Source organism: Microbacterium sp., from assembly GCF_052099035.1.
GTDB lineage: Bacteria > Actinomycetota > Actinomycetes > Actinomycetales > Microbacteriaceae > Microbacterium.
The window spans coordinates 41,748-99,039 of record NZ_JBQDSX010000003.1; the positions used below are offsets into that span (position 1 = coordinate 41,748).

49 protein-coding genes (1 of these 49 running past the window's edge) are annotated in these 57,292 nt (G+C 67.7%); 33 read left to right on the plus strand and 16 right to left on the minus strand.

Translation table 11 applies throughout. The features are described from left to right. Both ACTIAO_RS02030 and ACTIAO_RS02035 read right to left on the minus strand, forming a co-directional pair. Positions 1 to 250: hypothetical protein (locus tag ACTIAO_RS02030; protein WP_441904661.1), on the minus strand; the 250-nt coding region annotated here is incomplete at its 3' end. Positions 251 to 281: 31 nt separating this feature from the next. Further along, on the minus strand, positions 282 to 1,805 hold the full coding sequence (locus ACTIAO_RS02035) for an FAD-dependent oxidoreductase (protein WP_441904662.1): 1,524 nt from the start codon (positions 1,803 to 1,805) through the stop codon (positions 282 to 284). Between the two features lie 84 nt (positions 1,806 to 1,889). Here ACTIAO_RS02035 and ACTIAO_RS02040 point away from each other — a divergent pair, with 84 nt between their 5' ends. From ACTIAO_RS02040 to ACTIAO_RS02055, 4 genes are all read left to right on the plus strand, one after another. Next, positions 1,890 to 2,501 carry a TetR/AcrR family transcriptional regulator gene (locus ACTIAO_RS02040; RefSeq protein WP_441904663.1) on the plus strand — a complete coding sequence of 204 codons (612 nt, stop codon included), beginning with the start codon at positions 1,890 to 1,892 and terminating at the stop codon, positions 2,499 to 2,501. 162 nt (positions 2,502 to 2,663) lie between these two features. Next, positions 2,664 to 3,350 carry a TetR/AcrR family transcriptional regulator gene (locus ACTIAO_RS02045; protein ID WP_441904664.1) on the plus strand — a complete coding sequence of 229 codons (687 nt, stop codon included), beginning with the start codon at positions 2,664 to 2,666 and terminating at the stop codon, positions 3,348 to 3,350. Further along, complete coding sequence (locus ACTIAO_RS02050) at positions 3,350 to 5,962, plus strand: ABC transporter ATP-binding protein/permease (RefSeq protein ID WP_441904665.1); 2,613 nt, start codon at positions 3,350 to 3,352, stop codon at positions 5,960 to 5,962. Before ACTIAO_RS02045 ends, ACTIAO_RS02050 begins: the two co-directional genes overlap by 1 nt. Next, positions 5,959 to 7,701 (plus strand): ABC transporter ATP-binding protein, encoded by a 1,743-nt coding sequence (locus tag ACTIAO_RS02055; protein WP_441904666.1) that lies wholly within the window; start codon positions 5,959 to 5,961, stop codon positions 7,699 to 7,701. The genes ACTIAO_RS02050 and ACTIAO_RS02055 overlap by 4 nt, the downstream gene beginning before the upstream one ends. A 276-nt stretch (positions 7,702 to 7,977) precedes the next feature. Here the strand turns inward: ACTIAO_RS02055 and ACTIAO_RS02060 are convergent, their stop codons facing one another. Beyond that, a complete protein-coding gene (locus ACTIAO_RS02060) occupies positions 7,978 to 9,414 on the minus strand; it encodes a DHA2 family efflux MFS transporter permease subunit (protein WP_441904667.1) in 1,437 nt (478 codons plus the stop codon). 55 nt (positions 9,415 to 9,469) lie between these two features. On the opposite strand from ACTIAO_RS02060, the gene ACTIAO_RS02065 reads away from it, so the two are divergent. Then, the gene (locus ACTIAO_RS02065) at positions 9,470 to 10,258 is read left to right on the plus strand and encodes an AraC family transcriptional regulator (RefSeq protein WP_441904668.1); all 789 of its coding nucleotides are present in this window, start codon (positions 9,470 to 9,472) and stop codon (positions 10,256 to 10,258) included. Positions 10,259 to 10,418: 160 nt separating this feature from the next. Here ACTIAO_RS02065 and ACTIAO_RS02070 read toward each other — a convergent pair whose 3' ends face one another. Then, positions 10,419 to 11,126, minus strand: a complete 708-nt coding sequence (locus ACTIAO_RS02070) for a TetR/AcrR family transcriptional regulator (RefSeq protein WP_441904669.1) — start codon at positions 11,124 to 11,126, stop codon at positions 10,419 to 10,421. A 164-nt stretch (positions 11,127 to 11,290) separates the two neighbouring features. Between ACTIAO_RS02070 and ACTIAO_RS02075 the strand changes: the two genes are divergently transcribed. From ACTIAO_RS02075 to ACTIAO_RS02155, 17 genes are all read left to right on the plus strand, one after another. Further along, positions 11,291 to 13,096, plus strand: coding sequence for an ABC transporter ATP-binding protein (locus tag ACTIAO_RS02075; RefSeq protein ID WP_441904670.1), 1,806 nt, complete (start codon positions 11,291 to 11,293; stop codon positions 13,094 to 13,096). Continuing rightward, positions 13,093 to 14,826 (plus strand): ABC transporter ATP-binding protein, encoded by a 1,734-nt coding sequence (locus ACTIAO_RS02080; protein ID WP_441904671.1) that lies wholly within the window; start codon positions 13,093 to 13,095, stop codon positions 14,824 to 14,826. The genes ACTIAO_RS02075 and ACTIAO_RS02080 overlap by 4 nt, the downstream gene beginning before the upstream one ends. A 28-nt stretch (positions 14,827 to 14,854) precedes the next feature. Next, on the plus strand, positions 14,855 to 15,508 hold the full coding sequence (locus tag ACTIAO_RS02085) for an MptD family putative ECF transporter S component (protein WP_441904672.1): 654 nt from the start codon (positions 14,855 to 14,857) through the stop codon (positions 15,506 to 15,508). After that, the gene (locus ACTIAO_RS02090; RefSeq protein WP_441904673.1) at positions 15,505 to 16,137 is read left to right on the plus strand and encodes an MptD family putative ECF transporter S component; all 633 of its coding nucleotides are present in this window, start codon (positions 15,505 to 15,507) and stop codon (positions 16,135 to 16,137) included. The genes ACTIAO_RS02085 and ACTIAO_RS02090 overlap by 4 nt, the downstream gene beginning before the upstream one ends. Continuing rightward, positions 16,130 to 16,873 carry an energy-coupling factor transporter transmembrane component T family protein gene (locus tag ACTIAO_RS02095; protein ID WP_441904674.1) on the plus strand — a complete coding sequence of 248 codons (744 nt, stop codon included), beginning with the start codon at positions 16,130 to 16,132 and terminating at the stop codon, positions 16,871 to 16,873. Before ACTIAO_RS02090 ends, ACTIAO_RS02095 begins: the two co-directional genes overlap by 8 nt. After that, the gene (locus ACTIAO_RS02100; protein ID WP_441904675.1) at positions 16,870 to 18,360 is read left to right on the plus strand and encodes an ATP-binding cassette domain-containing protein; all 1,491 of its coding nucleotides are present in this window, start codon (positions 16,870 to 16,872) and stop codon (positions 18,358 to 18,360) included. The genes ACTIAO_RS02095 and ACTIAO_RS02100 overlap by 4 nt, the downstream gene beginning before the upstream one ends. Beyond that, positions 18,357 to 19,610 (plus strand): MFS transporter, encoded by a 1,254-nt coding sequence (locus tag ACTIAO_RS02105; protein ID WP_087133145.1) that lies wholly within the window; start codon positions 18,357 to 18,359, stop codon positions 19,608 to 19,610. Before ACTIAO_RS02100 ends, ACTIAO_RS02105 begins: the two co-directional genes overlap by 4 nt. Positions 19,611 to 19,724: 114 nt before the next feature. Then, a complete protein-coding gene (locus ACTIAO_RS02110; RefSeq protein WP_441904676.1) occupies positions 19,725 to 20,126 on the plus strand; it encodes a hypothetical protein in 402 nt (133 codons plus the stop codon). A 245-nt stretch (positions 20,127 to 20,371) separates the two neighbouring features. After that, the gene (locus ACTIAO_RS02115; protein WP_441904677.1) at positions 20,372 to 21,586 is read left to right on the plus strand and encodes an MFS transporter; all 1,215 of its coding nucleotides are present in this window, start codon (positions 20,372 to 20,374) and stop codon (positions 21,584 to 21,586) included. A 35-nt stretch (positions 21,587 to 21,621) separates the two neighbouring features. Continuing rightward, positions 21,622 to 22,506: a class I SAM-dependent methyltransferase gene (locus ACTIAO_RS02120; protein ID WP_441904678.1), complete on the plus strand. Its 885-nt coding sequence runs from the start codon at positions 21,622 to 21,624 to the stop codon at positions 22,504 to 22,506. A 120-nt stretch (positions 22,507 to 22,626) separates the two neighbouring features. After that, positions 22,627 to 25,593, plus strand: coding sequence for a choice-of-anchor M domain-containing protein (locus tag ACTIAO_RS02125; protein WP_441904679.1), 2,967 nt, complete (start codon positions 22,627 to 22,629; stop codon positions 25,591 to 25,593). Between the two features lie 87 nt (positions 25,594 to 25,680). Further along, positions 25,681 to 27,267: an anchored repeat ABC transporter, substrate-binding protein gene (locus tag ACTIAO_RS02130; RefSeq protein WP_441904680.1), complete on the plus strand. Its 1,587-nt coding sequence runs from the start codon at positions 25,681 to 25,683 to the stop codon at positions 27,265 to 27,267. After that, positions 27,264 to 28,241: a choice-of-anchor M domain-containing protein gene (locus ACTIAO_RS02135; RefSeq protein WP_441904681.1), complete on the plus strand. Its 978-nt coding sequence runs from the start codon at positions 27,264 to 27,266 to the stop codon at positions 28,239 to 28,241. Before ACTIAO_RS02130 ends, ACTIAO_RS02135 begins: the two co-directional genes overlap by 4 nt. Further along, complete coding sequence (locus ACTIAO_RS02140) at positions 28,238 to 28,984, plus strand: anchored repeat-type ABC transporter ATP-binding subunit (RefSeq protein WP_441904682.1); 747 nt, start codon at positions 28,238 to 28,240, stop codon at positions 28,982 to 28,984. The genes ACTIAO_RS02135 and ACTIAO_RS02140 overlap by 4 nt, the downstream gene beginning before the upstream one ends. Then, positions 28,984 to 29,940, plus strand: coding sequence for an anchored repeat-type ABC transporter permease subunit (locus tag ACTIAO_RS02145; RefSeq protein ID WP_441904683.1), 957 nt, complete (start codon positions 28,984 to 28,986; stop codon positions 29,938 to 29,940). The genes ACTIAO_RS02140 and ACTIAO_RS02145 overlap by 1 nt, the downstream gene beginning before the upstream one ends. Continuing rightward, positions 29,937 to 33,032, plus strand: coding sequence for a choice-of-anchor M domain-containing protein (locus ACTIAO_RS02150; protein WP_441904684.1), 3,096 nt, complete (start codon positions 29,937 to 29,939; stop codon positions 33,030 to 33,032). The genes ACTIAO_RS02145 and ACTIAO_RS02150 overlap by 4 nt, the downstream gene beginning before the upstream one ends. A gap of 49 nt (positions 33,033 to 33,081) precedes the next feature. Then, positions 33,082 to 33,954: a lytic transglycosylase domain-containing protein gene (locus ACTIAO_RS02155; RefSeq protein WP_256971472.1), complete on the plus strand. Its 873-nt coding sequence runs from the start codon at positions 33,082 to 33,084 to the stop codon at positions 33,952 to 33,954. Positions 33,955 to 34,319: 365 nt separating this feature from the next. Here ACTIAO_RS02155 and ACTIAO_RS02160 read toward each other — a convergent pair whose 3' ends face one another. Then, a complete protein-coding gene (locus ACTIAO_RS02160) occupies positions 34,320 to 34,718 on the minus strand; it encodes a Fur family transcriptional regulator (protein WP_087054421.1) in 399 nt (132 codons plus the stop codon). Between the two features lie 86 nt (positions 34,719 to 34,804). Between ACTIAO_RS02160 and ACTIAO_RS02165 the strand changes: the two genes are divergently transcribed. Together ACTIAO_RS02165 and ACTIAO_RS02170 are read left to right on the plus strand one after the other, a co-directional pair. Further along, positions 34,805 to 35,149, plus strand: a complete 345-nt coding sequence (locus ACTIAO_RS02165) for an ArsR/SmtB family transcription factor (protein ID WP_087129782.1) — start codon at positions 34,805 to 34,807, stop codon at positions 35,147 to 35,149. Beyond that, positions 35,146 to 35,442, plus strand: a complete 297-nt coding sequence (locus tag ACTIAO_RS02170; RefSeq protein ID WP_087129781.1) for a hypothetical protein — start codon at positions 35,146 to 35,148, stop codon at positions 35,440 to 35,442. The genes ACTIAO_RS02165 and ACTIAO_RS02170 overlap by 4 nt, the downstream gene beginning before the upstream one ends. Positions 35,443 to 35,513: 71 nt before the next feature. On the opposite strand, the gene ACTIAO_RS02175 is transcribed toward ACTIAO_RS02170, so the two are convergent. The 3 genes from ACTIAO_RS02175 to ACTIAO_RS02185 form a co-directional block, all read right to left on the minus strand. Then, complete coding sequence (locus ACTIAO_RS02175; protein ID WP_441904685.1) at positions 35,514 to 37,223, minus strand: amino acid ABC transporter ATP-binding/permease protein; 1,710 nt, start codon at positions 37,221 to 37,223, stop codon at positions 35,514 to 35,516. Further along, positions 37,220 to 38,923, minus strand: a complete 1,704-nt coding sequence (locus ACTIAO_RS02180; RefSeq protein WP_441904686.1) for an ATP-binding cassette domain-containing protein — start codon at positions 38,921 to 38,923, stop codon at positions 37,220 to 37,222. Before ACTIAO_RS02180 ends, ACTIAO_RS02175 begins: the two co-directional genes overlap by 4 nt. Positions 38,924 to 38,987: 64 nt before the next feature. Beyond that, positions 38,988 to 40,025 carry a GTP-binding protein gene (locus ACTIAO_RS02185; protein ID WP_087129778.1) on the minus strand — a complete coding sequence of 346 codons (1,038 nt, stop codon included), beginning with the start codon at positions 40,023 to 40,025 and terminating at the stop codon, positions 38,988 to 38,990. A gap of 76 nt (positions 40,026 to 40,101) precedes the next feature. On the opposite strand from ACTIAO_RS02185, the gene ykgO reads away from it, so the two are divergent. Further along, a complete protein-coding gene (gene ykgO / locus ACTIAO_RS02190; protein WP_087129777.1) occupies positions 40,102 to 40,224 on the plus strand; it encodes a type B 50S ribosomal protein L36 in 123 nt (40 codons plus the stop codon). Positions 40,225 to 40,376: 152 nt separating this feature from the next. Here the strand turns inward: ykgO and ACTIAO_RS02195 are convergent, their stop codons facing one another. Both ACTIAO_RS02195 and ACTIAO_RS02200 read right to left on the minus strand, forming a co-directional pair. After that, the gene (locus ACTIAO_RS02195; RefSeq protein WP_087129776.1) at positions 40,377 to 41,105 is read right to left on the minus strand and encodes a class I SAM-dependent methyltransferase; all 729 of its coding nucleotides are present in this window, start codon (positions 41,103 to 41,105) and stop codon (positions 40,377 to 40,379) included. After that, on the minus strand, positions 41,102 to 41,302 hold the full coding sequence (locus ACTIAO_RS02200) for a hypothetical protein (RefSeq protein WP_087129775.1): 201 nt from the start codon (positions 41,300 to 41,302) through the stop codon (positions 41,102 to 41,104). The genes ACTIAO_RS02195 and ACTIAO_RS02200 overlap by 4 nt, the downstream gene beginning before the upstream one ends. Before the next feature lie 108 nt (positions 41,303 to 41,410). On the opposite strand from ACTIAO_RS02200, the gene ACTIAO_RS02205 reads away from it, so the two are divergent. Further along, positions 41,411 to 42,529 (plus strand): NAD(P)/FAD-dependent oxidoreductase, encoded by a 1,119-nt coding sequence (locus ACTIAO_RS02205; RefSeq protein WP_441904687.1) that lies wholly within the window; start codon positions 41,411 to 41,413, stop codon positions 42,527 to 42,529. Beyond that, positions 42,523 to 43,518 carry an arsenic resistance protein gene (locus tag ACTIAO_RS02210; RefSeq protein ID WP_441904688.1) on the plus strand — a complete coding sequence of 332 codons (996 nt, stop codon included), beginning with the start codon at positions 42,523 to 42,525 and terminating at the stop codon, positions 43,516 to 43,518. The genes ACTIAO_RS02205 and ACTIAO_RS02210 overlap by 7 nt, the downstream gene beginning before the upstream one ends. A 27-nt stretch (positions 43,519 to 43,545) precedes the next feature. Here ACTIAO_RS02210 and ACTIAO_RS02215 read toward each other — a convergent pair whose 3' ends face one another. Then, positions 43,546 to 43,932 (minus strand): GTP-binding protein, encoded by a 387-nt coding sequence (locus tag ACTIAO_RS02215; RefSeq protein ID WP_256971471.1) that lies wholly within the window; start codon positions 43,930 to 43,932, stop codon positions 43,546 to 43,548. A gap of 110 nt (positions 43,933 to 44,042) precedes the next feature. Continuing rightward, positions 44,043 to 44,999: an NAD(P)/FAD-dependent oxidoreductase gene (locus ACTIAO_RS02220; RefSeq protein WP_441904689.1), complete on the minus strand. Its 957-nt coding sequence runs from the start codon at positions 44,997 to 44,999 to the stop codon at positions 44,043 to 44,045. Between the two features lie 80 nt (positions 45,000 to 45,079). Here ACTIAO_RS02220 and ACTIAO_RS02225 point away from each other — a divergent pair, with 80 nt between their 5' ends. The 4 genes from ACTIAO_RS02225 (at position 45,080) to secA2 (ending at position 49,419) form a co-directional block, all read left to right on the plus strand. After that, a complete protein-coding gene (locus ACTIAO_RS02225; RefSeq protein ID WP_087129771.1) occupies positions 45,080 to 45,643 on the plus strand; it encodes a helix-turn-helix domain-containing protein in 564 nt (187 codons plus the stop codon). 196 nt (positions 45,644 to 45,839) lie between these two features. Beyond that, positions 45,840 to 46,457, plus strand: a complete 618-nt coding sequence (locus tag ACTIAO_RS02230) for a hypothetical protein (RefSeq protein ID WP_441904690.1) — start codon at positions 45,840 to 45,842, stop codon at positions 46,455 to 46,457. Continuing rightward, a complete protein-coding gene (locus ACTIAO_RS02235; protein WP_441904691.1) occupies positions 46,454 to 46,873 on the plus strand; it encodes a hypothetical protein in 420 nt (139 codons plus the stop codon). The genes ACTIAO_RS02230 and ACTIAO_RS02235 overlap by 4 nt, the downstream gene beginning before the upstream one ends. A gap of 242 nt (positions 46,874 to 47,115) precedes the next feature. Then, the gene (gene secA2 / locus ACTIAO_RS02240; protein WP_441904692.1) at positions 47,116 to 49,419 is read left to right on the plus strand and encodes an accessory Sec system translocase SecA2; all 2,304 of its coding nucleotides are present in this window, start codon (positions 47,116 to 47,118) and stop codon (positions 49,417 to 49,419) included. On the opposite strand, the gene ACTIAO_RS02245 is transcribed toward secA2, so the two are convergent. Genes ACTIAO_RS02245 through ACTIAO_RS02255 form a run of 3 tightly spaced genes read right to left on the minus strand, consistent with a single transcriptional unit; the run spans position 49,400 to position 51,628 of the window. After that, positions 49,400 to 50,116, minus strand: coding sequence for a hypothetical protein (locus tag ACTIAO_RS02245; protein ID WP_441904693.1), 717 nt, complete (start codon positions 50,114 to 50,116; stop codon positions 49,400 to 49,402). The genes secA2 and ACTIAO_RS02245 overlap by 20 nt on opposite strands. Before the next feature lie 7 nt (positions 50,117 to 50,123). Then, a complete protein-coding gene (locus ACTIAO_RS02250; RefSeq protein ID WP_441904694.1) occupies positions 50,124 to 50,918 on the minus strand; it encodes an ABC transporter permease in 795 nt (264 codons plus the stop codon). Beyond that, a complete protein-coding gene (locus ACTIAO_RS02255) occupies positions 50,915 to 51,628 on the minus strand; it encodes an ABC transporter ATP-binding protein (RefSeq protein ID WP_441904695.1) in 714 nt (237 codons plus the stop codon). The genes ACTIAO_RS02250 and ACTIAO_RS02255 overlap by 4 nt, the downstream gene beginning before the upstream one ends. A gap of 121 nt (positions 51,629 to 51,749) precedes the next feature. On the opposite strand from ACTIAO_RS02255, the gene ACTIAO_RS02260 reads away from it, so the two are divergent. Both ACTIAO_RS02260 and ACTIAO_RS02265 read left to right on the plus strand, forming a co-directional pair. After that, positions 51,750 to 52,604, plus strand: a complete 855-nt coding sequence (locus tag ACTIAO_RS02260; protein ID WP_441904696.1) for a sensor histidine kinase — start codon at positions 51,750 to 51,752, stop codon at positions 52,602 to 52,604. Beyond that, the gene (locus ACTIAO_RS02265) at positions 52,601 to 53,275 is read left to right on the plus strand and encodes a response regulator (protein WP_441904697.1); all 675 of its coding nucleotides are present in this window, start codon (positions 52,601 to 52,603) and stop codon (positions 53,273 to 53,275) included. Before ACTIAO_RS02260 ends, ACTIAO_RS02265 begins: the two co-directional genes overlap by 4 nt. A 207-nt stretch (positions 53,276 to 53,482) precedes the next feature. On the opposite strand, the gene ACTIAO_RS02270 is transcribed toward ACTIAO_RS02265, so the two are convergent. Further along, positions 53,483 to 57,292: the 3' portion of a choice-of-anchor M domain-containing protein gene (locus ACTIAO_RS02270; RefSeq protein ID WP_441904698.1), read on the minus strand. Its footprint extends 708 nt past the window's final position; only the last 3,810 of its 4,518 coding nucleotides appear in the window; its start codon lies beyond the right edge, outside the window; its stop codon occupies positions 53,483 to 53,485.

The window sequence follows — 57,292 nt, forward strand, 5'->3', positions numbered from 1 at the left end:
AGCTCAGCTCAGAACTGAGCCTGTTCGCGTCCGCGCGGCGGCGCTTACCCGTCCCGGCCAGGATCACGGTGGCGAGCCATTCCCCGTCCGGCCCCACCTGGGACGCGGTATCGATCTTGACGGTATCCCACCCGATCAGCGATCCGTCGAGCGCCTGGACGACGATCTTATGGTCACCAAACACCGCATCCGCGGGGATCGTCACCACGGTGTCGCCTGCAGCGTCCAGGGTGACGGTACCGAGCAGCACCGGAGTGGAGTGGAGCCACACGCCGCCGGATCTAGTGGATTCTTGCCAGGTAGTCGGCGACGGCGTGCGTGTCGCCGGTATCGGTGATGAGGGCGATGTAGCCGTCTGGCCGGATGAGCACGAGCGAGCGGGGGGTCGCGTGGTACGCCTGAGCCAGATGGCCTCCGGCGTCCGCGATCTCGTCGGGCCGGGTCGGGTGCTCGACGATGTGCAGCGTCCTGAGATCGGAGCCGGCAGCGTCGACCGTGGTGGTTCCCGTGAAGTCCAGGAGTGTGAAGCGTCCGCCGCGCGTGAGGTCGAACAGCCGATGCTCGGCATCCGCATCGGCGAGCCGGGTCGCGTCGGGGGCGCGGTCTCCGGCGCGCTGCTCGGCGGCATCTCCTCGGTCGTCCTGCGCCAGGGCGGAGCCGCGGTAGCCGACGTCGAGCTGGATCGTGCTCGCGTCGCGGCGGGTCGATGGGCCCTTCTGCTCGAGGGCCTGCGTGAGGCGGGCGTCCGAGAGCTCGAGGACGCTCGCGGCGATCGGCCGCCGCTCGGCCTCATAGCTGTCCAGCAGCGCGTCCGGGGCGCCGGCGGCGACGGCGGCGAGCTTCCAGCCGAGGTTGTGCGCGTCCTGGATGCCCGTGTTCATGCCCTGTCCGCCGGCCGGGGAGTGGACGTGTGCCGCGTCCCCGGCGAGGAGCACGCGCCCGGCACGGTAGCGGTCGGCGAGGCGGACGTTGGCGCGCCAGAGCGTGGACCACTCGGGTTCGTTCAGGCGGATGTCGGTGCGACTGCTGCGCCGCTCCAGGATCGCCTGGAGGTTCTCCAGAGCGGTCTCCGCGTTCTGCCCGGGCGTGATGCTGGCCTGGAACTGGAACAGGGCGGTGGAGGGGAGCGGGCACAGGCTGACGGCGCCTTCGGGATGCCGCCACATGTGCCAGGCGTCCCGGTCCAGTCCCTCGACGGCGAGATCGGCGACGAGCATCCGCACGCCCTCGCGCGTCTCACCCGTGAACGCGATCCCGGACTGCTTACGGACGATGCTGTGCCCGCCGTCGCAGCCGACTAGCCACCGCGCGATGATCGTGGCCTTCTCCCCGGCTGTGACGATCGTCACCGACACCGCATCGTCGGACTGCTCCAGGCGCTCCAGCGTCGTGCCGAACTCGACGTCGCCGCCGAGTTCGGCCAGCCGTGACCGGAGGGCCTGCTCTACCCTCCACTGGGGCGCGATGAGGCTCGTCGTGTAGGGGATGTCCGGCCGGTTTCTCAGCGACTCCGGCTCGGCGCCGCCGAGCGTCACCGCGCCGTCGGGTCCGGTCGACCGCATCGGCATCGCCATCCGGCCGTGAGAGAGCACGCGGTCGATGATGCCGAGATCCTCGAACACCTCCAGGGTGCGCGGCTGCACACCTTTGCCGCGAGATCCGGGCTGCGGGCCGGCGCCTGCTTCGATCAGGCGGAAGGGGATGCCCTTCCGTGCGAGCTCGCAGGCCAGCGTGAGGCCGGTGGGACCGGCTCCGACGATCAGCACCATGGTCTCCGCTGGCGTCGGCGATGTCGCGTCGCTCATCTTCCATCCTCCTGTAAGAAAGTAAAGCCTTTCTATAGGGTAGGCGTGGTTGCTGAGAAAGTAAAGACTGTCTATCGTCGAACCATGCCCACCGTGTCCACCGAGCCGTCGCGTCGACGTCGGCATGGCAAGCAGCTTGAGGCGGAGCTGCTTGCAGCGGCGTGGGGGGAGCTGGTTGAGGCCGGTTACGGCCGGCTTACGATGGATTCGGTGGCCCGGCGCGCGCGCACGAGTGAGCCGGTGCTGTACCGGCGGTGGGCCAACAAGGACGAGCTGGTCCTCGCCGCGATCGAGCGCCATAGAGACGCCAACCCCGTCGCGGTCCCGGACACCGGCTCCCTGCGCGGTGATCTGATCGCCTACCTGACGGCGATGAGCGAGGCGCGCGCGACCTTCTTCGCCGTCGCGGTGGCCGCCGCCTTCTCGGGCCTGCTTGCCGACGCGGGCCTGACCCCCGCCCAGGTCCGCGAAAGGGTCATGTCCGTCGAGGCACTCCCCACCAGCCGTGACATCTACCGGCGCGCTCGCGATCGCGGCGAACTCGACCTCGGACGCATCTCGGCCGCGGTGCTGAACATGCCGTTCGAACTGGTCCGGCACGACCTGATCATGGACCTCCGACCCCTGAAGCACTCCCGCATCCGCGCCATCGTCGACGAACTCTTCCTGCCCCTCATCGGACTCGACAGGCAGTGAGGGCCCGCATGCTCCAACCGGAGACATTGGAGCGCTGCTGAAATCAGCACCGAGTTCCCGACCGGCACTCTCCGTCGTTCTTCGGGAGATCAATTGCGGATCCTCGATCTCAATGGTTAGGCTAACCTTAGTTGTTGGTGGTAACTTTCCGGAGAGGCCGATATGAGACGAATCGGGGGGCGCCCTCGTCAGATCGAGAAGGGGGACATCGTCCGTGTCGGCCGGGAGATCGGACTGCATCAGCTCAGCCTGAACGCCGTCGCCGCTCGGCTGGGCGTGTCCTCGACTGCCCTGTATCGGCATGTGGACGGACGGTGGGGCTTGGAGAGCCTGGTAGGTGAGAACATCCTCGCGGATCTGCAGTTGCCGGATGAGCCCTCCCAGGAGACGGCGCAGCATCTTCTGTCTTCGGGGCTTCGGCTGCGATCGTTCATCCTGAAGCATCCAGGGTTGGCGGCGTATGTGCAGACGCTGTTCCCGCGCGGTGACAGCGGTCGGCGGCTGCTCGCTGCCGAGGTCGAGGCGCTGGGTCGGCGTGGCTACGCGGCGGATGCGGCGGTCGTGCTGTCGTCGGCGGTTGCGTCGGTCGCGATCGGCTATGCAGCCGCGGAGGACCTCCAACGGCAACGAGCCGAGGGCCGCGCGCGGCAGGAGGAGAAAGCACTGGCCGCGATAGGGGACGATCCTCGGCTGGGAAATGCCTATTGGGGACTCCCGGACGTGGGCGCCGACGAGTATGTGCGGCTGTGGCTGGGCGCGGCGGTGCGGGCGTTCGTGGCTGCGGCGCCTCCCGGGCGCTCTCCCGAGCAGATCAGGGCGGCACTGGATGCCGCAGGAAAGGGGCTGTGATGGCCAAGCGAGGATTCGGCGGCGTGGTGATGCGCGCCTATGGGGCGCGTGATCACGAGGCGACGGTCACAGCCACCGAGCTGATCTCACCGGGGTTTCTGCGGGTGCGCATGCACTCGGCGACGTTGCTGCAAGGCGATGTGCTGGCCCCGACCGCGGCCGTGCGATTCTGGTTCCCCGATCATGAGGGGAAGGACTTCGAGCATCAGCGCGGGTACACCCTCTCCGAGGGTGATGAGGCTACCGGGGACTTCGCGGTCGACTTCGTGCTGCACGAGCCGGCCGGTCCCGCGTCGGCGTGGGCGAAGCGCGCCGAGCCCGGGATGACGGTGCAGGTGACGCCTTTCGGTAGCACCCGTTTCGATCTTCCTGCAGACCTGCCTGCCGGGTACCTGCTGATCGGGGATGCCGCGTCGATCCCGGCGATCAACGGGATCCTGGGGGTGGTGCCGGCAGAGGTGCCGGTTGAGGTCTATCTGGAAGAACACCAGGACACCGACCGCCTCATCCCGCTCGCCCCGCACCCGCGGGCCGCCGTGTACTGGGTGCCGCGTCGCGGGGAGGCCTCGCTCGCGGCGGCGATCGAAGCCCGCGATTGGTCGGACTGGTATGCGTGGGCAGCTCCGGAGTCGGGGTCGCTCAAGCAGCTGCGCGCTCGGCTGCGCGAGGAGTTCGGATTCCCGCGCAGCGAGACCCATACCCAGGCGTACTGGTATTACGGTCGCCCATTCGGATCGAATCGCTCCAAAGCCGCCCCGGAGCCGGCGCCCGTGGAACTTCCCCTCGGGCAGGCCGCCGGCGAGCCGGCCGCCGCGGAAGAGTCCACCGTCTCGAGCATGATGGCGCCGGGGGCGCGTCGAGGCTCCTGGCGGGCGCAGGCAGGCGGCCGGCTGATCTCCCCGCTTCGCGCGACCCTCGTTGTCGGCGGCGTCCTGCAGACGATCGTCACCCTCATCCAACTCGCTCCCTTCGTGCTGTTGGTCGAATTGGCCCGCGTGCTGCTGACGGGAGCCGACAGCGGGGCCCTGTGGTCCCTCGGGATCTGGGCGGCCGTGCTCATGGGCGCGGGGGTGCTGCTGTCGTCTGCGCTGATGCTCTGGGTGCATGCGGTCGACGCGCGCTTCGCCCGCGACTTGCGCGCACGGCTGCTCGCGAAGCTCGCACGGGTGCCGTTGGGCTGGTTCGACGCGCGCGGTTCCGGGCAAGTCAAGCAGCTGGTGCAGGATGACACGCTGGCGCTGCACTACCTCGTCACCCATGCCGTGCCGGACGCGGTCGCGGCGGTGGTCGCGCCAGTCTCGGTGCTGGTGTACCTGTTCGTCGTGGACTGGCGGATCGCGCTGGCTCTGCTGCTGCCGGTGCTGGCGTACGTACTCGGGATGGCGGTGATGTTGGCCCAGTCGGGGCCGAAGACGTCGCTGGCGATGAAATGGGCGGAGCGGACGAACGTCGAAGCCGGGGCGTACCTGGAGGGGCAGCCCGTGATCCGAGTCTTCGGCGGCGCTGCCGCCTCCACTTTCCGTGCACGCCTCGGGGAGTACATCGATTTCCTGCGCGACTGGCAGCAGCCGATGATCGGGCAGCGCACCTTCATCGACCTCGTCACCCGTCCCGGGACGTTCCTGCTGCTCATCGGCGCGCTCGGCACGCTGCTTGTCACGACCGGGGGCATGGATCCGGTCGCTCTTCTTCCGTTCCTGCTGCTGGGCACCACGTTCGGGGCGCGGCTGCTGGGGATCGGCTACGGCCTGGGCGGGCTGCGTACGGGACTGATCGCGGCCCGCGATATCCAGCTCGCGCTCGACGAGCCCGAACTGGACAGCGGCCCGGGAGCGACGGGCGGTGCGCAGGAGCCGGCCGGCCGTGTCGAGTTCGACCGGGTCGGCTTTTCCTACCGGCCCGGGGTTCCGGTGCTGCAGGATGTCGACCTCATCCTGGAGCCGGGCACCGTCACAGCGCTGGTCGGACCATCCGGCTCAGGCAAGTCCACCCTCGCCGCGCTGCTGGCCCGCTTCCACGACGTCCAGACCGGAGCGATCCGTGTCGGCGGGCGGGATCTTCGCGAGCTGACCGCCGACGAACTCTACGCCAGGGTCGGGTTCGTATTCCAGCAGACCCAGCTGGTGCAGGGGACCGTGCATGAGAACATCGCCCTCGCCGACCCCGGCGCGAGCCGGGAGCAGGTGGAGGAAGCAGCACGCGCGGCACAGCTCCATGAGCGGATCACGCGGATGCCGGACGGATACGACACGGTTCTCGGTACGGATGCGGCGTTGTCGGGCGGGGAGCGTCAGCGGCTCACGATTGCACGCGCTCTCCTCGCAGACGCCCCTGTGCTCGTGCTCGATGAGGCGACCGCGTTCGCCGACCCCGAGTCCGAGTACCTGGTGCAGCGGGCGCTGAACCGGCTGACCGCCGAGCGCACCGTGCTTGTGATCGCACACCGGCTGCACACGATCACCGGCGTGGACCGAGTCGTCGTGCTGGACCACGGCCGGATCGCCGAGGTCGGCACGCACGAGGAGCTGCTGGCACGCGACGGCCGTTACCGGCAGCTCTGGGACGCTGGCCGACCTGCGTCCGCCGTCAGCGGGAAGGAAGAACTCCGATGATCCGCTCGATGCTCGCACTATTGCCCGCAGGCAGCGCCGGTCGGGTCGCCCGGCACCTTGTGCTGACCACACTCGGCGTCATCCTGAGAGCGGCCGGGGTGGTGCTGCTCATCCCGCTGATCGCCGCACTGTTCAGCGAGGATCCCGCCGTCGCCTGGCCGTGGGCAGGGCTGCTGGCCGTGGTGACCGTCGCCGGCTGGTTCGTCGACTGGGCCGCGACGCAGCTCGCCTATCGTCTGGGCTTCGGGATCCTCGACAATGGCCAGCGCACCCTCGCGGACCGCATCATCGGGATCCGCCTGAACTGGTTCACGGCCGAGCACACCGCCACGACTCGGCAGGCCGTGGCCACCACCGGCCCCGATCTCGTCGGCGTCATCGTCTACTTCGTCACCCCGCTGCTCAGCGCGATCCTGCTCCCGCTGGTCATCGCCCTCGTGCTGGTGCCCATCGCCTGGCAGCTCGGCGTGGCGGCCCTGGTCGGGATCGTCGTGCTGTTCGCGGCGTTCTGGGTCTCGGGACGGCTCGGGCGCGCCGCCGACCGGGCGGCCGAGCGCGCCAACACCAGCCTGACCGAGCGGGTGCTGGAGTTCGCCCGCACCCAGCAGGCGCTCCGTGCCGCGCGGCGGGTCGAACCGGCCCGCAGCCACGCCGGTGCGGCTCTGGCCACCGCGCACAACGCCACGATGAAGACGCTGCTCCTGCAGATCCCCGGTCAGCTGCTCTTCGGTCTCGCCAGCCAGCTCGCCCTCCTCGCACTCGCCGGCACAGCCGTGATACTGACCATCCAGGGTGCCCTCAGCATCCCCCAGGCGATCGCGCTCATCGTCGTGATCGTGCGCTACCTGGAATCCTTCACCGTGTTCGCAGAGCTCTCCCCCGGGCTCGAGACGGTCACCGGCACGCTGCGCCGCATCCGCGAAGTTCTCGACGCCCCGCGGGAGCCCGCGGGCGAGGCCCAGGTGGAGATCGCCGGTGCACCGCGGATCGAACTGCGCAACATCGACTTCCGGTATGGCGGCGACGCGGCCGACGGACCACGCGTGCTCGACGATCTCGATCTCGTTTTCGAGCCCGGCACGACGACCGCGATCGTCGGTCCATCCGGGTCGGGCAAGAGCACCGTTCTCGCCCTCATTGCCGGACTGCATCACCCCGACGCCGGGGCCGTGCTCGTGAACGGGCAGGAACTGCGGAGCCTCGACGTCGACGCGCGCCGTGACCTGGTCAGCGTGGTGTTCCAGCACCCCTACCTGTTCGACGGCAGCATCCGCGACAACGTGCTCGTCGGAGACGCGGACGCCGACGAGCAGCGACTGGGCGAGGCCGCCGCCCTGGCCCGGGTTGATCGTCTCGTGAGCCGGATGCCGGACGGATGGGACAGCCGGGTCGGCGAAGCCGGCGGCAGCCTTTCCGGTGGCGAACGCCAGCGCGTCTCCATCGCCCGCGCGCTCCTCAAGCCAGCACCGGTCCTGCTCGTGGACGAGGCCACGAGCGCCCTCGACACCGAGAACGAGACCGCGGTCGCCGCCGCGTTGAGCAACGACCCCATCCCGCGCACCCGCGTGATCGTCGCGCACCGACTCAGCAGCATCCGCTCCGCCGACCGCGTCGTGTTCCTGGAAGACGGCCGCGTCGTCGAAGACGGCACCCTCCCCGAACTGCTTGCCGCCGGCGGCCGCTTCGCCGAGTTCTGGCAGCAGCAAGACGCCGCAAGCGCCTGGCGGCTCGGAACCTGACCCGCGTGCTCAACAACGCGAACATCGGGCGGCGACCACCAATGGCCCCGGCGCACTCAAATCCCGTGAACACGGGTGAAGAAATGGACGCTATCCGCCACGCGAGCGGCGACGGCCAGCCGACGGCCAGCGGCCAGGCAACAACGCTGTGTGCTGCCCCCGGCATCTGCATCCTCGCTGACACGCTGTCCTGGTTCCTACCCACCCGCCCGACACGGACGACGACCGAGGCGCCGAACGACGAGTGTGCGCCACCTTGACCGGCGCCCTCACCGATTATCGGCGGCCTCCTCGAGCCCGGCCACGGTTGCCACGTTGGCGGGCGCTGCGTTCGGTGTAGGCGAGCAGGAGAGTCGGAATGGTTGCGATGATGGTGATCGCGAGGACCCACCAGAATGTGGTGGCGAATCCGTCAGCCTGCTCGGCCGGCGTGGTGCCGTGGTGGAGTTGACCGGTGAGGACGACGGCGAGCACGGCGGTGCCGATCGCGCCGCCGACGCGCTGGAGGATGTTGAGCTGCGGTGTCGCATCGGGGATCTGCTCCGGCCGCAGGGACTGGTACGCCGCGGTCATCGTCGGGAGGATCGACAGGCCGAATCCGACGCCGCGGACGACCATGACGACGCAGAGCAGCCAGTACGACGTGCTGGTGGTCAGGAACAGGAACGGGATGGTCGCGACCGCCAGGATCGCGGCGCCCGTGAACGAGGTGATCCCGGGACCGAAGCGGTCGGTGAACGGTGCGGAGAGCAGCGCGCCGATCGCGGTCGGTGCGACCAGCAGCCCGGCGATGATCACATCCTCACCCCGGACGGTCTGGAGATACAACGGCATCAGGATCATGCCCCCGTAGTTCGCCGCACCGAGAGCGAACGTGGCGATCATTGCCGCGGTGAACTCCCGATTGGCGTACAGCCGGACATCCAGCAGCGGATGCTTCGACCGGAGGGCGTGCAGGACGAAGCTGGTCAGGGCGAGCACCCCGACCAGGAGCCCGACGACAGCATCCGTTTCCAGGCCTCCCGCGACGCCGATTTCTGCCAGGCCGTAGGTGATGCCCACGATCCCGAGGGGCGCCAGGATCAGACCGAGCAGATCGAACCGTCCCGCGTCTGCGCCCTTGTCCATCGGCAGGAGTCGTAGGGCGAGCACGATGCCCGCGATGCCGATGGGGACGTTGAGCCAGAAGATCGCCTGCCACCCGAGCCCGGAGATGAGCAGACCGCCGACGACAGGCCCGATTGCCGGGGCGAAGATGATCGGGATCGCCAGCAACGCGATCACCTTGCCCATCTGGCTCTTGGCGGCGTGAGCGGTCCAGATGATCGTCCCGACGGGCATGATCATCCCGCCACCGATGCCCTGCAGCGCCCGGGCAGCGATCAGCATCTCCAGGCTCTGCGACAACGCGCACCACACCGACCCGATGGTGAACACGACCAGCGCGGCGACATACAGCCGCGCCGCCCCGAGCCGGCGGGCCGCCCACCCCGTCACCGGGATGACGGCCGCGAGCGCGAGCAGGTAGGCGGTGATCGCCCACTGCACCGAGTCCAGCCCCGCGTCCAGGCCGCCTGCGAGGCTGTGCACGGCGACGTTGACGATCGTCGTGTCCAGGAATGACAGCGAGGAGCCGATCATCACCACGCCGATCGCGCGGCGCAGTGCCGGCGAGAACCGCTCGTTCGCGGTCTCCGTCATCCCATCGGTCATCAGCGCGCTCCTCACGTCGGTTCAAGTTCGGCATTTCCAAACTAGAATGGCCGTCATGCGCGCACAGGCCAACCAGTACCCCGAAACGGCCAACCTGGTGGAGCCGGTGCTCTCGCCCGTCCTGAGCATCGACCGCGATACCGCGCAGGACCATGAGCTCCTGCATCTGCACGCACACCCGGAGCCGATGCTGACGTGGAGCTCGACCGCGACGCTGATCGGCAGCGTCGCCGGGCGTGACTGGCTGATCCCGCCCGGCTACGGTCTCTGGGTTCCCGGCGGCATCGAGCACTCCGGTGCGGTGCTGCACACCGGCGAGATGACGACGATCACCTTCGCTGCCGACGGCAGCCCTCTCGCCTGGACCGAGCCCACCAGCTTCGCCGTCGGGTCGTTGCTGGGCGAGATCATCACCCATCTGCATCGCATCGCTCCCGACGATCCCAGCCGTTCGCCCGCGGAGGCACTCATGTTCCAGCTGCTCACGCCGCTGCCGTCGCAACATATCCACGTCACCATGCCCGCCGACCCGCGAGCTCGCGCGATCGCCGAGCTGCTCTTCGCCCACCCAGACGATCAGCGCGAGCTCACCGCCTGGGCCGACCACGTCCATGCCAGCGTCCGCACCCTGTCCCGGCTGTTCCGCGCCGAGACCGGGCTGAGCTTCGCCAGCTGGCGTACCCAGGTCCGTATCCGCGCCGCTATCCCGATGCTCGCAGACGGCACACCGGTGGCTGCCGCCGCCCGAGCAGTCGGCTACCGCAAACCCAGTGCGTTCACTGCCGCGTTCCACCGGACCACCGGTCAGACCCCCGGAACCTACCTGCCTCAGACGCGGCGGTAATCGACCCCGCATCGCCAACGGAATCGAGTGGCCGTGCCTCGCCGTTTTACGCGGCTCTCACCGCGCCATGTCGGACAGCTTCGCTCAGCGGTCGCTGTGGTGACTCGTTCGCACCGGCCACCGAGTCTGAATCGGTGACCCCTCAGCCCTCCGCACGACGTCAGCTCGTCCGGGCGGCATCCGACGAGGGGTTCATGGCCGCGAGGCCGGCGAGCGTGTTCTCCACGATGAAGCGGTAGTAGGTCTCGCGCTGGCGCGCGGCAGGTTCGCCGCCGCGGGCGAAGGGCGTGATGAAGCCCTCGGCGAGGCGCGCCAGCCCGGGGCTTGCTTCGGCTGTTCGGCGGAATTCCGCCATCGTGGTCGCGTGGTCGCGGGGCCCGTCGTCCTCGTGGATGAGGCGGTCGTCGCCGATCGTGATGGTGAGCATGGCGTTATTCAGCAGCGCCGCGTAGGCCAGGCTCGCGTGGTCGCCGAATCCGCCGCGGATCAGCGCCGCGATCCCCGTGTCGACGATCGGGAGGGCCGAGGGGAAGGTCGGTCCGTGCATGAGCAGCCACTTGGCCACGCCGGGATAGGGGGCGATCACCGCGTAGCCGGATAGCAGCAGGGCCCGGAACCATTCCTCCCACTCGAGTTCGGGTGGCGGAGGAATGAGGCGGGTGAGGACGCGCTCGACGACGCCGCGGGCGATGAGATCTTTGCCTCCGACATGGTGGTAGACGACCGACGGCGCGACATTCAGGCGACGCGCGAGATCCCTGATCGACCAGCCGAGGAGGTGCGACTCCGCGGTGAGATCGGTCGCCGCATCCACGACCCGCTCCGGAGTCAGCCCGACATGAAACGGGGCTGCAACGGTCTCCGCCATGAGGACGCTCCTTTCTCACCCCGTCCAGTGTGCCGGATAAGCGACCCACCCACGTATTGAGGTTAGGGTTACCTAACCTCTAGGATGGTCGCTATCGATTAGAACACCGTTCAGTGTACACTCGATAATGATTCTCAATAAGGACCGGAAGAAAGGCGGAACACATGGCAGCGACCAACGCGGCGATGATGCCGAATATGACGGCCGGCGATCATGCGGCGGTGGAGGAGAGCTTCTTCGTCGCGGTCAAGGGCAGTCTCGCCGCCATCATCGCATTGGCCGTCCTCGGTGCGGCGAGCAGCGTGATCCCGTTCATCGCGATCGTGGAACTGGCCCGCACCCTGCTCCCGGCGATCGACGGAGCATCCGTCGACGCGGGCCGGGTCTGGGCGATCGTGCTCGTCGCAGTGGTCGCGTTGGTGGTGAGCTTCGGTGCAGCCTTCCTCTCCGGCGTCGTCGGTCACTTCGCCGATGCTGAGTTGCAGCATTCGCTCCGCCGGAGGATCATCCGCCACCTCCAGCGTCTCCCGCTGGGCTGGTTCGATCGCCGCAGCTCCGGCTCGGTGCGCAAGCTCGTCGAGAACGATGTGGTCGCGCTGCACCAACTGGTCGCGCACTCCATCCAGGACGTCCTCACCGCGATCACGGTGCCGGCGATCAGTATCGTCTACCTCTTTGTCGTGGACTGGCGGATGGCGCTGGCTGCGCTCGTCCCGCTGGTCCTGATCTTCCTTCTCTACCCGCTGATGATGCGAGGTGCCGGAGAAAAGTACATCCAGTACGACGCGGCCACGCAGGCGCTATCCGGAGCGACCGTCGAGTTCGTGCAGGGCATCGCCGTCGTCAAGCGCTTCGGACAGGTGGGGCGCAGCCACCGCCGGTATCGCGACGCGACCGGTGAGTACTCGAGGTTCGTCGGCGAGTGGACGCGCGAGACCGCAGTCGTGTTCACGATCGTGGAACTGATCGCCTCGCCGATCGTCGTCCTGGCCTGGCTTCTCGTCGCCGGTGTGTGGCTGGTCGCCAATGCCGGCGCCTCCCCGGTGGACGTGCTTCCTGGGCTTCTTCTGGGCCTGGGGCTGACCGCGCCGCTGATGAAGCTGGGCGCGTCGGGTCAGTTCCTGCGCAACGCGACGAAGGCTCAGCAGTCCCTGACCGAGTTCTTCGCCCTACCCTCCGTGACCCCGCCCGATGCGCCACAGACGCCGCAGGGCCACGATGTCGACTTCGAGGACGCCGCGTTCAGCTATGACGGGGAGCACCGCGTGCTCCACGAGGTCGCAGCGTCCTGCGCTCCCGGAACCGTCACCGCGCTCGTGGGCGCTTCCGGGTCGGGGAAGTCGACGCTCGCGAAGCTCGTCCCACGGTTCTATGACGTCGACGCCGGTGAGGTCGGGATCGGGGGCGCCGATGTGCGCCAGGTCGCGTCCGCCGAGCTCTACCGTCAAGTCGGCTTCGTCTTTCAGGACGTGCAGCTTCTGCGCGCGAGCCTGCGTGACAATATCCGTCTTACACGGCCCGATGCCTCCGATGAAGAGGTCGAGGCTGCCGCGCGCGCAGCCCAGATCCATGACCGGATCGTGCGCTTCGAGCATGGCTACGACGCGGTGGTCGGCGAGGACGCGAATCTCTCCGGCGGTGAGGCACAGCGGGTCACGATCGCCCGGGCGTTGCTCGCCGATGCGCCGATTCTCGTGCTGGACGAGGCGACCGCGTTCGCCGATCCGGACTCGGAAGCGGCGATCCAGTTGGCGCTGAGCACTCTCGCGGCTGATCGCACCGTGCTCGTGATCGCTCACCGGCTGCACACGATCGCAGGTGCCGACCAGATCCTCGTCCTCGACGCCGGTCGCATCATCGAGCGCGGCACGCATGCTGAGCTCCTCGCCGGGGGAGGCCGCTTCGCCCAGATGTGGGCCGACTACCAAGCCAACCATGCCCGCTCCCTCCCGGAAGGAGTCCAGTCGTGATCCGTCGCCTGCTGCGCTACTGCTCGCCCCGTGCCCGTCGTCTGGTGATCGCGGAGCTGAGCTTCGTGGTGGTCGCCGCTCTCCTGCAAGGCATCGCCTTTCTCCTGCTCGTGCCATTGCTGCGGGCATTGTTCCTCGGTGACCTGGAGGCGGCGTGGGGCTGGGTGGGGGCTGTCGCCGTTGCTGCCGTCGGCTACGTGCTCGCGTCGTGGTTCGCGAGCCAGATCGGGATGAAGGCCTCCACCGCCGTGCTCGACTCACTGCTGGAGCAACTCGGCGACAGTGTGGTGTCGTTGCCGGTGAGCTGGTTCTCGTCCGATCGGACGGGCCTGGTCACCGGATTGGCCACGCAGGGCGCGATGTTCGTCTCGACGATGCCCTATGCCATCCTTCGGCAGATCCTCGCCGGCTTCATCGCCCCCGGCACCGTGCTGGTCGGGATGTACTTCTTCGACTGGCGACTGGCGCTGGCGATGACCGTGATGGTGCCGATCATCGCGATCGGCTACCGCTGGCTGAGCCGCCGGATCGGCCGCGGCGACAAGGCGCATTCGGGCGCCGTCGCTGAGACCTCAAATCGGGTCGTCGAGTTCGCCCGCGCCCAGCCCGCGTTGCGCACCGCGGGCGAGGGCTCGATCGCCGACCGCCTCGTCGACCAGGCGCTCGAGAACCAGCACAAGGAGTACCGGGGCCTGCTGGTCACCGGAGGCGCAGCGATCGCGCTGTTCGCGGGGCTCGTGCAACTATCGGTCACGGTCGTTCTCGTCCTCGGAGCTTTCCTCGCCGTCGGTGGATCGATCGACATCGCAACCCTGATCGCGCTGCTCGTCCTCGGAGTGCGATTCAACGAGCCGATCGTCACCGCCGGCGACCTCGGCGGCGGCATCGCCGTCGCGAAGACCACGATCGACCGTCTCGACGAGTTCGCGGGGATCGCGCGGCTTCCCGAGCCCGAGCATCCGGCCGTACCTTCCGATTTCGGCGTCGAGTTCCAGGGCGTCACTTTCGGCTACGGTGGCGACCCCGTACTGAGGGATCTCTCGTTCTCCGCTCCCGGCGGCGGGATGACGGCGATCGTGGGCCCGTCGGGTTCGGGCAAGACGACGATCACCAAGCTCATCGCCCGCTTCTACGACCCCGAGGTCGGCACCGTGCTCATCGGCGGCGTGCCGCTGCCGGAGCTCGGGACCGACGTCGTGGAGGCCGCGGTCGCTCCGGTCTTCCAGGACGTCTACCTGTTCGACGACACCATCCTGAACAACGTCTGGATCGGCAACCCCGATCTGTCCCGCGAGGAGGTCATCGCCGCCGCCACCCGCGCGCGCGTCGACGAGATCATCACGCGCCTCCCTGGCGGGTGGGATGCGCGCGTCGGGGAGGGCGGGTCGAACCTGTCGGGCGGCGAACGGCAACGGGTGTCCATCGCCCGTGCCCTGCTGAAGGATGCCCCGATCGTGCTGCTCGATGAAGCCACCAGTGCCCTGGACATCGGCAACGAGATCGCGATCGGTGACGCGATCGACTCCATCCGCTCCGGTCGCACCCTCATTGTCGTCGCCCACCGGTTGCAGACGATCATGACCGCTGACCGGATCATCATGCTCGACGGCGAAGGCAGTATCCGCGAATCCGGCGGCCACACAGAGCTCTTGGCCCACGGCGGCGCGTACGCGCGCTACTGGAACGAGCGGGTCGACGCGGCCGGCTGGCAGCTCACCCACCACGACTGAACCACCCGACCCTTCGAAAGGACCAGACATGACCGACGACACCCGCTCGGCAGCCACCCAGGTGGCGACTGCGACCGCGGCAGAGCGTCCCCGCTTCTCGCTGACGTTCCGCGCCCGCGACTTCCTGACTATCGCGATCTTCGCTGTCATCTACATCGTGGTGATCTTCGCCGTCGCGATGGTCGGCATCATCAGCCCGCTCGTGATGGTGATCACCCTTCCCCTCGCCCCGCTGGTCGCCGGCATCCCCTACATGCTGTTCCTCAGCCGAGTGCGGCACGGCGGCATGGTCACGCTGTTCGGCATCGTGTTCGGGCTCGCCTCGATGGGCTGGGGGCACCCGTGGCAGAGCGTTCTGGTCATCGTCGGGGTCTCCCTGATCGCGGAGATCGTGCTCTTCGCCGGCCGCTACCGGTCGAGGTGGGCAGCGATCTGCGCCTACACGATCTTCTCGGCCTGGATGATCGGACCCTGGATCCCCATGTTCCTCGACCGCGACGCCTACCTCGCTTCCCAGGGGTCGGAGTCGATGGGCAGCGAGTACGCCGCGCAGATGGACGCCCTGCTGTCCGCTCCGGTCATTCTCGGGGTGTGGGCTGCGGGGATCGTCTTCGGCTTCCTCGGCGGCCTGCTCGGCTCCGCGGTCCTGCGCAAGCACTTCGTCAAGGCGGGTCTCGCATGACAGACACGACTCTGCCCACTGAGACCGGTACCGGTCGGCGCATCTCGTTGCGGTTCACAGCACGCGACCTGACGGGCACAGCGATCTTCGCGGTCATCATGATCGTCGTCACCTACGCGATCGGAATGCTCGGCATTTTCTCGCCGCTGGTCTGGCTGGCGATCGTCCCCATCTCGGTGCTCGTCAACGGGATCGTGTTCATGCTCTTCCTCACACGGGTGAAACACGCCGGGATGGTGACGCTGCTCGGCGTCGTCGTCGCGCTGTTCTACCTGCTGACCGGCAACACGATCTTCAGCACGATCGGGATCATCATGCTCGCGGTCCTTGCCGAGGTCGTTCTCTGGGTCGGTGATTACCGTTCTCGGTGGGTGGCGATCTGGGCCTACACGATCTTCGCCCTGAGCTTCTTCACCCCGTTCCTGCCGCTCGTCTTCGACCGGGAGAACTACCTCCGTAGCCCCAGCTTCACCACAATGGGGGAGGAATACGTCACGGGCGCCGATGCGCTCACCACGCTGCCCATGCTGGGAGTGCTCGCGATCGGGGTCGCGGTCGCCGGGTTCCTGGGCGGGCTCCTCGGCTCCGCGGTACTCCGCAAGCATTTTGTCCGCGCCGGCCTTGCCTGAGGTCGCGGTCCCCGCCGTCGCGGTCACACGGCGGGGACTCGATCCACGCAGCAAGATCCTTCTCGTGCTGCTCGTCAGCCTCGCCGTGATGAGCCCCGGCGGGTTGGTGTTCGTCCCGGCGGGCATCCTACTGGCGACCGCACTCGCCATCTCGGAGCACGCCTGGGCGCGCGTCATGATCATCCCCGTCGCGGCGGGTGTCCTGTACGTACTCGGCTGGGTGCTACCGCAACTCTGGGCCCATCCACTGCTCACGGTCCTCGCGATCGGCAGCGGGTACCTCATCCGCTTCGTCGCCGCGTTCGGCGTCGGCGCCCACCTCATCGCAACGACCTCGCCCACACGGCTGAGCGCGGCACTGCGCGCCTGGCATCTGCCTCGTGCGCTCTCGGTAACCCTCGCCGTGATGCTCCGGTTCTTCCCCGTGGTCGCTGCGGAATCCGCCGCGGTGCTCGATGCCATGCGGCTGCGCGGCCTCGCCGGAGCAACGGGCCTTGCCCGGCATCCGATCCTCAGCATGGAACGGTTCACCGTGCCGATGATCGCCGCGAGCCTGCGCGCCAGCGAAGACCTGTCGGCATCGGCGATCCTGCGCGGACTCGGCTCACGCCGCGTCCCGGTGTCGCTCGATCCGCCGCAGTTCGGCCGGTCCGACCTCGCCCTGGCCGTCGCCCTTTCCATCCTCGCGGCCGCGAGCCTCCTGCTCCCCAACCCCCTGACGATGGTGATCGCATGATCGAGATATCGAGCGTTTCCTGGACCTACCCCCACGCCGAGACCCCCGCGCTGCGCGACCTCGACCTCACGGTCGCCTCCGGAGAGTTCCTCGTTTTGTGCGGCGCCTCCGGATCCGGCAAGTCGACGGCTCTGCGACTCATGAACGGCCTCGTGCCGCAGTTCCACGACGACGGGATCCTCACTGGAACCGTCACCGTCGAGGGGATGATCACCACAGGTGTCGAGCTCGACGCCCTCGGCCTGGTCACCGGCACTGTGCTGCAGCATCCCCGTCGGCAGTTCTTCACCGACTCCGCACGTGAGGAGACGGCGTTCGCAATGGAGAACTTCGGCTTTCCCCGTGAGCATATCCGCACCCGCGTCCAGGAGAAGGTCACCGAGCTCGCGCGATGGGTGCCGGTGAGCCAGCGGCTCCGGGGGCTGTCCGGCGGGCAGCAGCAGCAGGTCGCGATCGCCGCCGCCACCGCCCACGATCCGCGCATCCTCCTGCTGGACGAGCCGAGCTCCAACCTGTCCGCCGACGCCGTGCACCGACTCGCCGGCACCCTCGCGGGACTCAAGACCGCCGGGGTGACGATCGTCGTCGCCGAACACCGGCTGCGCTATCTGCAGGACCTCATCGATCGTGTCGTGGTCATGCGGGACGGCACCATCGACAAGGAATGGACCGCAGCACAGTTCCGCGCCGTCCCTGACGATCTGCTCGCGGACGAGGGCCTGCGCGGGGACATCCGGCCGGCCGTCATTCCCATCCTTGCCGCCGCCGGCGGCAGCATCGAGCACTCCGTCCCGAACCAGCAGGCCCCCACCGCGACGCTGCACCTGGACGGCATCCGCTGCCGGCTCGGCGGCCGCACCGTTCTCGACATCGACGAGGTGGCATTCGCCGCGGGCGAGGTCACCGCGATCCGCGGCGTCAACGGTGCCGGCAAGTCCACCCTCGCCCGCATCGTCACCGGCCTGCAGACATCCGCCGGCATCATCCGGCTCGACGGGCGGACGCTGACCCGCCGTGCACGGCAACGGGCGAGCACGATCGTGATGCAGGACGTGCAACGACAATTGTTCACCGACAGGGTCCAGGCCGAGATCGACCTCGCGTCCACAGACGCCCCCGGATCGCCCGATACCGCCGCGGTACTCGAGGCTCTCGACCTCGCCCCTCTGGCCGAAAGGCACCCGCTGGCGTTGTCTGGTGGGCAGCAGCAGCGGGTCGTCGTCGCCGCCGCCCGCGTCGCCGGGCGCCGCATCGTCATCTTCGACGAGCCCAGCTCCGGCGTCGACCGTCGACATCTGCAGTCCATCTCCGACCAGATCCGGCAGGTCGCCGCGGACGGCGCCGTCGTGCTGCTCATCAGCCACGACGACGACCTGCTGGCCCTCGCCGCCGATCGACAACTCACCCTCACTCCCGTGGCCCAGGAGCACGGCGCGAGCATCGTCCCCGCTGCTGCCATGACACGATCGCTCAAGGAAACCGGATGACCGCCCCCACCCCACTTCCCACGTCGGAGACCGTCGTGTCCCGCCCGCAGACCCCGCTGCTGCTGGGCGCGGTGCTGCTCGTCTACCTGGGGCAGATGACGCTCAACCCGATCATCGCACCCCTGTCCCGCGAGGTCGGCCTGGCCGAGTGGCAGGTCGGGGTCACCATCAGCTCCGCCGCGCTCATGCTCGTACTCACCAGCCAGTTCTGGGGCCGCCGCTCCCAGTCCTGGGGGCGCAAACCCGTGCTCGTCGCCGCCTTCGCCCTGGCCACGGTCACGATGATCCTGTTCGCCCTGGTGGCCTGGGCCGGCATGACCGGTCTCGTCACAGGGGTTGCACTGTTCGTACTGTTCGTCCTGTTCCGCGGGATTGGCTTCGGCGCCGCGATCGCCGCTGTGCCACCGACCGCCCAGGCGTACATCGCCGACGTCACGACCGACGAAACCGCCAGGGTGAAGGGCATGGCCGGCGTCGGCGCGGTACAGGGCATCGCGATGGTCGGCGGCTCTGTCATCGGCGGCCTGCTGTCCGCCTTCGGCCTCCTCACCCCGCTCATCGCCGTGCCCGTGCTCCTGGTGGCCGGGCTCGTCCTCATCACGGTGCGTCTGCGCCGTGAGCAGCGCCACGAACTCATCGCAGAACCTGCGCGGGTGCGCCCGTTCGACCCACGCGTGTGGCCGTTCCTGCTGGCCGGGTTTGGCATGTTCACCGCCCTCGGATTCATCCAAGTCATCACCGGCTTCATCGTCCAGGACCGCCTCGGACTCGACGCCCAGACCACCGGCCTGGTCACCGGCGGTGCTCTCCTCGCGGCAGGCGTCGGGATGATCCTCGCCCAGGCCGTCATCGTGCCCCGCAGCGGCTGGACCCCGCCCACCCTGCTCCGCGTCGGCGGGACCATCGCACTGGCAGGTTTCCTCCTGCTCATCATGGACGCCGGCCCCGTCCCGCTGTTCAGTTCGATCCTGATCATCGGCCTGGGCCTGGGGATCGCAATGCCCGGCTACACCGCCGGGCCCACACTCCTGGTGAACCGTGAGGAACAGGGCGGGCTGGCCGGGTTGATCAGCGCAACCACCGGGCTCACCTTCGTCATCGCCCCCACCGCCGGCACCGCCCTCTACGGGACATGGGCGCTCCTGCCGATCATCGTCGGCGCCGCCATCATGGCGATCATCGTCCTCTTCGTGTTTCTCCATCCACGGTTCCGGCGCATGCCCGCCGACCCGGACCCGGAGAAGCGGTAGCAGCCGATTGGCGAGAGGCTCTCACTCCACTCGCCCGCGCGGGCTGGTGATGCGAACGGGTTCAGCGTGTATCCGCCGACAGCATCAGAAGGCGACCTGAGCCCTGCCCGAACTGTGAGGCACCTGCGGTTCGTGCTGCTGGAGCTCTATCTGCAGGCGATCAAAGTGTTCCCGAACTTGCAGCACTATGCGGCCACAGCAGTCATGGGTGCCGCGTCGACACCAGCTGTGGGATATCGGCTGAAGTCCCGCAGGATCGAAGCCGTCTTCCGTCGCGCTGGTCGCCGCAACGATCCTGCTCTGCTTGAGCGGATACGCGCCGATCTCCGCGCACCCGCACTACGACAGAGCAGGAGGGTCGAAACTGTCCTGGGCACCGTCGGCACGGGGCTGCTGAGAATCCTTGAAGCGATGCGCGACACCGTCGAAGGACTCGAACGGGCTCTCACCGCGGAGCTCGCGCAACATCCCCTCGCACCCATCCATTCGCACCCGGTATCGGTGCCGTGCCTGTAGCGCGGATCCTCGCGGAGATCGGCGATGGCACCGACCGGTTCACCACGACCGCGGTAATGAGAGTGGAGCACGATTTGCGGGACCGCGGGTCCTGTCCGGACGGCGAAGGGTGCTGTTGTGACGCGCCAGCCCTCGGCAGGGGGAGCCATGCGCAACCTCGCGGACTCAACTCGCACACACGATGCGGTTGCAAGTTGACGAATCTACACATGATCACCCGGGTGATAATGAGTATCATTCTCAATATGTCTACTGTGATGGCTCGCCTCCAGTTCCGCACGTTGCTCATGGCGCGCGCCAGCATCTGGATCGCCGGGGCGATCACCGCTGTCGCGCTGCCCATGGCGGTCTATCAGCGCACGGGGCGAGCGGACCTGGCCGCCCTGCTGGCCGGCTTCATCGTGACGCCTTACATCGTCGTGGGGCTGTTTGCTGGAGCGCTGGCTGACCGCCACCGGATACGGAGCGTTGCCTTGCTGACGACGTCGGCATGCGCGCTGGCGTTCGGATCGATCCCCGTCGCTCAGATGCTCGGTGTATTGACGACGCCGCATCTGTTCGTATCGGCGCTCGTAGCGAACACCGCGCTGGTGTTCTTCGACGCGGCGATGTTCGCAGCTCTCCCGGCCATCGTCGGACGGGACCGGATTGCCGAGGCGTTCGCTTCGATGACGGCCGTCTCGACGGTGATCGGGCTGGGAGGGCCGGCATTGGGCGGGCTGATCGCCGGCTGGTGGTCGCCGGAGTACGCGTTGACGATCTCGGCTGTGATGTTCGTCGTTTCCGCCGTGGTCTTCCTGATCCTCGACGAGCCCGTGCGGGAGCTGTCGCATCGTGAGACGACAATCCTTCGCGATATCGGCGCGGGACTCGGATTCATCGTCCGGAACCGGATCGTGCGCTCTCTGACCTTGCTGGGATTGGGGAACTCGATCGCCGAAGGCGTATTGAGCGGGCTGGTGGTCGTCACGGTCTCGGAGTGGTTCGGCATGACGTTGGACGGGCCGTATCTGGGATTCGCGTACTCGGCGATGACGGTCGGCGGGTTCCTCGGCGCGCTGATTCTCCCGCGTCTGGGCCGTCGTGTGCGTATCGGCACCATCACGACGCTCGGGCTGATCGTCGCGGCGGGCGGCCTGGCTGCGTGGAGCCAGCAGCCGTTGTACTGGATCGGTTTGGTCGCGCTCGTGGTCTATCAGATCGGTGCGACGGTCGTCATCCTCAACGGCGTGACCGAGCGTGCGCGGGTTACGCCGGACTATCTGCAGGGGCGAGTCAACACCACAGCCCGGATGTTCGCATGGGGAGGGCAGCCCGTGGGCGCCTATCTCGCTGCGGCCCTCGTCGGCACGATCGGTATCGCCGGCACCCAGCGGGTGGGCATTGTCATCCTCATCGTCACTGCGGGCATCGCCGCTTTCGCGCTCCGCGGTCTGCGACGAGAAGAGCCGTCGAACTGACTCATCAGCGGGCGGACCACATGGAAGGAGAGGGAATGAATGCTCCCAGCATCGCCGACGTGCCGGCACCGTGGCGAGCACTGGTGCAGGAAGTGCCGCCTGCGTCACGGTGGACGGAGATCGCCGAATCATCCCGCGGGTCGCCGGCGCGCTCGGCGTACGAGGTGGCGGCCCCAGCGCAGGCGCTGATCGCGAACCTCGATGACCGTGCTGCGCTGGAGGACTGTATCGACGTGATGGCGCTGCCCGCGGGAGCACGGGTCCTCGACGCGGCCTGTGGCCCCGGGGTCTCGAGCGCGCTGCTTGCGGGTCGCGGACACAAGGTCGTCGCGGTCGACCGCGACCAGCGGATGGCCGCGTTGGCCTGCGAAGTAGGGGGAGAGCAGGGCGTCAGCGTCATCGCCGCAGACCTGTCGGAACCGCTGCCTTTCGCTTCGGCGGAGTTCGATGCCGCCGTACTCGGAGACTGCTGGGACACCCGTTTCATGCCTGAGCTCACGCGCGTCGTGCGCACCGGGGGTTCGATCTGGGTGCGCCTGAGCAACATTCTCGCCCCCATCGGCTCCGGGGAGGATCTTGCTTGGGAGGCACGGTCATGGTCGGCGCTGAACGCCGGCTACCGGCGGGCCTTCGGTCCCGACAGCGCCCGATTCCTCTCTACGCTTCCGGCCGAGGGCTTCGATACCGCCGGAACCGTTCTGCGCCAGTCGACAGGCCGCCCCGTGGCCCTCACTGGCCTGCGACGCGCCCTGGATTTCGTGCTCTGGGAATCCCGCTTTCTTCAAGACGAACTCGACCCGGGGGAGTGGCGCCGGGTGCTCGAGGACTGGGACCCGGCTTCCGCTTCCCCGTGGTGGAGCAGGGATCACCCCCTCACGGTGCGAGCCTTCACCCTCTGGCGGCACACGGTCCGGCGGTGACGCCACTGCTCACAAGGCGTTCAGTTGTGAGGCGAGGAATCTCTCCCCTAAGATAAAGATAATCATTCTCAATAAGCGGATGTCTGCTTGCCTCTACCCGAACTGGAAAGGTCCATACATATGCTCACTTCGACCCGTCTGCGAGGTGGCGCCCTGGTGGGTGTCCTCGCGCTTGCGGGTGGTTTGGCTCTCCCGACGGCGGCTTTCGCCGCCGAGGCTCCTGATGTCAAGGATGATCCGATCCACCTCGATACCGGGCATATCGATGCCTTCAACCTCGTCCTGAACGAGGACGACACTGCCCGTCTCGTCCTCAAGGAGGACGTGACCGGGTCGCATGTGCTGCGCACGCCGGAGTCGGTGACGCTCGCGGTGAAGAGCCAGGCCTTCTCGACCAATCTCCCCAGCGCAGGGGTGCCCGAGGGTGCACCGACGGAGCTGTACCACCTTCCGCTGACGCAGGACCATGAGCTCATCTGGCCGGGCTGGGACAGCCAGTCGGTCGGATCGGTCTACGGCAGCCAGGCGAAGGTCGACATCGACGTGACAGCCGTGGACGGCCCGGGTGAGGTGTTCCTGTGGACGACCGGTCAGTGGGGCGGCGTGGCACCGCTGCTGACCGAGGGGTGGACGTTCCCCGGCACCATCCACCAGGACTTCCTGGCGCATGTGCACGCCAACTGGGGCTTCACCCAGCCCGGCACCTACACGCTGACGGCGCACGCTGACGTCACCAGCGCCGACGGCACCCAGACGTCGACGAGCAACGAGGCGACCTACACATTCGTCGTGGCTCCGGTCCCGACGGCGCTGTCCGTCTCCGGCGCCGAGGACGAGGTCGCACCGGGCAGCGAGGTCACTCTCACGGCCGCCCCGTCGCCCGCTGAGTCGACGTTCTCGACCTACGCCTGGCAGACGCGCGCATCGGCAGAAGCCGAGTGGACGACCGTGGACGGGGCAGCGACGTCGACGCTGACGGTCGACGCCGTCGCCGGTGCCCAGTACCGCGCGACGGTCTCCGGTGGGAAGGACTACGCCAGCGGCTCCGCTCAGCCGATCGTCGTGGAATCGGATCCGGTCACCATCTCCACCACCGCAGAGGACCCGGTGGAACAGACGATCTCCATCGCCCCGCTCGCCGACCACTATCACAGCAGCTCGCCGATCGATCTTCAGATCGTCGCCGACCCGGCCGTGGAGGACGGCACCTACCGCTGGTACCTGCAGCGCACCGATCAGGACCAGCCGGTCCTGATCGACGACGCAACCGGCGACAGCCACCGCATCCCTGCTGCCGAACAGGCGCTGAACGGCGCCGAGGTCATCGCGGAGCTCGTCCAGGATGGCACGGTGCTGGCCACGTCCGAGGCCGTCACCATCGAGGTCGACGATCACGGCGCTGCACCGCTGCAGAAGGTCTCCGTCGGCGGCATCGCCGACCATTACCACACCGGCGCCAAGGCGACGCTGACCGCGTCGGTCACTCCGACCTCCGTGCTGAGCCGCTTCGAGTGGTACGTGCAGAAGGAGGGCGAGACCGCGCCGGTCCTCGTCGAGGGCGAGAACGACGCGACCTACTCCTTCTCCGTCACCGAGGACCTCGCCGGAGCGGCAGTGATCGCCACACTCACCTACGACAACGGCGACAGCTACGTGGAATCCGCCCCCGTCATCGTGAAACTCGACGATCACGGGCACGAGGTGCCGGACACCGACCTGACGATCTCGACGAACCGCGATGCGGACGACTACTGGGTCGGGCAGACGGCGACGCTGACGGCAGAGCAGTCCACCCCGACGGGCCTGACCGAGCACCAGTGGCTCGTGAAGCTTCCCGGCGCTGACGGCTTCGCCGCCGTGGACGGCCAGACCGCCGCCGAGTACACGTTCAAGCCCACCCTCGCCAACAGCGGCGTCCAGGTGAAGGTCCAGCTCCTGCACGACGGTGAGATGCACGCCGAGTCTGCGCCGATCACCATCACGACGCAGCAGCGCGAGCCCGTCACGACTCTCACGGTGACCGCCGACAAGGAGTCGTACGCCGCCGGTGAGACGGCTCAGCTGACGAGCACGCAGAACCCGCAGACGGACCAGTCCCACTACCACTGGTACGTGAAGCGCACGGGCGCCTCGGACTTCGTCTGGGTCGACCAGTCCCGCGACAAGGATCTCGCCTACCCGGTCACCGCCGAGGACGACGGCGCGCAGCTCGTGCTGCGCCTGTTCGACGACACCCACGCGATGATCGCCGAATCCGAGCCGCACACACTGGCCGTCGCCACCGGCGGCACGCACCCGCAGCCGACCACCGAGCTGAGCATCGACGGCCTTGCCGCCGGCTACCACGTCGGTGAGACCGCGACGCTCACGGCGGTGCAGAACCCGGCGACGGACGAGGACCACTACCACTGGTTCATCCAGCGCTCGGGCGACGCGGACTTCTCCGTGATCTCCGGTGCCGGCCAGGCGACGCTCACCCACGAGGTCGCCGAGGCGGATGCCGGCGCGCAGATCGTCGCGAAGCTGTACGACCATGACCACACTCTCGTCGCGGAGTCCGCTCCGGTGACGCTGACCGTGCGTCCGGGCGACCCCAAGCCCACCACGGCGCCGTCCACGCAGACGGAGGACGTGCTCGACGGGGTGGATGAGGGCGGCATCACCGCGTCCGCGACCGCTCCCCAGGCCGGGCAGGTCATCACCGTCCAGGTCGGGGAGGGAGCGGAGCACGCAGGCGAGTGGGTGGCCGCATGGCTGTTCTCCGACCCGGTGCTGCTGGGCGGAGACTGGATCCAGGTCGGAGCGGACGGCACCATCGCGGTCACGATCCCGGCGGACACGACCGCGGGGACTCACCGGCTCGCCGTGTTCGACGCGGATGGTCAGCTGATCGGCTGGCAGCAGCTGCAGGTCGGCGCCGCCGCCGCCGGCGACCCCGGTACCGGTGCGGGACCGGCCGGTCTGCCCAGCACGGGTGGGGAGATCAACGGCATCGTGCTCGGCACGGCCGGCGTGCTCCTGGTCGCCGGCATGATCCTGCTCCTGGCGCGTCGCCGCCGCGGAGCGGACGGGATCGTCTCCGAGTAGAGATCCCGGGGCGGTGACGGGAGGGCTTCCCCGTCACCGCCCCCTCCCTTGTATGCATGCGATGCCTCGGCATCCGGAAAGGAACACGTGTCGCCCCCTCGCACCGTCGGCATCGCCGTCTCGATCGTCCTGGCGATGGCCGCATCGGGATGCGCCAGCGCCTCCCCGGCGGGACCGGACGACGGTCGTGTCCGCGTCGTGACCACGACGGGCATCCTCGCCGACCTCGCACAGCACGTCGCAGGGGATCGGGCAGAGGTGATCTCGCTCGTGCCGGAGGGCGGGGACCCGCACAGCTACGAGCCCTCGCTGCGCGACGTGCGCGATATCGTCTACGCCGACGTGGCCTTCTCCAACTACCTGATGCTCGAGGAGCAGAACCTCATCAAGGCGCTGGACACGAACCTGCCAGGCGGGGTCCCGAACATCTCCCTGGCCGAGGAGGCCGTCAAGTACGCCGCGGAGATCATCCCGCTCGTCGAGGACGTGTCCCTGGACACGATCTGGCTCGGCCTGCGGGTGAAAGGAGACGGCGCCGATCTGGGTGCGACGCGCTCCTCCGACATCCTGCTCTCCGCCACCGGCATGGAAGGGCCGGGAGATCTGATCGCCTACCTCACGGGAAGCTTCGGCGACGTCGACGTCTACTTCGACTCCTCCGACGGCTTCGACGCCGCCGGAGGGTACCGCGACGACACGGTGATCCTTCCCCCCGACGCGCACACGCACCTGAGCTGGGCGTTCACACAGCCGGGGATCTACACATTGGACCTGCAGGCGAAACTGCAGGTCGCTCCGGACCAGCAGCCCCTCGACATCGCGACAGGGCAGGTCGCCTTCGCCGTCGGCGTCGACCCGTACACGGTGCCGGGCACATCCGATCCCACAGTGCTGAACGGCGGCCACTCCGACATCACGATCGACCTGGACGAGGCAGGGTTCGAGGCCCTGCTGGATCACGAGCACGGCTCCGCAGACGTGCACCAGGAATTCTTCCCCCTCGATGACGTGGTCGTGGAGGTGCCCAACAAGGCCCTGCACGAGATCCCCGGCGATCCCGCCTACCGATTCCTGGGACGTGCAGGAGAGGCGATCTACCAGCTCCCGCAGGCGGTGCTCGGCAAGCACGTGCACGGGGAGATCGACCCGCACCTGTGGCAGAACGTCCGCAACGCCATGTCCTACACGGAGATCATCCGCGACACCCTCATCGAGGTCGATCCGGCCGGCGCCGCCGCCTATACGAAGAACGCCGCAGCGTACCTCCGGGAGCTCAGCGCACTGGACACCGAGGTGCGCGACACGATCGCCGAGGTCCCTCGATCGCAGCGCACGCTCGTGACCACGCACGATGCGTTCGGCTACCTCGCGCAGGCCTACGACCTCGATATCTCCGGCTTCGTCACCCCTAACCCGGCGGTCGAGCCGTCTCTGGCCGAGCGGAAACGTCTGACCGAGACCATCCGCAACCTGCACGTACCCGCCGTGTTCCTCGAACCCAACCTCGCCGCACGCTCATCCACACTCATCGAAGTGGCGAAGGACCAGGGGGTCGAGGTCTGCACCATCTACGGCGACGCCTTCAGCGAGACCGTGACCACCTATATCGACATGATGCGCTTCAACGCACGATCCATCCGCGACTGCCTCGGCACGCCCGAAGGAGAACAATGACCACCCGCCGCATCCGCCGCCCGCTCTCCATGGCCTCCGCACTCATCCTGGCCGGACTCGCCGTGCTCGCGCCCGTGTCCGCCTCGGCAGAAGGCGATGACGATCTCGATCAGACGATCGACCCGAACCAGACGCAGGGGACAGGACAGGTCGTGCTCGACCAGGGGCACGTGGATTTCGGCCCCACGCTGAGCACGGGGGAGTGGATCGTCCAGATCCACGACGACACCGCACGACCCTCCTATTGGCGCCACCTCGACGACGTGGTCCTCAAGGTCGCCGACGCGGCCATCCTCCCCATCCCGGACGCAGAGGCGTACCGCTTCCTCGGACAGGAACCCGGCACCGAGGTGTGGGTGGTGCCGCAGACCCAGAATCCCGACGTCGTCTGGGCGGGGTGGAACACCCAGGAACCGAACGTGATCGAGTCACTGAACCTGGGGACGACCCTCAGCGTCCTGGGGATGGAAGGACCAGGCGATGTCGTGGTCTACCTGCAGAGCGGGAACTTCGGCGACCCGCAACCGCTGTGGTCGTCATTGGAGCCCTTCCCGCAGCAGTCGTGGATCGAGGTGAACCAGCACACCCACGCCAACTGGGTCTTCAGCGAACCGGGGATCTACCTCGTCGAGCTCCAGTTCGATGCGGAGCTGAACACCGGCGAGTCCGTCTCCGCACGCGACACCCTGCGCTTCGCCGTCGGCGACGCCACGGATGCCGAGGAGGCATTCGGCATGGAGTTCGACCAGTCCGTCATCGCAGAGACCGCCGCCCCGGATTCGTCCGATGACACCGCCGGTCCGGCCGCAGACCGCGATCAGGACGGCGACGGCACGTTCGCCACTCTCATCTGGGGTGTGGTCGGAGTGGTCGCTGTCGTGCTCGTGATGGCGATCATCGTGGTCGTCACCGCATCTCGTCGGGCGAAGGCCCGCGCCCTCGCCGCCCGAAATGTGAAGGAACCGACCGAATGAGTGCCCTCGACGTCACCGACCTGACCGTCCACCTGGGCGGCAGGCGCGTCCTGCACGACATCGACCTGAGCGTCGAGACCGGTGAGTTCGTCGGTCTGATCGGACCGAACGGGGCAGGCAAGACCACTCTGCTGCGCTCTATCCTCGGCTTGATCCGCACCGAGAACGGCCGCGTCGACGTCGATGGCAGCACCGGCGCACAGGCGCGCTCCAGGATCGGCTACGTACCGCAGCGCCACGAGTTCGCCTGGGACTTCCCCATCTCCGTCGAGGACGCCGTGATGACCGGCCGGATCCGGAGGATCGGCTGGCTGCGCCGGCCCGGGGTGGCGGACTTCGACGCCGTGGCCGAGGCCCTCGAACGTGTCCACATGGACCACCTCAGAGCGCGGCCGGTCGGCGAGCTCTCCGGCGGACAGCGCCAACGCGTCCTCGTCGCCCGCGCCCTCGCGCTGCGTCCGCGGCTGCTGTTGCTGGACGAGCCGTTCACCGGTCTCGACATGCCCACCCAGGAGCTGCTCATCGAGCTGTTCCGAGACCTCGCCGCCGAAGACAAGGCCGTGCTGATGACGACCCACGATCTGGTGGGCGCCATGCATGAGTGCTCGCGGCTGTGCTTGATCAACCGAACGATCATCGCCGACGGGACACCGTCGAGCCTCAACGACCCTGGAATCTGGATGCGCGCCTTCGACGTGAAAGCCACCAACCCGCTGCTGAAGACCCTGGGGGTGTCGGCCTGATGCTCTCTCCCATCGACTTCATCCAGGACCTGCTCAACCCCGACCTGCGATTCTTGCCCAAGGCGCTGATCATCGCCGTGATGTCCAGCATCGTCTGCGGAGTGATCGGCTGCTACGTGGTACTGCGCGGTATGGCATTCATCGGCGACGCCGTCGCCCATGCCGTCTTCCCCGGGCTCGCCGTCGCCTTCGTCATCCAGGGCAACCTGGTCCTCGGCGGCGCCGTCGCCGGCGTCCTGACGGCGATCCTCGTCGCCGTGTTCTCCCAGAACCGGCGGATCAAGGAGGACTCCATCATCGGGGTCTTCTTCGTCGCCGCCTTCGCCCTCGGCATCGTCGTCATCTCCCAGGCACCCGGATACGCCGGCTCTCTGCAGCAGTTCCTCTTCGGCTCCATCACCGGCATCCCCGACGAGGACATCTACACCGTCGCGATCACCGGCATCCTCCTGCTGCTGACGGTCTTCCTGTTCCACAAGGAGTTCGTCGCGGTCACCCTCGACCGCGAGATGGCACGCTCCACCGGCATCCCCGTCTTCGTCCTCGACCTCGTGCTCTACGTCATGGTCGCGATCGCGATCGTCATCTCCATCCAGACCATCGGCAACATCCTCGTCCTGGCTCTGCTGATCACCCCGGCCGCAGCGGCACGGCTGCTCACCGACCGGCTCGGGCTGATGATGCTCCTCGCCCCGATCATCGGCGGGTCCTCCGCCCTCGTCGGCCTCTACGTCTCGTGGAGCTTCGACCTCCCCGTCGGCGGCATGATCGTCCTCATCGCGACCGCCGTATTCCTTCTCGCCTGGTTCTTCGCCCCCCGGCACGGACTGCTGATGAACTACCTCCGCCGCCGCGCACAACCGGTCGAGACCGCCTCACCGTCGCCGACACCGGGACCCCGCCGGGAGGCCGCAGATTCCTCCGCACCGCACGTTGAAGAGAGTGTTCTCCGATGACCATCCTGCATCCGGCCCCACGACACCGCACCCGGGCGACCGGCGTAGCCGCATTGCTCGCACTGGCACTGACCGCGCTGACTCCGCTGAGCGCCAGCGCCGCAGCAGAACTGCCCGCTGCCGGCGCGACCCTCGCCCAGATCGCCCCTGGCGCCGACGGATCGCTCGAACTGGGCATCGCCGATACCAACGGGCAACCGGTGCTCTCAGACACGATGATCACCGTCGACGGCACGGCACGGTTCACCGCCCACTTGGACACCTCCGCCATGGATGCCACCGCGGGCACCGTGCAGCTCCGGTGGAGCGAGATCGTCCTCCCGGGCGGAGTAGCCGCCGACAACTCGGGCTCGACGACGCCGCAGGCCGTGGTCACCTCGGAGGACGGCAGCGCGTGGTTGTTGGGCACGGCGACGGACGCGCCTGAGCACGCGCCACTCGATGCGGGCGCCACCACTCCTACATCGTGGTATTTCACGGCACCGGGCGACTACTCTCTGACGGCCACGGCAACGCTGGTCGATGCCGAGGGGACGGTCGTGGGCGAGAGCGCGCCGACCACGATGTTGTTCCGAGTCACCGACCCGCTCCCACCCGCGCCAGCACCGGCCCCCGAGCCGGAACCGCAGACGGATACCGATCCAGAAGCCGGAGCCGAGGCCGAGGTCACCCCCGACGCCGACGGCGCGGGGGAGCAGGACACCCCCGCGCCGGGAGACGCCGGTGCCACAGATGACGCGGAGGACATCCCCCAGCCCGACGGCCAGTCCGACCAGCCCGCCCCGCCGAGCCAGGAGAAGACCATCGTCGGCGCCGTCCACACCGACGCGGTCTCCGCATATGTCGACAACGGCACCCTCGTGCTGCAGTCCAAGGCGGACATGGACGTCGACGGAGATACGCAGATCGATCTCGGCAGCCGCCTCGAGACCCGGCGTCTGCTCTTCCACGTCAACGACAAGGCGAAGCAGGCCTTCCCGGGCGCACCAGGATACGAATTCCTCGGCGCACCGGGGAGCACCATCTGGATGGCGCCGCAGACGCAGGACCACGACATCATCTGGCCCGGCTTCAGCACGGAAGATCCCAACCTGCGCGCCGCCGTCGACCCCAACGCACGCCTCACGGTGACGCTCGACACGGTCACCGGACCCGGCGACGTCGAAGTGTTCCAGAACGGGCCATCCCGGGTGTTCAGCTCCAAGGACCAGCTGACGCCCTGGACCCTCGGTGTTCCCCAGCACACCCACATGAACTGGGTGTTCACCAAGGCCGGCACCTACACGCTGACCTTCTCGATGACCGGGAAGGTCGATGGCCGTCAGCAGACGGCGACGAACGACTACGTCTTCGTCGTCGGGGATCTCGATGCGCACACGCAATCCTCCTCGGTCACGCTGCGCAGCTCGACGAAGGAACTCGACGCCGGCGAGGCGATCCTGCTGACCAGCGAGGTCAGCCCCGCAGATGTCGTCGGCGCCGTGCAGTTCCGCGACGAGAAGAGCAACTCGATTCTCGGGCACACCCCCGTGAAAGACGGGAAAGCAGAACTCCGGACCGATTCGCTCACCTCCGGCGAGCACAGGATCGTCGCCGAGTTCATCCCCACCTGGAAGGACGACGTCACTGCCTCGCAGTCCACACCTGTCACCCTCACCGTCGCCGGCGAGGACACGCCCAAACCGGAGCACGACGACACCACCCCCGTCGACGATACGGAACTGGCCGGGGTGAAGCCCGCGACGAGCGTGAAGGTCACCAACGCCAAGAAGGAGGTCGCGCCCGCACCCGACGGCTCTCTCGCCGTGGCAGTGGACGAGCCGCACTTCGGAGAATGGGTCTCGGCGTGGAGCCATGACCCGAAGCCGGTCTGGCTCGGGTGGGTGCAAGCCGACCTCAAAGGCGCATTCTCGATCGACGTCCCCGAACAGATCGCCCCCGGCACGCACCGGCTCGTCCTCAAGAGCGTCGATGACGAACTGATCGGCTGGGACAACTTCACCGTCGTCGCCCCCGACAGCGGCGGCAACCCCGGGGGAGGCGGCAACCCCGGCGGTGGGGGGAGCAACCCCGGGGGTGGAGGCAGCAACCCGGGCAGCGGTGGGAGCACTCCGGGCGGGGGCGGCAGCAAGCCGCCGCCCAAAGCACCGGGCCAGCAATGCGCCCCGGGCGTCACGCTCGACCACGGGCACATCGACGCGTTCTACGTGTCCGCCGCCAACGGCAAGGCCGTCCTGCAGCTTCTCGAGGACGTCACCGGCCACCGGGTGATCCGTGAGGCCGAGACCGTCCTGCTCAAGGTGGAGGAATCCGCCTATCGCGGCAACATCCCCGGCGGGACGCCTGGGGCACCATCGGGCTATGTGCTCCCGCTGACCCAGGATCCCGCGCTCATCTGGCCGGGCTGGGAGACATTCAGTACGGCTGGAAGCGGGTACACGGACGTGTCGATCAATGTCACCGGGGTGGACGGTCCCGGGCGCGTGTACATGTACACGCAGGGATCGTTCGGTGACTTCAGACCGCTCCTCACCCATGGCGGATACAGCTTCCCCGGCACCATCCGAGAAGCCGAACCTGCGCACACGCACGCACAGTGGGTGTTCTCGCAGAAGGGTGTATACAAGCTGACCGTGCACGCCGTGGCAACCAACCCCAAGACGGGCTCATCCATCCGCACGGCGGCGCACACGTACGTGTTCCAGGTCGGCGACGTGCCGCTCGGCGATGCCTTCTGCGGCCTGCGGTCTGCGGATGCCGGCACGGCGGCGGTCGTAAACGCGGCCGTGCACCAGTCGACGGCCGACGCCGTCGCCGCAGCCCAGGCCGACGCGGCAGCGCAGGCCGCTGCCGCAGAGGCTGAGGAGAAGGAGAAGCGGAAGCAGACGCTGAGGACTAAACAGACGGAGGGCGAGGACGAAGACAACGGCGTGCTCGACGCGATCTTCGGCGAGGACGTGAATCCCGCCGTCGTGGGAGGCATCGTGGGCGGAGGTGTGCTGATCATCGCAGGAATCATCGGCGCCACCCTGTGGTGCGTGCGTCGGCTTCGGACACAGGCAGCGCCCGTCGACACGACCGGTTCGTCATGATCTCGAGGTGCGCATGACCCCGACCTCTGCTCGCTCAGAAGGTCCGCCCGTGGAAGCGGACCCTCTGAGCGAGTTCGACGCGCTCCTGGCGAGCGCGGACGTGGATGACACCGAAGAAGATGACCTTGTGCAGACGCTGGCGTCCTCGAGAACCGGTCGGGGATGGGTCATCGGCTCGGTGCTGAGCGCGGCACTGGGTGTGGTCCTGGTCGCCGCGGCGCTGGTCGCGGCATCCCTGTCACCGCGACCGGATCCGGATCCGACGTCGTATGTCGCGGCTGAGCTGTCGGGAACCACGCCGCGGCCGGATCCGAGGCAGACACCGTATGCGGCACCTTCGCAGCAGCACGAGCGTCCGCTCACAGACCTTGTCGACGAGAATTGGGTAGCTGAGCTGTCAGACGACACCAGTATCCCCGTCCGTGCCCTGATCGCGTACGCCGGCGCTTCCCTCGTCGCGACGTCCGAGTATCCGGCGTGCGGTCTGGGCTGGAACACCCTTGCCGGCATCGGCCACGTCGAATCCGAGCACGGCACCATTCACGGTTCGCATCTCGGTGCCGACGGCGTCGCTCGCCCGGCAATCATCGGCATCCCGTTGACCGGGGAGACCACCGAGGCGATTCGCGACACCGACGCGGGCATGCTGGACGGCGACGCCGTCTGGGACCGCGCGGTCGGTCCGATGCAGTTCATCCCGACAACCTGGGCGCAATGGGGCGCCGACGGCAACGGCGACGGCATCCGCGACCCGCAGAACATCGACGACAGCGCACTCGCCGCAGCACGATACCTCTGCGACGTGGGCGGGGACCTCACGGTCGCCGACAACTGGATTGCCGCCATCCACGCATACAACCCGACGATCGAGTACAACAACCGCGTCGCCGACGCCGCTGCCTATTATGCAGGGCGGGGTTGACGGGGCGAGGTTCAGGCACAGGTGCAGGGAGGGACTTCCCAGCGGTTCGTCACCGCACGATGGGCATGTTCGGCCAGGAAAGGTTGCGACGTCACCAGTGCGAACCGCTACTGCTCAGATGTGCAGATCCTGCACCGTCGATTACGTGGGTTCTGCCTGGCTGGGGGCGGGTGGTGCGGTGGCTTTCGCTCCTCATCATGGTCGGCGTCGCGCGGGTCATCGGCCCCTGCTCCACGGCCGATTGAGTCCTGAGTTGACGCCTGCCCGGTTCTCCTTCATCCCCCGGCAGCCCGGCTCGGCCTTCGCCTACTAGCTACACGGGCGCGGCCTGGCATATATCGGTATCCGTTCCTTCCCGCGGCGCGCTACGCAGCAGCGCAGTCCGCGCAACGTCCAAAGACCTCGAGGATGTGGCGGGTCACGGTGAATCCGTGACGTGCGGCGGTGTCGCGGATCCACTCCTCGTCGGATGGTTCGATCTCCACAGCCGTTCCGCATTCCTCACAGACCAGGTGGTGGTGATGCGCACCAGGCTCGCAGGCTCGGAACAGTTGTCCGCTGGGCACGGGGATTGTGTCGGCGTGCCCGGACTCGGCCAGCGCATTCAATTGCCGATACACGGTCGCCAGCCCGATGGGAGTGCCTTCGGTATTGATGCGCTGGTGCAGCTGAGTGGCGGAGATGAAGCCGGTTGCCTCCTCAAGGGCTTGGCGCACGGCTTCCTTCTGGACGGTCTGACGGCGTTCACGGATCGCGGCGTTCATGGTCGCCTCCTCTCTGCGGGGTGAGAAGCCCGCTCAGTAGTATAGTCACATTGCAATCTGTTTATGTGTGTGATGGGATGAAAATCATGGGCGTGGAGACGGGGCTTGCCGATGCGGCGCAGCTATTCAAAGTCCTCGGTAGTGAGTCGAGGCTCGGGTTGCTGCATCTGATCGGGCAGGAGCCGCGCACAGTGAGCGCCCTCGCGGAGGCGAGTGGGCTGTCGCAGCCGCTGGTGTCGCAGCATCTGCGGACGCTGCGACAGGCGGGCCTGGCGGCCTCGACGCGCCACGGCAAGGAGATCACGTACCGCCTGTCCGACTTGCATGTCAGCCATGTGATCGCCGACGCGCTCGCCCACGTCCGAGAGCCTGCCGCGACCGAAGAGGTCGCGGACGAGGAACCCACCCATCCAGAACAGGAGTCAGCATGACCATCACAGACATCCACGCGGAGCACACGACGTCCGAGCATCAGCACGGCACCGGCTGCGGGCATGAGCCGGTGCAGCACGGCGACCACGTCGACTACGTGCACGGCACTCACCGCCACGCCCTGCATGGCGACCATTACGACGAGCACGAGTCCATCGCCGAGCACACTCCGGCCGACCACGCTCACGGCGCCGACTGCGGACACGAAACCGTCGCGCATGATGGGCACGTCGACTACGTCCACGACGGCCACAGGCACGCGGTCCACGAGGACCACTATGACGAGCACTGACACCGCGCCGGCGCCAGGGTGAGGGGATGCGCGATAAAGCTCGCGCATCCGCTCACCCATGTCCGGCTCCCTCAGATCCTCGCCTCGAGGCGGGCGAACGAGCCCGCCGCACTGCGAAGGACCCGGGCTGTACCGGCCTCGATGACACGCCCGCGGTCGATCACGAAGACGGCGGCATCGTCGGGAACGAGGTCGGCGCGGTGCGTGATCTCGATGACCGTCAGGCCCCTGCGGGTGCGCGCGAGGCGCTTGCGGACGGTGTGCGCTGTTGCGGCGTCGAGCTGGCTGAGGGCCTCGTCGAGCACGAGCGCTTCGGGCCAGTGGACTAACGCTCGGGCGAGGGCGAGCCGCTGCAACTGCCCGCCGGACACGGTCACTCCGCGTTCACGCAGGCGAGTATCCAGCCCTTTCGGGAGTAACGCGAGCCAGTCATCGAGCGCCGCGATCGTGATCGCCTCGACGATGGTTGCCTCGTTTGCGTCAGGGGCGGTCAGGCGCAGGTTGTCGGCGATGGTGCCCGACAGCAGGGTCGGGTGCTGGGAGACGAGGGCGACCCGGCGGCGCAGCTCGTCGATCCGCAGCTCGCGCACGTCTGCGCCACCCAGGTGCACTGTCCCGCTCTCGGGGTCCAGACCGCGGGCGAGGAGAGCGGCCAGCGTGGACTTCCCGCTACCGGATACTCCGGTGACGAAGGCCCAACGGCCGGGGGCGAATCGCGCGGAAAGCTCGCGGAGGGTCGGCTGATCGCTGCCCGGGTGACGGGCGGTGACGCCTCGGAGTTCGACGCCACTGTGCTGGGGTACGGGGCCGGGATAGTCGCTGTCGCGTATGGTCGGTTCGGCGTCGATGATCTGCCGGATGCGGTCGGTCGCGGCGAAGGCCGTGTCGAGGCCGGAGGCGAAGCCTTCGACGCCGCGTACCGGCCCCCACAATCCCACCGCCACCGCCAGCGCCACGGCAGTCTCGGTCGGTGGAAGGCCAGCCATTGTGCCGATGGCGAGCGGCACGATGAGCGAGCACATCTGCAGCAGCACGATCGTCATGGTGCGCTGCGCCCGGATGACAGCGGCGTGCTCGCGGGCGGAGGTCAGCGCACGGCCGGTGTCGTCGAGGTCTCGCAGCCGGGCGTGTTGGGCGCCGAAGGCGAGCACCTCGCGGGTGCCCTGGATATCGTCCCCGACCCGCGCGGCGAGAGCCCCGCGCACCGTAGCGACGTGGCGGGCAGCCCGCCACGTCGCCGGGCTTGACCAGGCGGGTAGGAGCAGCGCTATTGCGACGAACGGTGCCGTCACAGCGGCGAGGAGTCCGTCCACCGCCACCCCGAGCCAGGTCAGCGTGACAGCTGGTACGACCAGCGCGGAGGCGGCGGGCGGGAGGGCGTGGGCGAAGAACACCTCGATACGGTCGATGTCCCGGGTGGCCCGCTCAGTCAGCTCGGCTCCCGCGCGTCCTGTGGTCGCCGCGGGTGCTTGCGGGATGAGACGGGTGAAGAACAGCTCCCGCAGCCGCTGGAGAGCGGTGAAGGCGACCCAGTGCCCAGCATAGTGCTCCAGATATCGCAGACCGGCTTTCGCGATGGCGAGGCCCGCGAGCCAACCGATCACGCTCGGCACGGACACCGCCCATCCGGTCGCGGCCTGGCCGAGTGCGGCTGCCGTGACGGTCAGCAGGGCGACTGCGAGGAGCTGGTTCGCGATTCTCGCCAGCACGGAGACGACCAGAGGGGGAAGCAACTGCCGGGTGTGGCCGATGAGCCAGGCGGTCAGGCGGAGCCGGGTCATGCGCTCGCTCCCTCTGTGCCGGGATGGATCAAGGTGCTGAGGTCGATCACGCGGTCGGCGGCGAGGATCGCTCCGGGCCGGTGGGCGATCATGAGCACGGTGCGACCCGCCTCGAGCCGATCAAGTGCGGCGAGGATCGCGGCCTCGCCGGCCAGGTCGACCTGGGAGGTCGGCTCGTCCAGCAACAGGATCGGGGCGTCGCGCAACCAGGCGCGGGCGATCTGCAGCCGCTGCGCCTGCCCGCCGGATAGCAGCCGGCCATGCTCTCCGACCTGAGTGTGGAGCCCGGCGGGCATGGTTTCGATCTCTCCGCGCAGTCCGGCGAGGTCCAGCACTTCCCACAGTCTCCGGTCATCGGCGCGCGGAGCGGCCAGGCGCAGGTTGTCGGCGATGGTGCCGAGGAACAGGAAGGTGCGCTGCTCGACCACGGCCAGCCGCGATCGCACCTCATCCGCATCCGCGATCCGGGTGTCGAGAGCGTCCACGAGGACGCGGCCGGCGCGGGGGAGCAGATGGGCTTGCAGAAGTGCGGCGACGGTGGACTTGCCGATCCCGCTCGAGCCCACCAGTGCTACTTTCTCACCGGCCTCGACGCGTAGCGAGACTCCTTCGATGACCGGGGCGCCTCCGGGCCACCCCGCGGTGACCTGCTCGAGGACCACCGTTCCGGGACCGTCGGGGTCCCGGAGGCGAGTACCGGCGGGGGCGGGCGTGGACGATGCAGCGGCGGTGAGGTGATCGCCGATCCTGCGCTGAGCGGCACGTCCGGCGATGCCGATGTAGAAGAACTGGCCGATGACATCGACCGGGCCGATCACGAGTGTCGTCATGAGCACGATCGCCACGCCGCCGCCCAGGGTCAGCGTCTCCTCCAGAATGCGGGTGGTTGCGATACCAGCGGCGGCGACCACGATCGTGAGGGAGAATGCGGCGTCGACGACGAGGATGAGCAGCTGGTTGCCCGCCAGTAGCCGCATCAGGTGTTGGCGATGCTGCTCGCCACGACGCGCCAGCTCCGCTCCGGCGCGCTCGGCGGCGCGGGCGTAGACGAGGGTGCCCAAGGCCTGGATCGCCTCCAGGAAGGCTACGGTCAGCCGGGCCTGGGAGCGGCGGTACGCGGTGCCGATCGGTCGGACGATCCGCTGGAACCCGCCGATCAGCGGCGGGACGAGCAGCACCAGCAGCGCGAGCCATCCTGCTGTCGCTGCATCGACGGTGAGAGCCATAATCGCCAGCACGAGGGACGGAATGGTCAGCGCGCCGAAGATCGGGCCGAGGAACCCTGCCCGATAGTGTGCGGTCTTCTCGGTGGCGTCGGTCGCGACCGACAGCAACTCTCCCGAGCGGCCGGTCGCGGTCATGACACCGTCGGTGAAGATACGACTGATCACGAGGTGCCGAAGATGCCGCTCTGTCTCCGAACACGCCCATTCAGAGAAAGCGGGGCCCGCTGCGGCGCACCCGGCGGCCGTCAACGCGAGGGTGACGAGTAGCAGGATCCGTCCCGTCGTCAGCGGCTCCCCGTCTAGGACGGCACCGACCCGGACGAACAGCAACGCGATAGCCGCAGCCCCCGCCCAGGCGATGCCGACCGAGATCCACAACACCCACCGCGGCGTCGCCGATCGCACATCCGCATGCACGGACGTGCGGTCGGTGGCATGCCCACTGGGATGGCCGGAACGACTTGGGGCCCGCATGCTCATCCGACCCGCTGCCGACCATCCAGGACGGGGGCCGATGATCGAGAGGCCACCATCGCCGTCACTCCGTCCGATCCGCTACGACCGGCCAGGAGGGGAACGGGTCGGGGAATCGCACCCACGCCCGGGCGCCGGCGGCGAGCTCAGTGTCGGTGAGCGCGGCCGCATCCAACGCCTCCTTGAGCGCGTCAGTGTCGAGATCGATTCCGATGAACGCCAGATCCTGGCCCAGCGCGAGCAGATCGTCCTCATCGCCAAGGTCGTCGTCGCGTCCGAGCGAATCGAAGGAGATCACCTGACCGACGTGATCCCACCGAGCGATGATCTGCGGGCGGGTGGCGAACCGGCAGAACCCGGCAGAGCGGATCACCGCGCCGAACTCGCCCGCTTCGATCCTCTCGTCCAGCAGATGCTTGAGACGGCCGGGATGCAGCGGGCGCACGTTCTCGTAGTGAAAAGCGCTGACGCGGAGGTCGGTCATGTGGGGGTCGTAGTCGCCGTTCAACAGCCCGACCCAGCCCGGGCGCTCCTGCCCGACCGTGTATACGGTGTCGCACTCCCACCGATCGATCGCGTCCCGATGCAGGCGCAGCCGGGCTCGGGGACTCAGGTGGCTGACCAGCGCCATCACCGTCGACAGATCCACGGTGGGCAGCGTCGCCCAGTTCACCAGGACGATCACCGAGGCATACTCGATCTGGTTCACGGCGAGCAGTGCGTGCGCGGCATGCCGGCCCATTGAGGGGTGCTCGCCCGGAGGCGCCGGGTGGCGTGTATAGCTGTCCTGGCGAAGATCGTCCAGCAGATGCGCCGCGTCGACCAGACACGCGACACCCGTCAGTCGGGTGGGAGCGTCCGGGGTGGCGAGCGTGCCGATCAGCTCGGCCACTTCGGTGTATTCGGGGAACTCGATCACCGCCCCCGCGGGAGCGTCCGACCACGGTGCAACCGCCAACGCCTCATCGATCGGATCCGGGGCAAGCGCGAGCCGGCGGGCGGGCACGAAAGTCCGCCGAGTCATCGCGGCGAGTCGCTTCGCGTAGCGCCGCCGTTCAGGGGCACAGGTGCCGACCACCGCCAGCACGTCGACCTGCTCCACACGAACCTCCATCTCTGAGACACCACTCCGACACCTATATAGTCTAATGATAACTATTCTCAATAGGAGGTGAAGGATGAAGGTTCGAGCATCGATCAAGTCGTTGAAGAATCAGCCCGGGGCGCAGATCGTGCGTCGTCGTGGCAGGGTCTACGTGATCAATAAGCTCAATCCGCGGTTCAAGGGCCGCCAGGGGTGACTGGTGGCGGGGTGCGGGGTTCGGCTTCGCGCCCCGCCAGAGCGGGACAGTTCACCGCGCGGAACAACGTGCTCGCATGTGCGCCCCCGATCGCACGCCGCAATGACGTCGTGACCGGGTTCGGCCGGATCGACCTGAGCGCCTCAGCGTGTTCACGGGCGGTTCAGGAGCCAGAAGGGGGTGTCGCCGATCTGGTCGAATGTGAACCCTGCGCGGGTGGCCTCGTCGGCGAGTATCGCCGGTGCAGGATGGCGGTACTCGTGTTCAGTGGTGTCTTCCACGAGCACGCGCTCACCGTCCAGGGTCAGATAGGTCATACGCCAGCGCATCCGTTCGGTGTCCAGTGGCCAGCCCTCGGCGATACCCCGATAGGTCAACTCGCCTACCTGTGCGGCGGTGAAGTCGTACGCCTCGATGCGGCGAGGCCGTTGCGGCTGCTGCAGGTCGATAAGCGCGGCACCGGCGTCAGGGAGGCGCGCGGCGAGTTCGGCGAGGACGGCCGCTCGTTCGCCGGCGTCGAAGTGACCGATCACGCCGAGCAGAACTGCACCGCCGACGCGTTCAGGCAGGGGAGCGGAGAAGAAGTCCTCCGGTCGCACGGTGACCCGGCCGAACCATTCCGGGTGGGCGGCGATATTCGTCAGAGCGAGTGCTCGCATCGCCGGGCTGGGCTCCAGCGCGCACACCTGCGCCTCTGGCAGCCGGTCGAGGATGGCGGCCGAGTTGAGCCCGGATCCGGCTCCGACGTCGAGGATCGGCCCCCAGTCGGGTCGCACCCGGGGCAGCAGCACCTCGAGCGCGGCGAGCTGCCCTGGCCGCGCGGAGGTGTTGAAAAGGTCGTAGCCGCCGGCTGTCGGCGCGTACGGGTCACGCGTGTTCACAGGTACAACCGCCGGTTCCGCTCGTACGTGCGCTCACGGTGATCGCGATTCTGCTCGTTGCGATAGATCCGGGCCAGCTCATCGCGGTCGGATCCCGAGGAGAGGGTGTGGTCTCCTCGGGTCCTCTCCCAGGGCCGGCGGAGGTGAGCGACCGTCAGCAGGAGTGACGCGCTCATCGCGAGTGTGCGGTCTCTCATCCGTGTTCCTTCCGGGGCGGCTGTAGTTCGGGTTTCCCCTGCTCATACCGTAGCCTATTGAGAATGATTCTCAAATGGCGTGTATGCGTCTAGAAAGCGAAAGCACTCGTGACTTCCTCTTCCCCTGTCCTCGACGCACTCGTCATCGGCGCAGGCCCTGCGGGCATTGGGTCTGCCCTGGCTCTGGCTGCCGTGGATGGGCTGACCTTCGGCGTTCTGGAGCGCGGTCGGATCGGGCAGACGTTCCTGGACTGGCCGGCGCGGCAGAGCTTCCTCACTCCGTCTTTCACCGGCAACGGGTTCGGTGCGACCGATCTGAACGCGATCCACCCGGAGACCTCGCCCGCGTTCAGCCTCGGAACCGACTACCCGACGGGCTCGCAGTACGCGAAGTACCTGCGCAGCGTCGTGAAACACTTCCGTATCCCCGTGATGGATGAGGCCGAGGTCGAGGTGGTGCAGCAGCACATCGACGGGTTCGAGGTGTTCTCCGCCCGAGGCCCGGTGCTCGCACGTTCTCTCGTGTGGGCAGGCGGCGAGTTCGCGCATCCGCTTTCCCCCCGCATCCCGGGCGCCGCGCTCACGGTCCATTCCAGCAGCACGGAGGCCTGGGAGGAGCGACCCGGTGAGCTGGTGGTCATCGGTGGGTACGAGTCCGGAATCGACATCGCCTGTCACCACGTCGCCGCCGGCGCGACCGTGACCGTCGTCGACGACGACCATCCCTGGGATGCGCAGACCGGGTCTGACCCATCGTTTCGCCTCGCCCCTCGATCCCGGATGCGCCTCAGCGACGCCATGGCAACCGGGCGGCTGCGGCTCGTGGATGCCCGGGCTGTCCGCGTCAAACCGGCCGGAGAGGGCTTCACCGTCCGGTTCAGTGATGGCCTGTCGCTGCCGAGCACCGCCCCGCCGATCGCCGCGACCGGATTCGGCCCCGGCCTCGGCCCGGTCGGGCACCTGTTCGCTGCGCGTCCCGACGGGTGGCCGGAGTTGGACGAGGACGACCAGTCCACCGTCGTGCCCGGGGTGTTCCTGTCGGGGCCGGCGATCCGGCACGGCGGGCTGAAATTCTGTTTCGTGTACAAGTTCCGCCAGCGTTTCGCCCACATCGCCGGTGTCATCGGCGAACGGGCGGGAAAAGACACCGGGGCGCTGGAGGCGTGGCGGGATGCCGGCATGCTCACCGACGACCTGTCCTGCTGCGGGGTGGAGTGCGCATGCTGACCGCCCTGCAGCGCACCGGGTTCACCGCGGTCCTGTTCCTCACCGCGATCCTCACCGGCAGCCTGCTCGGCCTGTTCGCCCCCGCGGCAGGCAGCGCGGTCGGCGGGCTTGCCGACCTGCTGATCCTGCTGCTGGTCGCCGCGTCGTTCTTCACGCTCCGTCTGGACGGCGTGCACGCCCTGCGTCGGGTGCCGCGCACAGTGCTACTGGCGGTCGGAATGAACTTCCTCGCCATCCCGCTGATCGCGCTCGTCCTCACCGCGCTGCTGCCCGGCGACGCACTGCGGCTCGGAGTGCTCGTCTACTGCCTGGCACCGTGCACCGACTGGTTCCTTGGGTTCACCCGCCTCGCTGGAGGCGACACGACCACCGGCGCCGCCCTCATCCCCGTGCAGATGATCCTGCAGCTCGCGCTGTACCCGGTGTGGCTGGCGCTTTTTGCCGGTCGCCATATCGATGCGATGTTCGGTGCCGCCGGCCCGGCCCTGCTGACCTGGTTCGTCCTGCCTGCGGCGGCGGGCCTGGGCTTGCGCTTCCTGGTAGGACTGACCGTGCCGCAGGCCCGACGCCACCGGCTCGTGGCAGCGGTGGACCAAGCGATGCCATTCGTGATCACAGCCGTCATCCTGGCGATCTTCGCCGGGAACATTGGAACGATCCTCACCGATCCCCGCTCGTTCGCCTGGGTGCTGCTGGTGGTGTTCCTGTTCTTTGCCGTGACGTTCCTCGTCGGCGAAGCCGTGGCTCGGGCGGTTCGGCTCGAGTACCCGGAGCACGCCGTGCTGACGATGACGACCTCCGCGCGCAACGCCCCGCTCACGCTCGCTGTCACGGTGGTCGCCCTCCCGGACCAGCCCGTGATCTACGCGGCGATCATCCTCGGCATGCTCATCGAGTTCCCCCACCTCACCGCCCTGACCCACCTCCTCCGCAGCCGTCAACCAACTGAGGAGCCGAGAACCGACGCTCAATCGCTCAGCCTGCGATAGCGGTGCAGCCGCCGCAGTCCGGATGCATCAGGTCGCTCGGCGGGCGCGGCGGCGATGGTGCCGAGCCCGCCGCTGTGCGGCATCCTGGTCGAGGTCGACGCCGATCACGACGAGCTCGCCGACAGGCGGCGGGTCCGGCAACGGGGCGATGCGAATCATGTGGCCGACGAGGTTGACGACGTACCCGCGATCCGCCCGCGGACCGAGGACGCTCACCCGCCCCTTGACCCGGTAGGCGCCGGGCGGCGGGTCCTCGAGCAGATCGATCAGCGCCGACGGGCACACCGGTCCAGGCAAAGCCACAGACACAGCCCGAGCGTGCTCATGATCGTCGTGTCCGTGCGCGTCCTCACGGAGGAGCCGCGCCAATGGCAGCTCGTCGACCGGGTCATCGTCGACGGCGGTGTCGAACACGAGCGCGGGATCGATAGCCGCGAGGGTTCGCCGTGCCGCCGACCGTGTCGGACCGGGGCCGACCCACGGCCGGGCAGTGGGGTTCCCCAGAGTTCCGGACTGTTGTCTGTTCAGCCATCGGCTGCTGCCCGGGCGAGGTCGAAGTCCTCTTCGACGAGCGCGCCGTTGACCGCTCCACCGGCGAAGGCTCCCGCGCCGATCGCCATCGGGACGTTCGCGGCCGGGTTCACGACGTTTCCGATCGCCCAGACTTGATCGTGGCTGGTCTTCCCGGCCTGATCGACGCTGAGGAAGGACCCGAGGCCGAAGGGCGAGTCGGTGCGGGAGAGGCCGAGACCTGTGAGGAACCCGTCGTTCGGGCGCGGCGCACCCGTGGTGAACACCGCATCCACCTCGACCATCCGTCCGTCACCCGTGCGCACACCAGTGATGCGGTCGTCCTCGCCGAGAATCTCGACCACCGGCGACGCCACCACCTCCACGCCTCGAGCGCGCATCCGCTGCTCGGCGACGGGATCGAGCGTTCCGAGCCCGGCCGCGAAGAGGACGACTCGATCGCTCCACTGGCGCACGAGCTGCGTCTGATGCAGCCCCATCGGCGAAGTCGCCAGCACTCCCAGGCGCTGGTCGCGGACCTCCCAGCCATGGCAATAGGGGCAGTGCAGCACAGATGTGCCCCACCGCGGCGCCAGGCCTGGGACATCGGGAAGCTCGTCGACGATCCCGCTCGCCACGACGAGCGCCCGCGCCCGCTGGGCCCGCCCGGTCGAGAGCACGATCGCAAGACCCGAGTCTGCCGCCTCCACATTCTGCACGGTGCCGTCGAGGAACTCGATGCCGTACGCGGCGACCTCGGCACGCCCCTTCCGCAACAGCTCCGCAGGCGGTGTGCCCTCGTTGCCGAGGACGCCGTGCATGTGGGCGGCGAACCGGTTGCGAGGACTGCCCGCATCGATCACCAGCACGCGCCGGCGCGCCCGCCCGAGCAGGAGCGCGGCGGACAGCCCTGCGGCACCACCGCCGACCACAATCGCATCCCAGACAGGGGAGGAAGTCGCAGCATTCATAGGATTCAGTTCAGAGCAATCGTGGCAGAATGTGCAAGGACATTTGCGAAAATGGCAAGTCCTGTCTTTGAGGAGGATGAATGAAGGAGGAGCTGACCCAGCTGGGTCTGCGATTGCGTGCGGCGCGACAATCACGGGGATGGACCTTGGACGAGCTGGCCTCTCGGGCAGGAATGTCGGCAAGCACCCTGTCGCGGCTGGAGTCAGGCAAACGGCAGGCGAGTCTCGAGCTATTGCTGCCGCTGACCCGGCAGCTCGGCGTGCGCATCGACGACCTTGTCAACCCTGATTCACCGGATCCTCGGGTGCGGCGCCCCGTGATCCGCCGCGACGGGCTGATCATCGCCCCGCTCGCCCCGGAGGGCTCGCCCATCCACACCTACAAGATCACCTACCCGCCCGTGCGTACCCTCCCGGAACTGCGTATACACGACGGCTACGAATGGGTCTACGTCCTCAGCGGTCGCCTTCGGCTCCGGCTCGGCGAGCAGGACCTCCTTCTCACCCGCGGCGAGGCAGCCGAGTTCGACACCCGTACGCCGCACGCCATGACCGCGGCCGGTGGGAAGCCCGCTCAGGTGCTCAGCATCTTCAACGACGCCGGTGCCCGCATCCACACCCGCATCGGCGCAGCCACCAACTGAACGCCACCGGCTGATCGGCAGCCGGACGGGCTTCGGAGCCAATCGCACCGAGGGAGACTCGTTCACAATTTGGAGCGGAGTAACGGGGCGTAGCGCTCGCCTGGGCGGTTTCGGTCGTCAGATGTCTCGCCGTCGGAACGTGATGAATGCAGCGAGCGTGGTTACGAGCACGGTGAGGTAGAAGACGATGAATCCCGTGAGCGGCGGAAGCATGGCCGGGGTCGGGTACGACCGTCATGATCCGGCTGCCGGCGATGCTCGGCCAGAATCTTGCGATGAAGTCCGCGGCGGTCGCCGGCAGATTCTGGGACAGGGCCGGGAACACGAGTATCGTCGCAACGACGATCCCGAGCGCTGCGGCGCTGGAGCGCGTCAGGATGCCGACCGCCAGGCCGAGAACGGCCGTGACTGCGTGGTTCTGCTGCACGATTCCGCTGTTCTCTTCGAAGGTCGCCTGGCGTGCCCGGTTGCGTTCGTCGCGCTGCTGCGCGCGCAGGTCGGTGAGCGCGTCGGTGACCCGCTGCCACAGGGGTGCCTGCTATTTCGTGTGCTCGGCTTGCGTGGTGGGTGCTGCCATCTCGGCGTTGACGAGCCGCACGGGGCGGTAGTCAACGAGGCCGTGCACTTTCTGTTCGGTGGCGTTGGCCAGGCCATGGTCGGCGCGGTCACGCTCTACCGCGTCGATGAACTGGGCTCGGGCGTCGGTGGTGTTCTCTGTGATGACGCGGAGCTGGTTCTGGCCTTGTCGTCGCTGATAAGACACTTTGGGTGGGGCTTACCCCAAGTGCAACTGGCCGTAAAATACAGAAGATGAGTGCCGCTAAGCGATCCAGACGTCTCGGCTGGGCGATCGCAGCCTCGCTTGCGGGTACGGCGCTGCTGATCTTCTTGATCGTCGCAGTCGTCACGCTCGTGTCGCGAGATACCCGTCAGGACATCAATCTGGCCGATCTGGCACGCAGTGGGACAGAGGTAGTTGCGCTTGAGGGTATGCGCGAAGATACAAGCCAACTGTGCGTGGGCAAATCGGGTTGTGTTCAGGCCTACAGCGCCGATCATGCTGAGATTTTCAAGTTCTCATCTCGCGAGGATGCCTACGAATTCGCCGAGAGATCTCCTAGCGCCTATCAGTCGAACTGGATTGTGATCAGCTTCGCTGATGAGTCCTTAACTGGCAGTGAACGACAAGCTGTCCAGCACTATCTTGACTCGCTCGCGACGTCGGATTGAGCCCAGTGGGGTGGGGGCACCCATCAACGGGGGTCACACACCGCTTCTTCTCGCGCATCGGGACAGTTGCGCTCCAACGTAAACTCGTGCTCATGGGCGTGGATGGTGACTTCGGGGCTCGGTTGTCGGCGGTGGAGCGGGCTGTCGCGGCCATGAAGCATGAGCGGTCAGGTGTATCACCACGTGAATGAGCTCACGAAAGCGGGCTGGTTGGCATCGGTGAGTACGCGAGCGGGAGAGCGATGATTCCGGTGTGGCTGTCGAGGATGCTCGGCCTGCCCGGCGCGGTGTCCTTCCGTCGCTACCACTCCGTAGTGCGTGCTGCGGGTCTGCTCGCGGACGAAGCGCGGACGCTCGACGCCGCCGCGCTGCGCGATCAGCTTCGGATAGAGGCCCGCGGGCTTCCGGCGCATCCGGCGACAGGGCGATTGCTGGCCCTGGTGCGGGAGGCGGCGTCGCGCACGGTCGGCCTGCGGGCCTTCGATGAGCAACTGATCGCGTGCTGTGCGCTGCTGTCGGGGCACGGTGTGGAGATGGACACCGGGGAGGGCAAGACGCTGGTGGGCGCGCTGGCCGCCGCTGGTCACGCGGCCGCGGGGCGGCGGGTGCATGTGCTCTCGGTGAACGACTATCTCGCGGAGCGGGATGCTACCTGGATGGGCGCGTTCTTCGCCTCGCTCGGAGTGAGCGTGGCCTGGGTCGGACAGCATACGTCTGCTGAGGAGCGGCGTCGCGCGTACGCTTGCGATGTCGTCTACGCGCCCGTGAGCGAGATCGGCTTCGACGTGCTGCGTGATCGTTTCGCGGTCACACCCGCCGAGCGGGTCGATCCGGTGTTCGACGTCGTGATCGTGGACGAGGCGGATGCGGTGATGATCGACGAGGCGATGGTCCCCCTCGTCCTCGCGGGCACCTCGGATGATCAGGCGGATGAGTTCGGTGAGGCGACCGCGCTGGTGGAACAGTTGATACCCGTGGACGACTTCGCGGTCGATCCGGATCAGGCGACCGTGACGCTCACCGACGCGGGGCTGGACCGGAGCGAGGCGCGCCTGGGCGGGATCAATCTCTACGACGCGGAGCACATCGCCACGCTCACGCGCATCAATCTCGCGTTGCACGCGCGTGTGCTGCTGCACCGGGACGTGGACTACCTCGTCACCGACGGGACGATCAAGCTCGTCAACACCACTCGCGGCCGCATCGCGCATCTGCAGCGCTGGCCGGACGGGTTGCACGCGGCCCTCGAAGCGAAAGAGCACCTGCCGGTCTCGGCCCCCGGCGTGATCCTCGACACGATCACTCTCCAAGACCTGCTGCTGCGCTACGAACTCCGCTCCGGCATGAGCGGAACCGTCGTCGCCGTCGCGGAAGAACTCCTGGAGTTCTACGAACTGCCCACCGGCCGGGTGGGGCGGCACGAACCGAACAGGCGTGTCGATGAACCCGACACCGTGCTCCTGACCGAACCCGAGAAGAACCGGGCGATCCTGCATGAGGTCGCTGCCCGGCACCACCGGGGGCAGCCCGTGCTCGTGGGGACGCAGAGCGTGGCCGAGTCCGAAGAGCTCGGCGCGCGGCTGCGTGACGTCGGGATCGACGCTCGTGTGCTCAACGCGAAGAACGACGCCGAAGAAGCAGGCATCGTCGCCCGCGCCGGCGAGCACGCGGCCGTGACGATCTCGACGCAGTTGTCCGGCCGCGGCACGGACATCCGCCTCGGAGGATCAGACGAACACGACAGGGACCGCGTGGTCGCCGCCGGAGGCCTGGCCGTCATCGCAACGGCCCGCTACCCTTCCCGGCGGCTGGACGCTCAGCTCCGCGGTCGAGCGGGCAGACAGGGAGACCCCGGAACCAGCCACACCGTCGTCAGTGTCGAAGACGACCTCCTCCAGATACACATGACGCCGAGGATGCGTGCCCAGATCGTCCGCCAGGGCGAATCCCTCTCACAGGCCGAACGGCGCCGGATGGTCGACGCGTGCCAGGCCGCCGCGGAACGGGCCCGCACCCTGCAGCACCGTCTTACCTGGACCTACAGTCGTGCGATCGCCGCGCAACGCGAAACCGTCCTCGACCACCGCCAGCAGGTCATCGACGGCCACGTCGCCGTACCGCGACTGCGGGAGCTGACATCCGCGAAGCTCACGGCACTCGAGAACGTGCGCGGCCGGGCCGCCGTCGCCACCACCGTACGGGCGGTCGCGCTGCACTACCTCGATGAGCAGTGGATCGCGCACCTCGCGTTGCTCCAGGAAGTCCGTGACGGTATCCACCTCCGTGCACTCGCCGGTCAGCAGCCGACCGACGAGTTCCATCGCATCGCCCTGCGCGAGTTCCACGGCTTCTTCGATGCCGTCTACCGTGACACCGCCGATTTCATCGAAACCCTCAGCCCGGACGACATCGGCCGCGACCCCGAGTACCTGGGCCTGCGCCGACCGTCAGCGACCTGGACCTACATGGCCACGGACAATCCCTTCGGTAGTGCCGGCAGCCGCTTCATGGGCAGGGTCGTCAAGCTCATCCGTAGCGCCGGGTGAAGGTTGCGCTCGCGGCGATGCCTGCCGCAGCGATCCATGCGAGGAGGATGAGTGTGCCGGTTGCGGCGGTGAGTACGGGGTCGGTGTCGGTGAGGTAGAGGAGGCTTCCGGCCTTGTCCGGGAGCCAGCGTGCGTGTTCGGTGAGGCTGCCTGCGAGGGGGGAGACGATGAGGACGAGGCTGAGCATCGTCACCAGGGGTGGGATGAGCGAGCGGAGCAGGACGGTCAGGGCGAACGCGAGCGCCCCGATCAGGACGAGGTAGACCGCTGCCCCGGCGGTCGGCCGCATGCCCACGTCGCTTGTGGCGGCGAGTTGGCGAACGGACAGGGTGATCGCGGCCGTGACCCAGCCTGCGCCGACCGCGATGCCGCTGGCGACGATCGCGGTGACGAGGAAGGCGAGGCTCTTGCCCGCAAGGAGGCTCAGTCGACGGGGTGTCGCGGTGAGCGTGGTGCGGATCTGGCTGCCCTGGTACTCGGTGGCGACGGCGAGCACACCGAGCAGGATGATCCCGATCTGGAGGAACGGGACCGTCGCGAGGGTCACCTGCACGGCGCTGATCGGAACGGTGGAGGATGCCGCGATCGCCGCCGCGAGCACGATCGCGGTGACGATGGTTCCCAGCACGCTGGCCGTGACGACGGGGAGGGTGCGGAGCTTGACCGCTTCCGCTGAGGTGATGCGCGCGAGCGTCATGGTGATCTCATGCGTCCCTGCGTCGGAACACGACGCCCGCGACGATCAGCAGGGCGAGGGTCCAGCAGCCCATGACGATCGCGCCGGGGATGGGTTCGAGGCCGCCGGGGACGACGGAGTCCTCGGGGAAGCCGAAGAGGTTGCGGCCGGCCATATCGGGAAGCCAATGGGCGAGCGGTGTGAGGTTGGTCAGCAGCAGTGAGAACGACACGACCGAGCTGTTGGCGATGAGGATGATGAGCGGGATGATGCCGCTGCGGGCGAGCACGGTGATCGCGAACGCGATGAGGCCCGTGAGCGTCCAGTAGAGGGCACCGCCGGCCCAGCGCCGGACCGCGTGATCGATCGACACGATCTCTGTTCCGGCATCACCGATGATCACGTTCGCGACGACAACGCTGAGCGGCACCGCGACGATCGCAATCGCCGTGACGAGCACGATCACGGACAGTGCCTTGGCGGTCAGCAGTCGCAGCCGGCCGGGGATGGCGGTGAGGGTGGTGGTGATCTGCCTGCCGCCGCCGGCATCGGTGCGGGCGGCGGTGTATTCGCTGCTCATCGCGACGACGCCGATCACGACAGCGCCGACGGTTCCCAGCGGCATCATCGCGAACGCGGTTTCGAACGGCGAGGTGTCCGCGACCCGTTCCGGCTGCCCCGAGGTGACGGCGCCACGGACGGTGACCGCGTTGAGGATCGTGAGCGCAACTGACCCGAGCACCGCCACGGCCATCCCGGCCCATGCCCCGGGGAGGGTCGCGGTCTTGCGCAGTTCTGCGAGGATCGTGCGGAGGAGGCTCATCGGTCCTGTCCTGCCGCGCCGCCGGTGAGTCCGAAGAACGCGTCTTCCAGAGTCGCGTATCCGGCGGTGACCTCCGCGACCGGACCGGCTTTCACGATGCGGCCGTCGGTGATGACGACGAGGTCGTCGGCGATCTCGGCGACCTCGCTCATCAGATGGCTCGACAGCAGGACGGTGCCGCCGCCGTCCGCGTGGCCGCGGAGCAGTCCGCGTATCCATCGGATGCCCTCGGGGTCCAGCCCGTTGACCGGCTCGTCCAGCACCAGAGCTGCGGGTTCGCCCAGCAGTGCGGCGGCGATGCCGAGGCGTTGGCCCATGCCGAGGGAGAACTTGCCGACGCGGGTGCGGGCTGAGCTTTCGAGGCCGACCTGTTCGAGCACGGCGTTCACGCGATGCGGGGGGATGCCGTTGCTGCGCGCGATCCAGGCCAGGTGGTTGCGGGCGGTGCGGGAGGGGTGCGCGCCGGAGCCGTCGAGCATCGACCCGACCGTGCGCAGCGGGTCGCGCAGGTTCCGGTACAGCTGCCCGTCGATCAGGGCTGCGCCTGCGGCGGGATGGTCGAGGCCGAGCAGGACGCGCAGCGTTGAAGACTTGCCCGCCCCGTTCGGGCCAAGGAACCCGGTTACCCGGCCGGAGAGTGCGCGGAAGGACACGTCGGAGACTACGGTCCGTGAGCCGTGGCGTTTGGTGAGGCCGTCGATTGTCAACATCCCTTCATGCCAACAGGTTTCCTCCGCGAAGTCATCGGACCGGGGCAGGGTCGTGCTCGGTCCCAGGTCTCTCAGACCCAGGACCGATGTTTGTGTGTGGGCCGGAATCTAGACTGGGTCGATGGACACCGACCGGCCGATGTGGCGCTCCCGCGCCTGGCTCGTCGCTGCCGTGCTCCTTGCCGTACTTGCTGGCCTGCTCTCGATCGTGGGGGTCGATCGTCCGGCGTCGGCATGGGCGGCGGTCGCGGTCGCCGCCGGGGTGGCTGTGTCGGTGATCGGTTGGGCGTTCGATCGCACCCGACGTCAGCGCCGACGCTACGAGGAGGACCTGGCGGCATGGGCAAGCGAGCGGGCGACTCACGCCGAGCGACTGAGAATAGCCGCCGACCTGCACGACCTCGTCTCTCACGGCCTCGGACTCATCACTGTCCGCGCCGCAGTCGCCCGCACCCTCACCGGCCCGGACGGGGAGAGCGAACGCGCCGACGCGCTCACCGACATCGAACAGGTCAGCCGCGAAACAACCACCGAACTGCGCCGCATGCTCACCGTACTGCGCGACCCTGAAACAGCGCCGCTCCACCCCGCCGACACCCTCGACGACCTCCCCTCGATAGTCCAGGAGGCGACCGCTGCGGGCATCACTACCATCGTCAACGCCCAGGAACTGGGCGACGTGTCACCAGGCGTGCAACTCACGATCTGCGCCGTCGTCCGCGAGACTCTGCACAACACGATCCGACATGCAGGCCCTACCCACGCTCGCGTCACGGTCCGGCGCGACGGGGAATCCATCGTCGTGGACGTGCAGGATGCCGGGCCGCGCGGATCGTGGCAGCCGCACCCCGGAGCAGGGCATGGCCTTGACGGGCTACGCGAACGCGTCACCATCCTCGGCGGCGACCTCCAAGGCCACCCCAACGAACACGGGTTCCGTGTCACTGCCCGTATCCCCGACGTGGTGCGGCCATGACCTCAACACCGAGCTCGCCCGTCGTTCGTGTGCTGATCGCGGACGACCAAGCCCTACTCCGGCACAGCCTAGCCATCCTCATCGACGGCACCACCGACCTCGCCGTCGTCGGGGAAGCGGGCACAGGTGAGAACGCCTCCCGACTTGCCCGTGAGCTCGTCCCCGACGTAATTCTCATGGACATCCGCATGCCCCGCGGCGATGGCATCGAGGCGACCCGTACCATCACCGCCGACCCCACCCTTTCTGGGTGCCGGGTGCTCGTGCTCAGCATGTTCGAGCTGGACGAGTACGTCTACGGTGCATTGCGTGCCGGGGCGAGCGGCTTCCTCCTGAAGGACGCCCGTCCCGATCAACTCCTTGACGCGATCCGTCGCACCCACAGCGGCGAGTCTCTGTTCGCCCCGGCGATCCTGACCAGGCTCATCGAGCACTACACCAGCATCCCCGCAACGCCAGCGCGACGACTGAACGGTCTGACCGAACGGGAGACCGAGGTACTCGCCCTCGTCGCCCGCGGACTGTCCAACGACGAGATCGCCGCCTCGCTCACCATCTCGATCAAGACCGTCAAGACCCACATCGGCAACCTCCTCGCCAAACTCCACGCCCGCGACCGCACCCACCTCGTCATCACCGCCTACGAGACCGGCCTCATCACCCCCGCCTGAACCACGAGATCATCGCCACTCTCCCGATGCGTGCAAGCGGCGGGCACGCTGGACGGATCATCTGCTGTGTCCGTGACCAACCCGCGATCACGGTGTGACACTCAGCACCGAGATCTACAGCACCACCGGGGGAATCGCCGTGCCGAAGACCCGAGGGAGCGCCGACGTCTCCAATACGCCGCGCTCACCCCGGGCCTTCGACGGTACTCAGCGTCGGATCGAACCGGCGACGACCTCTCGGCGGCGCTTGGCCGTACCGACAAGGGCCACAGCTCCCATCAGTAGCAGGATCACGGCCCCAGCAGTCAGAGGGAACACCAGGTCCCCGTCAACGCCAGTCGTGGCAAGCCACTCGCCATTCGGCCCCACCTGCGATGCGATGCCGATCTTGAGGTTGTCCCACCCGATCAGCGACCCGTTGAGATCCTGCACCGCGATCTTGTGATCGCCCAGCGCAGCATCCGCCGGGATCGTGACCCTGGTGTTGCCTCCCGCGTCGAGCGTGACGGTGCCGAGCAGCACCGGGTTCGAGTGCAACCACACCCGCACCTGCTCACCCGCATACGTGGCACCAACCCGGACAGTGATCAGCGAACCACGGCTCGCGGCCTCGGGCACCTCCACCCCGCCACGGGTTGCATCCGTCAACTCCGAGTCCGGCACCGGCGACACTTGATCGTCAGGCTCCTCTCCCGGCCCGCTGCTGCCAGACCGCTGCACGGTCACCTCGTTCGACGTTGGTGACGCCTCCGAGGTGCCCTTCGCATTCACCGCCATGACCGTCGCGGTGTACGTCCCGGCAGGAGCCCGCGCGAATGTCGCCGTCGTCGTCTCGGCGCCGAGCTCCTGCACGATCGGGGCGCCCGTCGTGCCGGTCAGGGCGACCGTGTATCCGGTGATCGGAGAACCCCCATCAGCAGGTGCCATCCACGACACGGTCACGGTCGACCCATCCACGGTCGCAATTGGCGTTGCCGGGGTCTCCGGCGCTGTCGCTTCTGGACGCGGATCCGGGACCGAGGCCACGCGAACCCTGTTCGACGGGGCCGACTTCTCAGACTCACCCATTTGGTTGATCGCGACCAGAGTCGCCGTGTAGGTGCCAGGGGAGAGGTTCCCGAACCCGACCGACGTCGCCTCCGCGACAACCTCACGCACCACGGGCACGTCACCACCGGTCAGCTCAACCCGATATCCCGTGATCGGAGCGCCACCATCTTCAGGAGCGGCCCATTCGATCGTCACCGCGGTGCCATCGACGGTCGCAGTGGGCGCTGCTGGGGCATTGGGCGCGGTCGCATCAGGAACCGTGGTGTCCGTCACCGTGACCGCATCCGAGGCTATCGAGGCAGGTGACGTGCCGATCTCATTCACCGCGACCACGGTTGCCGTGTACGTGCCCGCGGGCACGCCCTCGAACTCGATCTTCGTCGCATCGGCCAGAGCCTCCTTCACGAGCGGCCGCTCGCCACCCAGTAACTGCACCGTGTATCCCGTGATCGCAGAGCCTCCATTGACGGGCGCCGTCCAGGACACGGTCACCGCATCGCCAGCGGCGCTGGCATCGGGCTTCGCGGGCGCGTCCGGCACCGTGGCCACCGGCTCGCTCGCCTCGCAGTTCGCCGGGTCTACAACGGTCGGGTCAACTTTGCCGACAGCGATTGCGAGGGTGAACGGATCGGACACTGCGGTGCCGTCCGCGAGGTTCGCGGTGCGTTCGAACGCGATGCAGTACACGCCCTCGGCGGTGAACGCCCAGTTCCCGTGTACATGGTTCCGAGCACCGATCGGTAAGACATCCTTCTCGTCGATACCGTCGGCGGTGTTGAACCACACGAGCTGCTCGCCGGTCATGCTCTCCGGGTCCGTGGTGTAGATGAAGAACTCGCCCGGGCCGTCCATCCCGGTCAGTCTCCAATCCACGCCATCCTCGAGGGTGCCGACCGGGATGTGGTCGGTCGACCATCCCGGCCACAGAATCGAGGGATCTTGCGTTTCGGGAGCCAGCCAGAACTGCTGCCCCGGCTCACCGAGGAACCCGTATGCCTCTCGAGCGGGTATCTGGCGCTCCGCTGTGGGAAGCAACTGAAATACGACATCCTCAGGCTCGTGCCACGACACCCAACCGTTCTCGCGGCCTGCTTCGGCGCCCTCTGTTGTCGTGTCCTTGATCGTCGTGTCGAGCTTGCCGTCCTCTACGAGGGAGGCGACATCGACGTGTCCGCGATTCAGGATCTTCGTGCCCGACTCGGTCTCCGACCAGTTCGGCACATTCCACGGCTCCTCGTTGTCACCAGGATCGGGCTCCGGTTCGCTGTCGCTATCACCAGGTTCGGTCGCATCCGCACCATCAGTGCACGTTTGTGTCAAGATGCCCGCTTCATGCTCGAAACCGTCGTCAACGGCCACGATCGTGATGCTCTGATCATGTGTCATTTCCCCGTGTTTCTTCGACTGCACTGTCCAGCTCATGTCGACGCAGTACCTGCCGGGTGCGGTGACCTCCCATTGCGTATCTTGCAGACCGCTCTGTGTCCACAGCATTGTTTCGGTGATGTCGGCACTCGTGTCGAAGATCACTCCTTGTCCAGACAGGTCGACGGAGAGGTCCCCTGGTCCCGCGAAATGGGCGATGCTCCAGGTGACATCCCCGTCGAAATCCTGCTGGGGCAGTCCGAAAGTGTTCCACCTTAGAATCGGTACCTCGTCTCGAGCCGAGTCCCAGTAGGAGGTCGCCCCGACGATGTAGTTTCCGTCGTGATATTGTCGGCCATTTCTCTCGATCTGCGCCCCCCGGAAGATCACGTCTTCAAGTCCGTGGCTCTCCGGGGTCTCATTGCGATAACTCGAGTTTTGGAGCAGGGTTGTGGTCAGGCCACCAGTGTCAGAGTTCAGCGAGAGGTTGCCGAAGCCCTGGTCGAAGACGTACGGGGTATCTCCCTCCGCTGGCACGCTGTCGGGCATGGAGATTTCGGGGTAGTCGGTGGATGCGCCGCACGGGGTCACGTCGGCGGGGTCGATTTGGTTGCCGATCACATGGGTCAGCAGGCCACGGTCGGTGTGCCGTGATCCGTCGTCGAGCACGGTGTCGACGGCGATGGCGACGCAGTACACTCCCGGCCGAGTGAAGTACCAGCCAAAGTGGCTGTGCTGTCCGACCTGGGCCATGAACCCGTTCGGGAGCGTCTCCCGAGTGCTGGCGAGGAGGGCGGCGCCATTGACCGTGACCTGGGGAGACCTGGTCAGGGCGAATTCGCCGGGAGCGTCACGACCGTCTGCGCCGGTGACGCCTTCGATCCGGATTCCGACCAGACCGGTCGCGTGTTCGCGCATGCTCTCGTGCTCGGTGCTCAGCCCGACCCAGGGCAGTCCCTGCTCCTGACCGATCGGAGACTCCCACACAGTGGTGCCGGGCTCATTCGTGAGGAAGGACCAGTCGTTGTCACTCGTGAACTCTTCGGGCAGTGTGATCTGTGCTTTGTCGTCGGAGTACAGCACGAAATCGTCCCATTCCAACCAGCCGAAGTCATCGTGGTGGGCGCGCAGTGCGAGCGACAGATCGCCTGTCGCCTCGTCGGTGTCGACCTGCGTTCCGATCGCATCGATGTGCCCGTCATCGACCACTCGGACCGGTTCGCCCACTGTGACGCCCGCGGACCAGCTGGAGGCCTCGGAGTCGCCATTCGCGTTCGTCGCGACGACACTTGCCCGGTAGTTCCCGGCAGGAACTTCCTCGAACACGGCGGTGAGGGTATTTCCATCGACTTCGGCAGTGAAGGTCTCACGGTTGGGGTCGCGAAGCGTGACGGTGTATCCGGTGATCGGGTCGCCGCCGTCGTCGCCAGGGGCCTCCCAGCTCACTGTCACCGTGCCGTTCTCTGCTGTCGCAACCGGTGTCGAAGGGGCGTCCGGGATGATCTTTGCCGTGGGTAGCTCCGGTACTTCTCCTGTGGCCATGCCGCATTCGGCGTCGGCAGGAACCTGGTCGCCGACCGCGATGCGAACGGTGCTGGTGTC

What these genes read in the sequence shown, in the direction of transcription:
- ACTIAO_RS02035 (WP_441904662.1), bottom strand. Translation starts at nt 1,805, where the DNA reads ATGAGCGACGCGACATCGCCGACGCCAGCGGAGACCATGGTGCTGATC.
- ACTIAO_RS02040 (WP_441904663.1), top strand. Translation starts at nt 1,890, where the DNA reads ATGCCCACCGTGTCCACCGAGCCGTCGCGTCGACGTCGGCATGGCAAG.
- ACTIAO_RS02045 (WP_441904664.1), top strand. Translation starts at nt 2,664, where the DNA reads ATGAGACGAATCGGGGGGCGCCCTCGTCAGATCGAGAAGGGGGACATC.
- ACTIAO_RS02050 (WP_441904665.1), top strand. Translation starts at nt 3,350, where the DNA reads ATGGCCAAGCGAGGATTCGGCGGCGTGGTGATGCGCGCCTATGGGGCG.
- ACTIAO_RS02055 (WP_441904666.1), top strand. Translation starts at nt 5,959, where the DNA reads ATGATCCGCTCGATGCTCGCACTATTGCCCGCAGGCAGCGCCGGTCGG.
- ACTIAO_RS02060 (WP_441904667.1), bottom strand. Translation starts at nt 9,414, where the DNA reads ATGACCGATGGGATGACGGAGACCGCGAACGAGCGGTTCTCGCCGGCA.
- ACTIAO_RS02065 (WP_441904668.1), top strand. Translation starts at nt 9,470, where the DNA reads ATGCGCGCACAGGCCAACCAGTACCCCGAAACGGCCAACCTGGTGGAG.
- ACTIAO_RS02070 (WP_441904669.1), bottom strand. Translation starts at nt 11,126, where the DNA reads ATGGCGGAGACCGTTGCAGCCCCGTTTCATGTCGGGCTGACTCCGGAG.
- ACTIAO_RS02075 (WP_441904670.1), top strand. Translation starts at nt 11,291, where the DNA reads ATGGCAGCGACCAACGCGGCGATGATGCCGAATATGACGGCCGGCGAT.
- ACTIAO_RS02085 (WP_441904672.1), top strand. Translation starts at nt 14,855, where the DNA reads ATGACCGACGACACCCGCTCGGCAGCCACCCAGGTGGCGACTGCGACC.
- ACTIAO_RS02090 (WP_441904673.1), top strand. Translation starts at nt 15,505, where the DNA reads ATGACAGACACGACTCTGCCCACTGAGACCGGTACCGGTCGGCGCATC.
- ACTIAO_RS02100 (WP_441904675.1), top strand. Translation starts at nt 16,870, where the DNA reads ATGATCGAGATATCGAGCGTTTCCTGGACCTACCCCCACGCCGAGACC.
- ACTIAO_RS02105 (WP_087133145.1), top strand. Translation starts at nt 18,357, where the DNA reads ATGACCGCCCCCACCCCACTTCCCACGTCGGAGACCGTCGTGTCCCGC.
- ACTIAO_RS02115 (WP_441904677.1), top strand. Translation starts at nt 20,372, where the DNA reads ATGTCTACTGTGATGGCTCGCCTCCAGTTCCGCACGTTGCTCATGGCG.
- ACTIAO_RS02120 (WP_441904678.1), top strand. Translation starts at nt 21,622, where the DNA reads ATGAATGCTCCCAGCATCGCCGACGTGCCGGCACCGTGGCGAGCACTG.
- ACTIAO_RS02125 (WP_441904679.1), top strand. Translation starts at nt 22,627, where the DNA reads ATGCTCACTTCGACCCGTCTGCGAGGTGGCGCCCTGGTGGGTGTCCTC.
- ACTIAO_RS02135 (WP_441904681.1), top strand. Translation starts at nt 27,264, where the DNA reads ATGACCACCCGCCGCATCCGCCGCCCGCTCTCCATGGCCTCCGCACTC.
- ACTIAO_RS02140 (WP_441904682.1), top strand. Translation starts at nt 28,238, where the DNA reads ATGAGTGCCCTCGACGTCACCGACCTGACCGTCCACCTGGGCGGCAGG.
- ACTIAO_RS02145 (WP_441904683.1), top strand. Translation starts at nt 28,984, where the DNA reads ATGCTCTCTCCCATCGACTTCATCCAGGACCTGCTCAACCCCGACCTG.
- ACTIAO_RS02150 (WP_441904684.1), top strand. Translation starts at nt 29,937, where the DNA reads ATGACCATCCTGCATCCGGCCCCACGACACCGCACCCGGGCGACCGGC.
- ACTIAO_RS02160 (WP_087054421.1), bottom strand. Translation starts at nt 34,718, where the DNA reads ATGAACGCCGCGATCCGTGAACGCCGTCAGACCGTCCAGAAGGAAGCC.
- ACTIAO_RS02165 (WP_087129782.1), top strand. Translation starts at nt 34,805, where the DNA reads ATGGGCGTGGAGACGGGGCTTGCCGATGCGGCGCAGCTATTCAAAGTC.
- ACTIAO_RS02170 (WP_087129781.1), top strand. Translation starts at nt 35,146, where the DNA reads ATGACCATCACAGACATCCACGCGGAGCACACGACGTCCGAGCATCAG.
- ACTIAO_RS02175 (WP_441904685.1), bottom strand. Translation starts at nt 37,223, where the DNA reads ATGACCCGGCTCCGCCTGACCGCCTGGCTCATCGGCCACACCCGGCAG.
- ACTIAO_RS02180 (WP_441904686.1), bottom strand. Translation starts at nt 38,923, where the DNA reads ATGCGGGCCCCAAGTCGTTCCGGCCATCCCAGTGGGCATGCCACCGAC.
- ykgO (WP_087129777.1), top strand. Translation starts at nt 40,102, where the DNA reads ATGAAGGTTCGAGCATCGATCAAGTCGTTGAAGAATCAGCCCGGGGCG.
- ACTIAO_RS02200 (WP_087129775.1), bottom strand. Translation starts at nt 41,302, where the DNA reads ATGAGAGACCGCACACTCGCGATGAGCGCGTCACTCCTGCTGACGGTC.
- ACTIAO_RS02210 (WP_441904688.1), top strand. Translation starts at nt 42,523, where the DNA reads ATGCTGACCGCCCTGCAGCGCACCGGGTTCACCGCGGTCCTGTTCCTC.
- ACTIAO_RS02220 (WP_441904689.1), bottom strand. Translation starts at nt 44,999, where the DNA reads ATGAATGCTGCGACTTCCTCCCCTGTCTGGGATGCGATTGTGGTCGGC.
- ACTIAO_RS02225 (WP_087129771.1), top strand. Translation starts at nt 45,080, where the DNA reads ATGAAGGAGGAGCTGACCCAGCTGGGTCTGCGATTGCGTGCGGCGCGA.
- ACTIAO_RS02235 (WP_441904691.1), top strand. Translation starts at nt 46,454, where the DNA reads ATGAGTGCCGCTAAGCGATCCAGACGTCTCGGCTGGGCGATCGCAGCC.
- secA2 (WP_441904692.1), top strand. Translation starts at nt 47,116, where the DNA reads ATGATTCCGGTGTGGCTGTCGAGGATGCTCGGCCTGCCCGGCGCGGTG.
- ACTIAO_RS02245 (WP_441904693.1), bottom strand. Translation starts at nt 50,116, where the DNA reads ATGACGCTCGCGCGCATCACCTCAGCGGAAGCGGTCAAGCTCCGCACC.
- ACTIAO_RS02250 (WP_441904694.1), bottom strand. Translation starts at nt 50,918, where the DNA reads ATGAGCCTCCTCCGCACGATCCTCGCAGAACTGCGCAAGACCGCGACC.
- ACTIAO_RS02255 (WP_441904695.1), bottom strand. Translation starts at nt 51,628, where the DNA reads ATGTTGACAATCGACGGCCTCACCAAACGCCACGGCTCACGGACCGTA.
- ACTIAO_RS02260 (WP_441904696.1), top strand. Translation starts at nt 51,750, where the DNA reads ATGGACACCGACCGGCCGATGTGGCGCTCCCGCGCCTGGCTCGTCGCT.
- ACTIAO_RS02265 (WP_441904697.1), top strand. Translation starts at nt 52,601, where the DNA reads ATGACCTCAACACCGAGCTCGCCCGTCGTTCGTGTGCTGATCGCGGAC.